We start from the raw sequence: 57,671 nt of genomic DNA, 5'->3' as shown, positions 1-57,671 counted from the left end.
TACCGGATACCAGCAATATCAGCCTGCGTCCACAATCCGGTTATCTTGTCGATCCGTCAGATGACGAGCCTCCACCTGCTCCCGACACCAGCCACATTACGCTGGACCCACAGGAATAATTCATGCCTGCCTTGCCTGAGCAGTGCAGGAACAGACAACGCACACCTAACCACAATGGATACTTGCCATGCATCACCGCCTGATAACCTGCCTGTGCACACTGTTTTTACTGGTCGCCGGTACCAGCCACGCCAGCACTCCAGCATCAACCTCGACAACACCCACGCCCCAGACCAGGAGTGTAATTGTTGATATCAATACAGATCAGGGCGTCATCACCCTTAACCTGGATAAACAGCATTCACCTGAAACGGTTCGCAATTTTCTGAAATATGCCAACGATGGATTTTATGATGGCACCATTTTCCACCGCGTCATTGCCAACTTTATGATCCAGGGTGGCGGTATGACACCGGACATGGGCCGCAAGCAGACACACAAACCCATACGCAATGAATCTGGCAATGGACTGTCCAACCGAAGGGGCACCATCGCCATGGCCAGAACCAGCAATCCTGACAGTGCCACCAGCCAGTTTTTCATTAACCTGGTCGATAACAACTACCTGGATGGCACAGCGTCCCAACCCGGCTATACCGTTTTTGGTGAAGTCATTGACGGCATGAACGTGGTGGAAAAGATCGGCAAGGCCCGTACGACCCGCAAAGGCCCTCACGCTAACGTTCCTGCTGAAACGATCACGATCAATAGCGTTACGATTCACCAATAGTCTCTGCACCATCCTGGCAGACCGTGACCGATTGCCGGTAACGGTCTGTCAGGAAAGCCAATCTGAACGTTCAGCGGTCTGTTACCATTCCCCAGCATTATGCGCAAACAGTTACTTATCATCTAATACCAATCGTTCTTTCAAAACCCTGGGATTTGCCCAGTATTACCGGGAAGCCGGGATATTTGACGGCGTTAGAAAGCACGATTGGTATAACAACCCTATTCAAAAGACAAAGGACGGGTAATGCGTAGACTGCCGATCATTGTGCTGATTCTCCTGGCAACACTGTCGCCCTTTACGCAGGCCGACAACACCTGGGCCAGCTATCCCTCCGAGTTGCCTCAATATGATTACAGCGGCGAGCAACTCCAACAACACTGGCCCCGCTTAACGGTCGGGATCAACGAACCCTTCCCGGATGCCAGCTATCTAAAGGCGATGGTGAACAGCTATCCGGAATTGGCGAACATCATTACTGCCGCATTAAGAAAAATTGATAGCCCTGATAGCAAGACGAGTGATTCCGACACCCTCACTGATACACAATACCAACGTTATGCCTCACTGCTTCAGAATGCCTGGCGGGCACTGTTTGAGGGACGATTCCAGGACGCCAAACAACTCGGCATGCAACTGGGACCTGCCGGCTATATCCCGGCACTCTATGCACAATGTATCTATGCCCAGCACCTGGCCAGATCACCCCAGGAAAAGCATGACCTCCTGCGCGAAGTGATCAGCCTCTCAGACAGTATGCGTGATTACCGCCCTGCAACCCATTACGTGCTGTTCAGCAATGCCTACGCCAAGGCACGTATCGCCGAAGACCTGGGTTTGAGTGAAGCCCTGACAACCGGTTATACCCGCCCCATGAAATCAGACCTTGAACGTTTAATGTCACAGCAACCTGACCACCTCTTCGGTGCAGCGGCACTTGGCGCTGTACATGCAGGCATTATTGACAAAGCCGGAAAACTGGTTGGCAGGATGACGTATGGGGCCAGCGAGAAAACCATGCTGAAGTGGTTTAATCAGGCTATGAATCACACCCCACTGCCCCCGGTGATCCCCCTGGAGTACAGCGTGGCCCTGAATCGGCTGTATGGCAATGAAGAGACAGACAAAATTTCACAACTGCTGACGCAGGCGAGTAACGTCGCCCCCACAACCGCTGAAGAAAGTCTGGAAATGGTCAAGGTAAGTGCAATGCTGAAAAGCATCAGTAAGGAAAATAACAACTGATCGGGAAAACAGTCCGGTTAATCCATCGGAATGGACAACCGGACCTTTGTATTCAGGCAGTCACTTCACGACGGCCGGCAAAGGCATGTGCCAGCGTACCACCATCAACATACTCCAACTCCCCGCCCAATGGCACGCCATGGGCGATCCGCGACACTTTCAGGCCACGACGACGCACCTGGTCCGCCAGGTAATGGGCTGTCGCCTCACCTTCGACGGTCGGATTGGTCGCCAGGATCACTTCCTCGACCTCAATCTCATCCAACAGATTAAGCAGCTCTGGCGCACCAATATCACCGGGGCCAATGCCATCGATGGGCGACAAATGCCCCATAAGGACAAAGTAGTATCCGCGGTAACTCCCCGCCTGTTCGATGGCCAGGACATCAGCAGGCGTTTCAACCACACAAAGCAGACGCTGATCACGGGAGCTGCTGGCGCAGATGGTACAAAGTTCTGTCTCCGCCAGCGTCCGGCATCGTTTACAGCGCCCAACGCCTTCCACGGCGGCCTGCAGTGTCTCTGCCAGCGCCAGCGCACCCTCCCGGTCACGCTCCAGAAGATGCATTGCCATCCGCTGGGCGCTTTTGGGTCCGACACCGGGCAGGCAGCGCAGTGTTTCCATCAAACGAACAATTAACGGGCTGAATGACATAGTGTACCGTGTCTCAGAAAGGCATCTTGAAACCGGCTGGCAACCCCATACCACCGGTCAGTTCAGCCATTCGCGCCTGCTGGTTCTTTTCCAGCTTACGTACAGCGTCGTTCACCGCCGCCGCCAGCAGGTCTTCCAGCATTTCCTTTTCTTCGGTCATCAGGCTGGGATCAATGGTCACACGACGAACATCGTGACGCCCATTCATAACCACCTGTACCAGACCCGCACCGGATTCACCCTGTACTTCGGCATTGGCCAGCTCTTCCTGCATTTTCTGCAGCTGCTCCTGCATCTGCTGAGCCTGCTTCATCAGGTTGCCCATACCACCTTTCAACATATCCACCTCATAGTGACCAACCTGCCCCTATCTGCAGGTCTGAAATCTGTACTTCGTCGTTTAATGACCGGCAAGCATTCAGTCTACCGGTTCAATTGTATGATCAAGAATGGTGCCTGAGAACGTGTTAACCAGCGTCTGTACCCGTTCATCGGCATAAATACTGTTCACGGCTTCCTGCTGCCGTTCCTGTCGGCGCCGTTCGCGCCAGGCTGCAGGTGTTTCACGATTTACCTCACCCGGTGAAACTGTCAGAACAATACCGGTTCCAAAGTATTCACTGAGCGCCGCTTCCATCCGTAGACGATGAGTGTCGTTGTATAAGGTATCGTGATTCTGGTCAAGCACCATCGTCAGGCGATGACCCTCTACGGCATCCAGCAGGCAATACGAAGCGATGGTCCGGGTCACACCAGCCAGCGGTAACTCCTGAAAAACAGCAATCCAGCTGTCTGGCGTTAAGGCTGATACGGGCAATCGCTCGGTTGTCGGTGGCAGCGGATCTTCGACTTCACAAGCCTGTGCATCATACTTCGCCCCGGCATCTTCGGCCTTACCAACAGATTCAGTAACTACAACCTCCTGCAGCGTTGAACTTACCACGGGTTCTGGCGGCGGGGGCTCCGGTAATGGCTCCGCATCTGCGGTTACGGCATCATCAATAACAGCAGGTTGTTCCAGCACCTGATCCTGCTCCAGCGATTCAGCCGCCAGCGCATTAAACACATCGGCATTAGCGATAACAGGTGCTACAGGCTCAACCGGTATCGGGGCAGGCGTTTTCGCGGCACGTTTATCCGCAGGCTCAGGCTCTTCACGCTCCCCTTGCTCAGGCTGGGAAACCGCAGGACTGCCATCGGCCTGCCCTGAAGGCATCCGCCCCTGCTGTAACGGTTGAACCGGCGCCACCGGCACACCATCAGGACGGAATGCCAGCATGCGCAAAAGCACCATCTCAAACCCGGTACGAGGGTCTGGCGATAGCGGTAGATCACGCCGTCCAATCAAGCCGGACTGGTAGTAAAGCTGAACATCTTCCGACGTCATCTGACGCGCCAGTGACAACACTGTATCCCGGTCACCCTGGCTGTTATCAACCGCATCCGGCACTGCCTGGGCAATGGCCACCCGGTGCAGAACAGACAGCATATCCGCCAGGACAGAAGCATAATCAGGCCCATGCTCGGCCAGACCGGCCACCGTACCCAGCACACCTGCAGCTTCTCCCGTGGCCAGTGCCGAAACCACATTCAGCACCTGACTCCGATCGATAGTACCAAGCATGGCGCTGACGCCCTGTTCGGTGATCGTGTTATCACAGAAAGCAATGGCCTGATCCGTCAGGCTGAGCGCGTCACGCATACTGCCGTCTGCGGCACGCCCCAGCTGCCACAGGGCCGCCGATTCGTAACTGACACCTTCCTTGTCAAGTACTTCCTGAAGGTGTCCGACCACTTTCTCCGGCGACATATTCTTCAGACTGAACTGCAGACAGCGCGACAAAATGGTAATAGGCAGCTTTTGCGGATCTGTTGTCGCCAACAGGAATTTTACATGGGGAGGCGGCTCCTCCAGCGTTTTCAGCAGCGCATTGAAGCTGTGCTGGGAGAGCATATGGACTTCGTCGATCAGGTAGATCTTGAAGCGGCCCCGGGTGGGTGCATACTGGACGTTATCCAGCAGTTCGCGGGTATCTTCCACCTTGGTACGGGAAGCCGCATCCACTTCAATAAGGTCGACAAACCGCCCTTCATCAATCTCGCGACAGGCGGAGCACTGACCGCAGGGCTCCGACGTCACGCCGGTCTCGCAGTTCAGGCACTTGGCCAGGATCCGGGCAATGGTTGTTTTCCCCACCCCCCGGGTACCGGTAAACAGATAGGCATGGTGGAGCCGACCACTGTCAAGGGCATTGATCAGCGCCTGCAGGACATGCACCTGCCCTACCAGCTCCTTGAAGGTACGGGGGCGCCACTTTCGGGCAAGTACCTGATAACTCATTGGCTGTTCATTACTCCAGGGACAATTCCGGCCAGGGCTTCACGTGTCAGCCAACCTGCCACTCCCTCTCATCGATTCACGACAAAAGACGACAGGTCATGCCACAACCGTAACAGGAAGACACTCAGACCACGTAACGCTATATGCTAACTGAAGATGCACCGGGAATGCACGAAACCACCGCATGAAATCGCTGGCAGCAAGACAAAGGTAAATAGTGGGAAGCTTTGGAGATTGGAGGCGTCCCCTACCAGCCACACCCCGGCACATGCGCGCACTGCTACCGTTGCTCCCTTCCGGGCCTGGCGGAGTTCACAGCTGCTCATTGCGGGGGGACCGGCAAGGTCCGCCATAAAGATGCCGACTGAGAGCTCGTCGGCAGCGGGGTGCATTCTCGCTGAAAGCACGCCCGTTTGCAACCCGTTTCTCAACCCAACAGGCTGAAAATACCGAGACCAATAAAGAGTGCGGACGCCACAAAGCGCACCCATTGCAGATGGAAATTATCACCGGCCCGACAGCCTGCCCAGACCGCCGGAATATTAGCCAGCATCATACCCAGCGTCGAGACTATCAGTGCATCCAGGAAAACATCCAGAAGGGCGAGTCTGACAGATACGGAACACACCGCCCTCAGGCTCAGGGTACTGCGTTCCGGTCTTGCCAAACCCGGGAACCTGAAACAGGTTCCGGCAGGTCGCGATCGCCATGACCATGCGGGCCAAGTGTGTTGACGATCACGCTACAGGGAACTCGCAGGGCAGCGATTCCCGGGAGCAGGCTACTCCCCGGTAACAGGAGCGCATCGGCGGGATACGCCAGAAGTTACCAATCAGCACAACCCGTAGACATGGCGCAGCTGGGCAATGTACCCCTGGTCAAGGCACAACGTCTTACCTGGCGCATCCGAAATTTTCGCCACAGGCTGTCCATTGCAGCTCACCAGTTTCAGCACAATACTCAGGGCCGAGGCACCGACGTCATTGGTCAGCCAGGTACCAATACCAAAGCTGACCCGAATCCGGTCGCGAAAGTGGCAGAATATACGCAACGCCATATCGAGATTCAGACCATCACTGAACACCAGTGTCCGGGTAGCAGGATCAATGCCCAGCGACTCATAATGGGCAATTGCCTTTTCACCCCACACAATGGGGTCGCCCGAGTCGTGACGCATTCCCTGATAGGCCTGGGCCAGCCCACGGTTAAAGTCATTCAGGAAAGCATCCATATTGATGGTATCAGTCAACGCAATTCCCAGTTCACCCCGGTACTCCTCCAGCCAGACTTTCAGAGCCTGCTTCTGACTTGACCCCAGGTCGGCGGTCAGCGCCTGATGCGCCTGCAGCCATTCATGGGCCATGGTACCAACGGGCCGCAAACCAAATTCCCGGGCCAGCATAACATTACTGGTACCGGTAAACTGGGCGGGCACCGACTCGGCAAGGCAGGCAATCAACTCGCGCTGCCAGGCGCCACTGAAACGTCGGCGGGTGCCAAAATCCACGAAACTGAAACCGTCGAATTCCGGCTTATTAGCGGCGAAACGCAGCTGATCGAGCTTATCAGCCAAACGGCGACGCCCCTCATCCAGGTTCATGACCGGACTGAGATAACGGCCATACAACTCACTGACAATCGCCAGGATGTAGATTTCAAAAAGGGTGATTTCCAGCCAGCTGCCACGAACATCAATTGCCAGCCCCTGTGAGCCGGCACGCACCGTCACACACTCCGGATCAAGCTGCGTTGACTGCAGGTAATGCAGATAATCATCCTGAAACAGCCCTGTCGCTTTCATCCATTGCCGCTCATCATCCGTGAGACGCAGATCCGCCAGTGCAGCCACTTCTTCACGTATACGGTCAGCCAGGGACGCCAGGTTTGTGTTGGTACGGCAATGAAAGCGGGCTTCCACCAGGGCGTCAGGGTAATGATGAAAAATCGCCTGCTGCATGGTGAACTTGTAAAAATCCGTATCCAGTAACGACGAAATAACCGGTCCGGTCATACAACGATCTGCTCTTTTAGAATCACAAAAAACCGATACCGTCAGCCATCAACACCAACCAGATCACTGACAGAATCAATAAATTCAGCACCAGCGGCTACCATCTCCCTGCAGGCAGGTTCCGTTGACGCCTGGGCCAGGCCACGACAGGCTGCACGGTTCACAATGACACGAAAACCGGCTTTCAACAGCTGCAGTACCGTGGTCCGAACACAGTAATCCAGCGCCAGCCCCCCGACCAGCACGGTTTCAACCCGGTGCTGTCGCAGGAACTCAATGACCCCGGTACTGCGCTGTTCAGCGAGGTCATGGTAACAGGCGCCGTAGGGGTGCATATCCGGCTCCACCCCTTTCCAGACAAAGAAATCATAGGCAGCAACCGCAGGCAGGCCGTCCAGTAACTCGAAGCCCACCGTACCCGGCACCGCGTGAACGGGCCAGCGGACATCCACATTATCACCCTCGACCGGTGACAGTACCGGTCGCTCAGCGTCCGCTATCCAGACAGCCGATGGCGAATGGGCATCTTTTGACCCAATACGATACCGGGCAAAATCCGCCTGGCGGTTGAGCTCCTCCATAATCAGGTGCCCCTCGGGCACAGGTAATTCGTGCGGACAAAGCGGTGTAAAGCACTTCTGCGCATCCACATCAAAGGCTGCCACCCGTTCTTTACATCCCAATTGCCGCATAACCACCTGATCACATAGTGAACTATATTCACTAACATAGTGAATATAGTTCACTAACCTGTCAAGATAACAGGGGACAGGTATACTGACGAAACGGTTTATACAGGCTGACGTTAATAGAGAGATACATGCCTACAGAAAGGACAACCACTGCTATGTCAGTGTCGACGGCGTTGATTTCCGTTGACGTGGCGGCATTCAGGATACATGAAGGAAAACTGCAGGTTCTGACCCGTCAGCCAGATGAACAGTCACCTGCGGTGAAACCGGCATTGCCTGCAGGCAAGATCAAGCCTGAACTCGATAAGGAACTGGACGACGCCGCTCGTCGGCAAATACACTCACTGATTCATGCCGACCCCGGCTACCTGGAACAAGTCGTTTCCATTGGCAATCATTACCGGGACTCCCGGGGATGGTCGTTAACTGTTGTTTACTGCGCTCTGCTCAGCGCAGACGCGGCGACCAGTGACAGCCAACCTGCACAATGGTGTGACATTCTGGATGACCGCCCCGCCTGCCCTTTATCGTATGATCATGCGGAACTGGTTGAAGAAGCCGTACAACGACTGCAGAGCAAAATACAATATACGACCATTCCTCTTTATCTTCTGCCAGAACTGTTCACATTGGCCGACATCCAGGACGTCTTCCGAATCATTCTGGGCAAAGCACCTCCGATGCGCTCCATTCGCAACCGCTTCCTGGCAGGCAATCTACTGGAAGACAGCGGTCTTAAACGCCGGGGCAGCAATCGACCCGCCAGCCTCTATCGCCTGACCGACCGTAACTGCACCCGACTTTTCAACCGGCTTTATCACACAACACAAGACAAATAACACATCAGCGGGCCAACAGGTCCGCCAGCGCACTATCAAGCGTTGGGAAAGCAAAGTTAAAGCCATGCTCCACCAGCTTCGCCGGGATCACCCGTTGCCCCCCCAGAAGCAGCGAAGCGGACTCCCCAAGCATTATCTCAAGTGCAGGACCAGGCATTGGCAAGAGACAGGGGCGATGCAGAGTAGACGCCAGCGTGCGTGAAAGCTCTTCATTTGTGACCGCGCGGGGGGCAGTGGCATTGAATGGGCCTGTAAGCGATTTATTTTCGAGGAGAAACAAAATAATGCTGACCATGTCGCGTACATGAATCCAGGAAACCACCTGCCGGCCATCACCCATCCGCCCGCCCAAACCCAACCGGAACGGCGGCAGCATTTTGGCCAAGGCGCCATAGCCCGGATGAAGCACTATACCCGTACGAAGCAGGCAGACTCTTACCCCCATAATTTCCATCTGCCGGGCTTCCTTTTCCCATTGCCGGCAGAGATCCGCCGCAAAATCATCACCAGGCCGATCCTGCTCGGCAAGATTCACGTCCCCACCATGCATACCGTAATAACCGATAGCAGAACCGCTGATCAAAACGTCCGGTTTGGTGTCCAGCCGTTCAAAACACTCTTTTAGCTGCCGGGTAACGCCGATACGACTATCCATCAATACCTGCTTTCGCGCAGCGGTCCATCGCCGGTTGAAAATCCCCTCACCCGCCAGGTTGATACAGGCGTCAATCTCAGGCTGCTCCTGCAACTCTTCCAGTGACAACACCACGCTGACCGATGCCCCCAGTAATTTGATGACCCGCTCCACCGGAGGGCGCGCATACACAATGACCTTCCAGCCTCCTGCCAGCAATTCAGGTACCAGAAACCGACCAATAAAGCCGGTTGCCCCAGTCACCAAAACCGTTTTTCCATTCCCTGCCGCATTGTCGCTCATGGCAACCACCTCCATGGGGGGTCAGTCGATCGTGTTATTCCAGTATAATGCCAGTCAGGTGGCACCCCTATTCAACCGCAAGGACTGCATCTGGAGTCGCTAATGAAACCAGGGTCGTACATTCTCCTGAGCCTTCTTGCCATCATGGCACGATCGGTGACCGCCGACAGCCCATCGCCTGCGACACTGTCACTGGAGCAACTCCAGGTACTCGTGCAGACCAAGGGCTGCGCCAGCTGTCATGGTACAAAGGGCCAGGGAAATCCCGCCATGAAAGGTCCAAAACTTGCCGGTCAGCCAGCAGACTTGCTGGCCTCCAAGCTGCGAAACTACCGCAGCGGAGCGTTAAAAAACCCTGTCATGAATGTTATGGCCTACCGACTGTCTGACCAGGAGATCGCCATGTTGTCGGAGTACTTCAGCCGATTCCAATCAGAACCATGATATGGTCATTAAACACCGTGCAAATAACGCTGCTCCAGATGCTGACGGAAATGCACCGGATTAAGCGACTCACCGGTTGCCGCACGAATCAGTGCATCGGTTTCCAGCCTCGATCCCTTCTGCCAGATGGCCGTTCGAAGCCAGCCGAAAATCGCCTGAAGCTCACCCTGACGGATCTGTTCATCAACATCTGGAAGTTGCTGGCGCAATGCGGCAAACAATTGTGCTGCAACCATCGCTCCGAGGGTGTAACTGGGAAAATAACCAAACGAGCCATCCGTCCAGTGAATATCCTGCATGCAACCATCCCGGTAGTTGCCCTGGGTATCCAGTCCTAACGACGCCTGCATCTTCTCGTCCCAAAGTGCCGGGATATCACTGACTTCAATGCGTCCCTCAACCAGATCCCGCTCAATCTCATAACGTAAAATGACATGGGCAGGGTAAGTCACTTCATCCGCATCCACCCGGATAAAACCCGGCTTGACCCGGTTATAAATACGACAAAGGTTATCGAGTTCAAACGCACAATCACCTTTCTTATCCAGTGATTCAACAATCCAGGGCTTAATATACGCAAGAAAAGCCGGACTGCGCCCCAGCTGCATTTCAAAAAACAGGCTCTGACTTTCATGAATACCCATGGAGCGATACTGACTGACCGGCAAACCCAGTGTTGCTGCAGGCCGGTTCTGCTCATAACGGGCATGACCGGTTTCATGGATAATTCCCATCAATGCCTGGGTAAAATCAGCCTCACTATAGCGTGTGGTAATGCGCACATCTTCGGGCACACCTCCACAAAACGGGTGGACACTGACATCAAGACGGCCGTGATTAAAATCAAACCCCAGCAGGGTCATGACCTTACGCCCCAGAGCGGCCTGTTTTTCTATCGAAAAAGGCCCGGCAGGTGTCAGTACCACATCCTGCTTCTGCTGCTCACAGACTGTCTGGATCAAGGACGGCAACCAGGTCTTGACGTCTGAAAAGATACGATCCAATTCAGCACTGCACATACCGGGTTCATACAATTCAAGCAACGCGTCATAGGGTGAACAGCCTGTGCTATCTGCGCGGATCTGCGCTTCTTCCCTGGACAGTTTAACCACTGTTTCCAGGTTGGCGGCAAATCCCTGCCAGTCATTCTCCTTGCGCTGGGTGCGCCAGGCATGTTCACAGGTGCTGCCCGCCAGGCTTTTGGCCTGAACCAGTGCTTCCGGCATCACGGTTGCCTGTTGCCAGACACGCCGCATCTCACGCAATGAGGCCCTGCTGTCATCGTCTGACACTTCATTGTCAGCCTGATCCAACCAGTCGCCCACCTGGGGATTCGTCTTTTCCCGATGAATAATCACGGCCAGTTCGGCCATGGCTTCACTGCGCGCCTGGTTGCCACCGGGTGGCATCATGGCAGCCTGATCCCACTGCGCCATGGCGGCAAGATGGGACAGCCGATGAATCTTACGAAAATGTTCCTGCAGATTTTCCAGCGCACTGTTCATAGCATCACCCCACAATGGACAAACCCAAATAAAAACCCATCATCACTCATGCAGCCCGATGTCGGGACCGGTGCTTTTCGTTTGCAGCAGCGGCATGGATGCCGCTGTAGCATCGCGGGGCAGGAGCCCCGTCGATGCGGCGGAAAACGGAAAGCACCGGTTCCGACCCACCCCGATCCTGATGACACTCAACCTTCAGCGGATACGGCTGCAGCAGGCCGTCGCCACACACGTTGCCGGACAACCGCCAGGTCATCCAGCATCATATACAACGCGGGGATCAGGAACAGCGTGATAACGGTAGCAAAAAGAATCCCGAAGCCCAGTGATACCGCCATCGGTATGACAAACTGCGCCTGCAGACTTTTCTCAAGCAGGATGGGCACCAGCCCCAGGAAGGTTGTCAGCGACGTTAGAATGATGGCCCTGAAACGACTGGCGCCCGCCTCCAGAACCGCCTCACGCAGCAACATTCCGGCATGACGTCCCCGGTTAATAAAATCGACCAGAATCAGACTGTCATTCACCAGTACGCCGGCCAGCGCTATCAGCCCGTAAATCGACAGCATGCTGAGATTCAGTCCCAGGACACCATGCCCAAACACTGCCCCGATCAAACCAAACGGGATGATGGACATGATAATAAAAGGCTGCGTGTAGGAACGCAGTGGAATGGCAATCAACGCATAGATCATGAACAGAGCCAGCAAACCCGCCTGAGACAATTTACCCAGTGTTTTCTGCTCCTCCAGGCTGGCGCCTTCAAGCCCGTGCTCGATACCCGGATACCGCTTCAGCAGCCCAGGCATGAATGTGTCGTTGATAGCATTAATCACCGTAGCCGGCTCAAGGCGGGATGTATCCACATCGGCACTGACTGCAATGCTGCGCTTGCCATCCAGGCGCCGGATCGACGCGTAACCCTGACCGCGTTCCAGCACTGCCACCTCTTCCAGCGGTACGGCATCACCATTCGCGGTTCTGATGCGCACACTCTCGAGCTGTGCCAGCGTCTTGCGCTCTGCTTCCGGGTAGCGCAGCAGAACACGGATTTCATCACTGTAGCGCTGAAATCGCTCGACTTCCTCACCATAAAACCCCTGGCGAATCTGCCCCCCCAGGTCCGCGAGACTCAGGCCCAGCGAACGCGCGCCGGGTTTAAGGGAAAGGATAATTTCATCACGACCGGACTCAAACGAATTCTCAATACTGTGCACCCCGTCGGTCATCCGGAGATACTGCTCCAGCTCACGGGCCGCTGCCTGCAGTTGCGGATAATTATCACCATGCAACTGGAAAAACAGTGGTTTTCCGCCGCCGGCATTTTCACCCGCCTTGATATCCAGCACCCTGACCCCCGGCAGCTCGCCCACCTGCACTCGCCAGAGATCGGATATTTCGTAGGCATCCAGCGTGCGCCCTTCAGCCTTGGTCATTTCCACAACCACCTGCCCCACGGTGTCGCCATCGGTGAAAATCAGCACATGCTTAATCAAACCGAGGCTGTCCGGATGTTCATCGCGGTAGTCACTGTCCAACGCATGAATCGCCGCCTGCAGTTTTTCCAGCGTCTGGTTTCTGACCTCAGGGGCTGTTCCGGGATTCATCTTGACGGTGACTTCCAGAAAATCACTCGGCACTTCGGGAAAGAACACAAACCGCACCAGCCCCCCCTTCATGGCGCCGACCGTCAGCATCAACAATCCCACAAACACAGCAATGGTCGCGTAGCGATGAACAAGGGCCTTTTCCAGACAGGGTCGATAGACACGGGAGACAAATGATTGAAGGATCTGGCTGAAGCGATCCTGCAACCGGCTGACCCAGCCGGTATCATCACCCGCTGCGGGCAAACGTTTCATATGCGCCAGATGAGCCGGCAGAATCAACTTGGATTCCACCAGCGAAAACAGCAGACACAGAATGACAACCACCCCAATGGATTCAAAAAAGGGACCTGCCTGACCACCCACGGTTAATACCGGGGCAAAGGCGGCGATGGTCGTCAAAACGCCAAACATGGCCGGTACGACCACCCGGTTCACCCCGACAATGACACTGTCAATGGTATGTCCCTGCTTCCCGATCTCCGTGAACACACTTTCCCCAATGATGATGGCGTCATCAACGACAATCCCCAGCACAAGAATGAATGCGAACAGGCTTATCAGGTTTACAAACACCGGAAACGGCCCCACTGGCATCAGCCAGATGGCGCCCAGGAAACTGACCGGAATCCCTATTATTACCCAGAAAGCGACCCGGATACGCAGGAACAGGCTCAAGACCAGGAACACCAGCAAGGCGCCTGCCAGCATATTTTCAAGCATCATGTCCAGGCGCCCCTTGAGGTAGTAGGCACTGTCACCCCAGACAGCAACATCGACCCCCTGCGGCAGCTGATTACGGTGCTCATCCACCCAGCGACTCACTGCAGCAGATGTCGCAATATCATCCCCATCCCCGGCGGACAGGACATTCAGGCTGATCGACGGCTTGCCATTAAACAGTGATAACGAATCATCACTGTCAAACTCCTCCCGAATATCGGCAATATCTCCGAGCCGCAAACGGCTACCATCCGGATTCGAGCGCAGGATGATGCGTCCATAGTCTGCCGGCGACCAGGCCTGGCCACGGGTACGCAGAACAATATCCCCATCCGGTGTTTCCACGGAACCGGCGGCAATATCCACCGAATCGCCACGCACGGCACGGGCAATCTCGGCAAAGGTGAGGCGATACTCGCGCAAGGTATGTTCCGAGACCTCAATGGCGACAATCAGGTCATCATCACCAAACACTTTCACCTTGCTGACTTCCGGCAATGCCAGCAGGTCATCACGCACCTGCACCGCCACCTGGTGCAGCGACCAGGCACTGGCGTCACCATAGACTGACAACCAGATAACATTGTTCATCCGGTCGTTCTCGACCTTGCTGATCAGTGGCTTTTCCGTTTCTTCGGGCAGTCCGGTAATCCCGTCAACGGCTTGCTCAACATCAGTGAGGATGTCATCAACCTCAAAACCGGACTCCACATCAACGAGGGTCACACCGCCCCCTTCGCGGGCAATGGACTCAATATCCTTGATACCGACTATGCCATTGAGCGCCTCTTCAACCCGTATGCTGATTCCCTGCTCAACATCGCCGGGAGATGCGCCCGGATAATCAATCACCACCTGGATTTTATTGATCTCAAAATCGGGAAAGGTACGCTTCTTGATGCTGAAGGCAGCTGCCACCCCTGCCACAACAATGATCAGCATCAGCAGGTTGGCGGCCACCGGATTGCGGGTAAACCAGGCAATGACGCCCTCTCGTTCATAGGATTGACTGCTCACCGACTAGCCCTCGCCCGCCCTGTCCGGTTGACGGCTGTCGATGACAGGCGTTCCTTCCAGGGGATCTTCCAGTACCGTGGTGATCAGCCGGTCGCCGATATTGAAACCACTGTCAACGTATGCCATTCCGGCAGAAGCATACCGGACGTTAACCTTACGCAGGCGCATCTGACCGTTGACGGCCACCAGCACTTCATTATTTCGCCGTATCAGGGAACGGGGAACCGCCTGAACATTGTCCAGCGGCCTGCCAGCAATAGATGCCCTGACAAAGAGACCTGCCTTCAATGGCATGAGGCTGTCACTATCTTGTATACCGTAGGGATCGTGAACTTCGGCGACCAGCACATGCATCCGTGTTGTGCCTTCAACAACACCCTCACTACGCACAATCTCCCCCGACCACTGGACGGCCTGGGCGCCAAACTGTGCCGTCAATGTCACTGCAGGACCATTTGAGATACTGCCAAAAGGCGGAATGTCCAACAGCGGCAGATGACTGGCCGTCACTGGCAGGCGAATTTCCGCAATTTCTGTTGCGAAGGTAACCCCCAATGGCGTACCCGGTGACACATACTGGCCAATATCCGCCTGACGGCTCTTGACCATTCCATCGTAGGGGGCACGTATCTCCGTTTTAGCCAGATAGAGCCGGGCCTTGTCCAGCTCAGCCTGTGCAGCTTTCACATTTGCTTCCGCCTCGGCAATAAACGGCTCTCTCAACAGTAACGGTGGTGCATCGGCCAGTGGTCGTCCGGACTGTCGCCAGTTAGCGGCCTCCGCCCGGCGACGCGCCTGCTCTTCCGTCAGACGCGCCTGGCTGGCCGCCAGTGCCGCCTCAGCCTGCCGCACGGATACGGCATAATCCAGGGGATCGAGCCGGATCAACAGATCCCCCTGCCGGAAAACCCCACCCGCAACAAACACCGGTGAAAGCTCAGTCACAAGACCTGAGACTTCTGACACTAATGTGGTTTCAGTCGAAGGCTGCACCGTACCCTGGCTCTCAATCTGTACCTGTACGGTTTCAATGCGCAAAGCCTGAGTTTCAACCAGGACATCCGGGGGAGCGGCAGCCTTGTCTTGCCGGTCAGGCTGGTACGCCGCCAGCAGCAGTGCGCCGAGAAAGAAGACAGCCAGAATGATGACCGGCAACAGGATCTTTTTTATTGTCATGCCCAATCCATGCAGTCTGTTCAGACAACAGTCACATCAAACTGTTGTTCATATTTTTGTGCATAAAGAATACCGGTCTTCCGTGATGATTACCGCAACAATTTGACCCATGTTTAATGGCGTTACAGCAAAAATCGGCTGTTAACCCAGCATCCCGACGTTTACCCGTGTCCGGAATTGGCAACTATACTCCCCCCTGTCGGCCTCATGACCGACAGGTCAGTCAGTCACAGGGCAGGAACATTATGTCCGATAAAGCACATAAAACATCCGTCGGCCTGCAGGAGCAAATGGAGCGCCGATACGGCGATGACGAGGAACACAAGCACCCTGTGGCAGACCACGGTTCAGAATCAGAACACCATCACAAAACCAGGATGCATGATCACAAGCATTCAAGCCGGGAACATCATAAAACCAGCAGCAAGCCAGACTAACCCTGCTGCTGTCAGATAGCGTACACGCGGTTAAGTGTTGTCGAATAATGGATACAGCATTGATAGACAGAATACCCCAGTGCTCTTTATCAAACCGCCTGAAACCACAGCCAGCGAGCTGTTTAAGCGTGCCCCCAACATCCACCTTGTCATAACAGAAAGCAATAAAAACTCCCTTAGCAATGATTCAAACCGGGTAGTAACGGTATTCAATGAATAAATCCCTCACTCACAAGGTGCCAAAAACACCTGAGGAACCAAACATCGACAAAGCTTGTCCAACCCACTGTATGTGCAAACACATCTTAACTTTTACCCCAAAAGGCCTGCCTCTTATGGCGTCCGTTATTTTGCAGGTCGAGAGTCAAGATAACCTACGTCATTGGAGAGAATTACATGCAGAGAAAAAAACTGTTTGTCGGCAACCTGGATTTTTCCGTCACCGATAAAGAGCTTATGGAAGCCTTCAGCCCCTTCGGCACCATTGAAGAAGCCCGCGTCATCACAGATCATGAGTCAGGCCGTTCCCGGGGATTTGCTTTCGTGACTTACAGTACCGAAGATGCAGCCCAGGCAGCACTCACCCTGGATGGTCAGGCATTGAATGGGCGTGATATGCGGGTCAGTATTGCGACTGAACGGAGTAAGAATGACCGTGGTCGTGGCGGTCCGGGAGGCCGCAAGCGGTTCTAAACCTGCCCAGACCAAAGAACGTCGACCGGGTAAGGCCGACGTTCTGAAGGGGGAACTGTCGTTAAACGCAGTGACCGCAACACTCGCCGACATCCGCATGCCCCATGCCGACTGGCTCCCGGGGCGGTTTAACGGACTTCTCTTTTACGACGAGTTCACCCAACTGATCCCAGCGATAGGTGGGACCATCGACACAGACCAGGTCATTCGCCACATAACAGTGGCCACAAAGCCCAACGCCACAATGCATACGGCGTTCCAGTGACAGCCAGATATGCTCGGCGGGATATCCCTGCCCGGTCAGGTACTTGCAGACCGCTTCCATCATTCCTTCCGGACCGCAGCAGATGACATCATCAAACGGGCCATCCTCTGCCTGGATACGATCCAGGTTGCTCATCAGCTCACGCCCTTTCAGGTAATCCCGACTGGCGCCTTCCTGGTTGTCCACGGCTTCATAGAGGCGGCAGGTTTCCCGCCATTTCTCCCGTTCCTGGCGCATCACCAGCATGGCTTCGCTGCGGGCACTGAAGTAGACCACAGGAGCCGAGCCCTGCGCCGTCAGCGCATCGATCTCCGCTGCCACCGGCGCCAGACCACAGCCACCGGCAATCACCAGCACCCGACGTCCGGTCAGATCCGGCCAGCCTTTGCCAAACGGACCACGGGCACCAAGGACATCACCGGGCTGACAGGTAAAAAGCGCGTCGGTCAGCTTGCCGATCTGGCGGATCAGCGCATGGAAGCGGCCATTTTCATCGGGCATACCGGCATAGGTAAACGCGGCTTCGCCCTTGCCCGGCACGGTCAGCATAAAGAACTGACCGGGACTTACCTGGGCAGGATTGGCCACGCTGGGCAGTACTCCCTCAACCGCCACCGGTTCAAAGGTGAAATGATCAATTTCCTCGCCGTCTGAATAACGATCCACCAGCCGAACAGCGACAGGGGTTAAATCAAACATGAGCAATCTTCTCCATGACTGAATGTACTCCAATAGATCCGGGACAGGTGGTTTCACAGCGGCCACAACCGACACAGCCAAACCGCCCCATCTTGCGAACAAAGTCGCCAGAGAACTTGTGGTACCAGTAACGGGCGACGCGACGGCCAGCCGCCGAGGTCGGGTTAGCGCCACTGGCTTCACGCTGGAAGCCTTCCATCAGGCAGGAATCGTGGAAACGCTCACGGTAAAAGCCCTTGTCAGTCTTGATATCCCGCGTGGCATAACAGCTGCAGGTTGGGCAGGTCTGGCTACAGCCGGAACAGCCCAGACACTTGCGCGCCAGGCTGTCCCAGACATCGTCCGGAATCGCGCGGGCGTTGATGCGCTGGATGCCATTGATGATATAGGTGTCATTCGGGAACGCCGCCCGGGCATGCTCACCGTTCATATCACGCCAGTAGCGCCAGTGGGAATCCGCCGGTGTCAGGTTCATACCGTCAACCGCGGCCTGACCTGCCGGGCTGGCGCAGATTAACCACCAGCCGGGTTGATCGCCGCCAATGCTGGGCATAGGCGCCAGAATCAGGTCAGCCCTGGCTTCATCCACCAAGGGGCCCGCATCAACCGTGCTGCAGAACCCGTTTTCACAGGGACTGCTGCAATCGATACCCACCAGCAGGGTATCCTTGCGGCGAGCCTGGTAATAAGGATCATCCTGGAAATGCAGATCCTGATACGCCAGCGCCGTGAGATCACAGGCTTTCATCCCGAACAGGACCTGCGGCTCAGAAGCCGGCCGGGAAGACCGGAATGTCTCACCGTCGAATTCGAACAGATGTTCCCGCTCCGCAAAAAACATCGATTTGGGCGACATCACCGGACGCAGGGCCGGATCAAACGGGGTCACATCACCACTGACGACTTCCTGCCAGCTGCCGTTGCCGGTGGCATCGTGCACCGGCTGCATGACCCGGTAGCGCATCAACAGCCAGTCACGCAGATGTTCGGGGCGCTCCAGCTCATAAACGTACATGGCAATCTCCCTGTTCACGCAATACCTGGATCGGTTTCGGACGTTCAGCCGGATCCAGCGGTTCAACCCGTACGGCACAGGCCTTGAGTTCCGGCATCCGGGTCACCGGATCCTGGGCATCGTTGGTCAGCTGGTTCGACGGCGTATCATCAAAGTGGTAAGGCATACTGACCAGACCCGGCGGCAACTGATCGGTAATCACTACGCGGGTTTCCACATAGCCACGGCGGGAACGGACACCCACCGGGGCATTGTTGAACAAGCCCTGGTTGGTCGCATCCTGAGGACTCATGAACAGCAAGCCCATGGGCGTTTCACGTTCCAGCAGCGGCGACTTGCGGGTCATTGAGCCACAGCCGTAGTGGAAGTGCAGACGGATGGTAGTCAGGAAGTAAGGGTATTCGGCATCCGGGTTTTCTGCCGGCGGCAGGTAATGCAGCGGCATCAGCCGGGCCTTGCCGTTCGGGAAACTTTTCTGGTGGAGAATCGCCGTGCCATCAGGCGAACGACTGTCGCAGGGCCACTGGAGTCCACCGTGCTGCTCCAGACGCGGATAACTCATCCGGCTGTAAATCGGCATGAGCGCGGAAAATTCATCAAACACCGCTTCGGCAGACAGCCAGTCAAACCCTTCAGCCCCGAACGCGCGGGCCAGTTTGCCAATGATTTGCCAGTCAGGCAGGCAGTCACCAATCGGTTCAATGGCCTTGCGGATACGCTGAACACGACGCTCGCAGTTAGTGAATGTGCCATCTTTCTCGGCAAAGCTGGCGGCTGGCAGGATGACATCCGCAAACCGGGCGGTTTCAGTCATCGCCATTTCAACTACAACCAGAAAATCCAGACGGTTAAGTACCTTGGCAACCTGGTTCTGATCCGGATCAGTCACCACCGGGTCTTCCCCGAAAATCATCATGGCGTGGAACTGACCGGACAGGGTCGCCTCATTCATGCCCAACGATGTCATGCCGGGCTTATCTGCGACCTCACAACCCCAGGCGCGACTGAATTTTTCCCGCATGGCCGGATCATCCGTGGACTGGTAACCCGGATAAACGCCCGGCAGTGCGCCCATGTCACAGGCACCCTGCACATTGTTCTGGCCACGCAACGGGTTAATACCGGTACCGGGACGCCCCACCTGACCACAACTCAGCGCCAGGTTGGAGATGGCCATCACATTGTTGGTGCCACTGACATACTGGGTTACACCCATGCCGTAAGCGAGAAATGCCGCCCGTGCATGGCTGTAGATGCGCGCCGCCTGGACCAGCTGATCCTCCGGCACCCCGGTAATACGGCTGACCACTTCCGGCGGATATTCTTTGACATTGGATTTGAGCAAGTCCAGATGCTGGCAATGCTCATCAAGGAACGCCTTGTTTTCCCAGCCTTTCTCAAAAATGATATTCAGCAGGCCATTGAGCAGCGCCACGTTTGACCCCAGGCGCAACTGCAGGTGGACATCCGCCAGACCGGCCAGCCGGGTCTTGCGGGGATCCACGACCAGCAACAATGCCCCGCGCTCCTTCGCCCGGATAATCTCGCTGCCAATGATGCAGTGACTTTCGGTCGGGTCACAGCCGAACACGACCACGACATCAGCCTTTTCAATATCGCCAATACTGTTGGTCATGGCGCCAGAACCCAGCGTCCGCGCAAGCCCTGCTACCGACGGGCTGTGACAGATACGGGCACAGTGATCGATATTGTTGGTTTTCAGTACCGCGCGAGTAAATTTCTGGATGGCGTAATTGTCTTCGTTACTCGCCCGGGCACAGCTGATCGCACCCACCGAGGTCGGGCCATGCTCTTCCATGTGGTAACTGAACTGCTCATGAATCAGGCTAACGGCTTCCTCCCAGGAAGCTTTCCGGAAGCTGCCGTTTTCCTTGATCAGCGGTGTGGTAATCCGGTTCTGCCGGTCAACGCCAAAGGCGCTGTTCCAACCCTTAGAGCAGAGACGTCCCTTGCTGACAGGATGGTTCCGGACCGGCTCAACACCGATGATCTGCTGACCCTCCGTGCGCAAGCCAAGACCGCAACCCGTACCGCAGAACGGGCAGATAGTCGAGGTGGTTTTGATGCTCATTGACATGTGTCACCTGAGTTTGAAGATGATTGCATCCCTTCGTCACCGCCAACTCACACCCGCGCCCATGCGCCGGTTTTTTTTCAGGTGACTTTGGAATCGTGCAGGCGTGCGAATGCATCGGACAGTACCCGAGCTGATCTACGTCAACGTCGTACCCGATACGCGACGTATGATGCTACTGTCGTGTAGTAAATGGTTTGACTTAAAACAATGATTTTCGTGTGGGTATATCGCCACCCGGATTCAGGTGGCGATCATCAGTGAGGCGGGGAAATCAGGCAAACTCTTCGTCGAGCTGAGTTTCAGAGGCTTCTGACAGGGTGCCGAGAGGACGACGCCAGCCGAGTTTTTTCTCAATGGCGCTGATCATTTGTCCGGCAATATCCTTACCGGTTGCACCTTCAATACCTTCAAGTCCGGGGGATGAATTCACTTCCAGCAACAATGGCCCCTTACGGGAACGGATAATATCCACACCGGCCACTTTCAGGCCCAATGTCTTCGCCGCCTTGATCGCCAGCTTCCGTTCATCCGAAGTAATCTTGATGACCGAAGTCGTACCGCCCTGATGGACATTAGCACGGAATTCGCCGGGTGCAGCCGTACGCTGCATCGAAGCGACCACCTTGTTGTCGATCACGAACAGTCGCAGATCCTTACCGTCAGCTTCCTTGACAAACTCCTGCACCAGCAGGTTAGCCTTGAGCGACGTGAATGCTCCAATCACACTCTCCGCCGCCTTGCGGGTTTCCGCCAGAACCACACCACGGCCCTGAGTGCCCTGCAGCAACTTCACGATCAGCGGCGCACCGCCTACCATATCGATCAGGTCCGCCGTTTCGATCGGCGAGTTGGCAAAACCGGTGGTCGGGATATCCAGACCGCTGGACAACAACAACTGCAGGGAAAACAGCTTGTCACGGGACATGCTGATGGACTGCGACGAGTTCAGCGGATAAATGCCGACACTCTCAAACTGCCGGGTCAGCGCACAACCGTAGAATGTCATGCTCGGACGAATCCGCGGAATCACCGCATCCAGGTCATTCAGGATACGACCGCCACGGTAGTGAATTTCCGGCGTTTCCGCATCCAGCTTCATGTAGCAATGCTTGATATTCAGAAACTTCATCTGGTGGCCACGCTCTTCACCGGCTTCCAGGATACGCTGGTTACTGTACAGGTTCGGATTGCTGGCCAGCAGACCAATCTTCAGACCCGTGCTCTTCTGTTCCTGGTTGCCGTACAACGCCCTCACCTCATCCGAGGTACGGGTACCGGAACGGTGGCTCTCCGCCGGATCCACCAGCAACCGGCCACTCATGGCCTCACGGCCCAGCAGCATCCGGTAACCCATGGAGTCACGGTTCGCCAGGGTCAGCTCAATCTCCCAGGTTTCCCCGGCAAACGTCAACGGTGTCCGGATCACATAACGTTTCTCGGAAATGCCCGTGGAACTTTTCACCAGACGGCGGTCCACGATCTGGGCTTCACAACGCACCACCGTACGACGGTCCTGCTGGATCGGATGAATCTCAAAACTCACCCAGGGCGTCCCACTGCGGGAGAACGGGTGAATATTGAAGGCATGAATTGAAGAGGTCTTGGCGCCGGAATCCACCCTTGCCTTGATGGCGGGGATGCCTAACGCCGGAAAGGCACACCACTCTTCACTGCCAATAATGATCTTGTCCGAATCATTTTTCAGCATTGGAAACTATCTCTCAAACGACCGGCGGCTCCCGCCTGCCGGTTATCAACAAAAAAACACCACCGCCCGTAAAACATCGGCAACAGGTCAACTCGGCGTTGATCATGAAGGACCAAAGTGACAGCAGCATGCCCGGGCACTGTCGTACCCCTTTAAACCGTCTTCTTTAAAAAAGATAAAATATAGTACAGCGTTTCGTCAGGCAGGATGCCGACGACATTAACGAATGATTCACTGTACGACAGATACACTCTATCTAAACAAAAAAACTCCCGTCAGAACGGGAGTTTTCGCAGTTTAACCGAAACCGGTCGATAGTAAATAATAGTTCTCAAAAAGTCTCCATTTAATTCTCATCCGGTGCGTATTTTCCCCTCGACCGAATGATGGCGTCCCGCCAGAGGCGATAAGCTGGCCGGCGCATCCCCACGCGTACCGGCCAGACTCCGTAATCCCCGGGATCAGGCAGTCAGACATCAAGCCATGACGTCATCGCCATCGCGCCACAGCAGGCTGTTCAGCCCCAGGTGTTTGTCCTGTTCGCGCTGGCGCGCCATGATGTGATCATAGTTCTGGTTCAGGTACTGCAGGGTCTTGACTGCTGCCACGAAGAAGACCGGCATAATCAGGACAATAATCAATACCGGGAATGACTTCAGGATATTGAGGTCCGCGTTGATCAGCAGGAACACAATGGGCAGTGCAGTCAGCAGCAGGCACCAGAACAGGCGGAACATCGGTGACACGTTGGCCTCGGCATCCAGCTCTTTGGTGGCAATACCCGCCAGGGAGTAGGACGTGCCGTCCAGCGTGGTCACGGTGAACAGGATCATGGTGACCAGGTAGATCGCTGTCAGCAGCATCGGCACCGGGCTCTGGCCAAAGATATCTTTCACCAGCGAGGTCGGCTCACCGGCCTGGATCATGGCAACGCCATCCACGACACCGGTATCGATCAGGTTCATGGAGTAGGTGCCGCAGACGCCGAAGATCACCGCGCTGCCCAGGGTTCCGCCCACCACCAGGATCAGGATCACGTCACGGAGCTTCTGGCCCTGGATGATCTTGGTGATGAACACGCCCACACCCGGGGAGTAGGAGATCCAGTTGGCCAGGAAGAACACGGTCCAGTACTGGGGGAAGTGGCTGGTGCCGAACGGATCGGTGTTGGTGCTCATCCGCAGGTATTCGGTCAGCATGATGCCGATGCCGTTGGTCATGTTGTTCATGATCAGGGCGGACGGACCAATGATGAAGATAATGCCGACAAACGCCGCGCAGATATAAATGGTGGCGCTGGACAGGCGCGCCATGCCCTTCTCGATCCCGATGTAGGAACTCATGGAGAAGATCACGGACAGCCCCAGGATCACGCCAATGCCCAGCATCAGGTTATCGGGAATACCGGACAGGCTGGCGATATTCGACGAGATCATCGGAATGCCCAAGCCCAGGGTCAGCGCGGTGGCCGCCAGGGTGGTGATGATGAACAGCAGGTCGATCAGCTTCTGCGCCCATACCGGCAACCTGTCGTTGAACAGGCTGTTGATCACGCCGCTCGGGCTCATGCGCTGGCTCTTCTTGATATAGAAGACCACGGCAAAGGGAATGGCGACGATCAGGTAAATGAACCAGCCGGCCGCACCCCAGTGGAACATGTTGTACGCTGTCGCGTATTCCATGGCCATGTCCTTGTCGACGATACCGAACTGCGGGTCCATGAAGTAGTACACGCTCTCGATAAAGCCCCAGTACATGGTGCTGGCGCCCATACCGGCGGACAGCGCCATGGCGAACAGCTGGAACTTGCTGAACTTGGGCTTGCTGTCACCCATACGGATGTTGCCGAACCTGGAAAACGCCAGGTACAGCAGTGCAAAGGTGGCAAACAGCGTATACCAGAGGAAACCGGAACCAAAGTTGATCACGGTGAAATCCAGCATGCTGCCCATGGTGCTTTTTACCGTTTCCGGATAAAGCACCGCCAGGATACCCAGTAGCAGCACCGCTGCGAAACTGGTAAACGTCAGTTTTAGGTCAATGCCTGAAGTATTGAGTTTCATTACATTACCCCTTACTCGAAGGTATAAGACAGGATGGAAGCGGCCTTCACGGCATCCCAATCCATCTCAACACCCAGACCTGGCGCTTCAGGTGCGTGGACATAGCCGTCACGATCGGTACGGATCACATTCTTCGCACCGTACTCAAAGTTTTCGTACGGATACGCCTGTTCGAAGTAAGTGCTGTTATGGTGCGCCAGCGCTACGTGCAGGTTGGCCGCCTGGGTAATGGTGTAACCCCAGCTCTGGATTTCCAGCGGCTTGCCGTGAGCTTCTGCCAGTGCAAAGCACTTGTTCAACGGAGTGATACCGCCGCAGACAGTGGCATCCTGACGAACATCGGACCACATATCATTAGCCAGCGCGTGGGCTACTTCCGGCAGGGTCAGCAGGCAGTTACCGTGGCTGGAGATCTGGACACCTGTCTCACGTACCAGGCGCTGGTAAGACTTATAGTCGTAATCCGATACCGGGGCTTCGTACCAGGCCCACTCGTACTCTTCCAGCAGCCTGGCCATCTTCAGGGCCTGCTTCTGGTTGTAGTACATGGCGGTATCGAGCATGAACGCAATACCGGAATCCTTGTAGCGTTCCTGAATGGCTTTCACCAGCTTCACGTCTTTCTCATAGACGCAGTAGCAGTGCAGTTTGATGGCTTTGAAGCCGTGTTCAATGCAGCCGTCGATGAAGGGGAAATACTCTTCAACCGTATCGAACATCGGGGTAGAAGAATAAGACAGCATCTTGCTGCGCGCGCCGCCCAGCATCTGGAACAGGGGCATACCGGCTTTCTTGCCCTTGATATCCCACGCAGCGATATCAAACGGCGACTTGGCCACCAGGCCACCCCAGCTGCAGCGATTCATCAGCCAGCTATGGAGTTCTTCAGTCATCAGTGCATTTTTGCCAATGATACCGGGGGCAATGGTACGCATGGCTTCAACGACGCACTTGTCAAAATCATTTTCGGTGTAGCTGATGGTCGCACCCACACCTTCCAGACCGTCTTCAGTCACCAGACGTACGACATTGTTTGTGTAAAGCAACGGCTCCTGATCATCCGCCCAGGGCAGGGTTTCAGCGTTACGATCGGCTACGGCGTACAGTTCTACGCGGCTGATTTTAGATTCCAACATGTTTCACACTCTTTAATGGTTTCAATCTCTCAATGGCCGGGTGCAGCCCGGCCTTATAAGGCGCCGGTTTTCTTAGAACCGACTGCCTGCTTGTGTCATGTGTTCACGGACTGCTTCACCCTGAATGTCCCGGTAGCGACGTTCTTCCCGGAGGGAAAGCAGCGTTGCCTGGGCGGCTGCATGACCGTATTCAAAGGTCTGGGCAGTCACCCTTGCGGAGGCCAGGGCTTCGTGCTCGGCGCAGAGGCAGCGACCGGCAACGATGATGTTTTCACCCAGCTTCGGTACCAGGGTGCCGTAAGGGACTTCGTACCAGTCATCCAGCAACCAGTGCAGCTTGGGTTTGGTGCCGGAATGCAGTTCGATCGGCCATGGGGTCCGGACGATGCCATCACTGCGCTTGCGGCAGCTGACCACATCTTCGTTGGTCAGCTTTTCAATGCCTTCGATGGAACGGGTTTGACGGATACCGACTTCCACTGCGGTATCCACCACGAAGCTGTTTTCACAGCCGGGGATGAATGCCTTGAGGAACTTCGCGTACTCGCGCACCTGCTTACGGCCAAAGACTTCGGCTTCGGAGAAATCCACCGGATCAATCACGTTCAGAACACGGCCATCCTGTCCGGCAAGACGGGTAGCATTCACCATCAGCTCATTGGGGCGGGTGGTCGGGAAGATCCAGATCTTGTGTCGGGGCAGGCTGTATTCGCCGGAGGCGTTCAGCTCAAGAATCTTCTCGGTCACCTTGGGCGGACAGATGGTGTCTTCACCGTAGAAATCCAGGTAGGTGTCCATATCCACGTTACCCAGACGGAAGAACATGGTGGGATTCTGGATGACACCGTTATCACCGAAGAAATACTCTCCGCCGGCACGGGCCACCACCGCCGCATCACCACTGGCATCAATAATGCGTTTAGCCAGAATCACGGAACGGCCGGCATTGGATTCAACGACAACGCCTTTATATGTCTCGCCATCCATGATCACACCGCTCACCGCCGTGTGATAAAAAATCTCGACACCGGCTTCTTCGAGCAGCTCATCAGCCACTTCACGCCAGACCAGCGGATCGTGAGTGACGGTGAAGGTCTTGCCATAAATCTGAGGCTCAGTCACCCCGCCGCGGGCAGCCAGACGACTGCGGAATTCTTCAGTGAAACCGAAAACAACCTGCTCCGGTGCATGGTTCTCTTTGTCGGACGCCATGTACATGCCGCAAATGGTGCCAGACAAACCGGCAACGGCTGCGCCACCACAAAAACCGTACTTTTCAATCAACGCGGTTTTCAGACCGTTACGGCCACAGACTGTCGCGGCGGCAACACCGGCGGAACCCCCGCCAACCACCAGAACATCCAGCTCCCGAAGCACCGGCAAATCCGGCAAACCGTCTGTGCGGCTTTCAAGTTTCCAGTCTTTCATCACAACCTCACAACTGCGCTCTAACTGATATATCAGTGATATGTGTATAATATTCACAATGAGGATCAGATAGCTGACCTGCGTCAACAAAGCAGTCAGTGTTCGGCGTTAAATTGCGATGCCAATACGCAGTCAACTGCGGCGACAACCGCTATAAATGTTGGATTGCGAGGGGATGACAGAAACTGGCACAACGCCGCCAGCTTCTTTAGACTCCGCAGACCCACGACACAGGTTGATCGCGAAAGCCTGATACCTTTAATCACCGGTTTACGAAAACCCCCGGGTTTCCGGATTCCATCACAGAGCAAACCCCTGCCCCGAACAACAAGGCAGATACAATGAGAAGCACCGGCGAATATGGGCGCACTATCAATGGATAATGAGATTTCTTTAACGGATATGGCGTACGAGCGCCTGGAGCGCATGATCATATTCGAGGAATTGCGCGGCGGCGCCATGTACTCCGAAAAACAACTGGCGGAACGCCTGGATATGGGGCGCACCCCTGTCAGGGAAGCGCTGCAAAAGCTGGCCTGGGAACAAATGGTGGTGATTCACCCCCGCCGGGGCATCCAGATTCCGGAAGTGTCCGTAGAGAACCAGCTGAAGCTGCTGGAAGTTCGCCGTCCTATCGAAGCCGCCTGCGTGGAACTGGCCGCCCAGCGTGCCACTTCAGGCCAGAAAAAGCGTATGCTGGCGCTGGCCGAAGGCATCCTGGTCTGCTCTGACAATAATGACGATGAAACTTTTCTGACCTATCTGCGTGACATTCATCACCTGCTGGTCGAAGCAGCACGGAACGAATACTTTATTAAAGCCATGAGCCCGCTGCAGGGACTTTCCCGCCGCTTCTGGTTCCTCAATAAAGAGCTGGACACCGGCCACCCCGCCAACCTGCATGCGGATATCATGCGCACCGTTGCCGCCGGCGATCGAGACAACGCCCGGGAAGCCTCCGATGCACTGATCAGTTACCTGACCCAACAGGCGAAGGATAAAATCGGCATGTAAATGAAAGGTGCCCGGTCATGGGCTCAATGCCATTTCCGGGCCATGCCGATATCAGCAAACAACATTCTTCCAGCATACTTTTGGCTGGCAAATTTTCCTGCCCTTTCTAGACTTCACTTGTAGTTACTGCCATAGAGCCAGTGGTTAAGATAAATTCGGTGGGTATATATTGTGCCACATGCCTAATGCTATTCATTCCCCACAAATATCGATCTCAATTTACGGCTCTGGCCCTGCAACATTTCTCGTATAGTTAGGCGCACTATCATGAAGTTCCTACAAAAATGCTTGCCATGCATAACCTCCCTGCTCGCGTTGACCCAACTACCGGCGAGTGAAGTCAATAGCACGTTTGAGAGCATACCAGCGCAACTTATATTTGACGAAAATCCGGAGTACGCAGAGATCTCCGTTGATTTTATTCCCGGAACCGCTTTTATCGCATGGATTGTTACCCGTGATGCTGACACTAAAAGAGTCCATAACTACGGCACTTACGGCGTCAATGGCCACTGGCAGGAAAAATTACCCATAAACTCACGGGTTATGGTGGGAGTCCAGGGATTTGCCAATAAATATTGCCGATACTTTGAAATCAAAGACACGACCTATGCAAATCTGAACTTCTGGGGCACATGCGATTTTTCCCATTATGAAATTACTGACGGTGATGCCGTAGAATTTGAAAAAGAGATTGTTTCGTTGGATCGATGCCCCGCCCCCTGAAATCACAGAAGAATGCTGATGCGGAACCGCGCTTCATGCCAGATTTTGAGGAATAGCAAAACAGGGATTTGACAGGCTAGAGCATGAGAAGAGTCTGACACATCCCTGTGTCATGTTTCACTCAAAGAGAAAGGTCTTAGCCATCTGCTTTGAGTGTCATATCGTATAAAAAACAAGCAATTGGCATCAGTCGCATTTAACGATTCATCACTTCGGTATCTTCGGATCAGGCTTCTGTCATTGATCGCTGTCGCCAGATCACTGCGGCAAGAATCACACAACCACCGATCAGAGTCGTTATGGCCGGAATCTCCTTCAGCCAAAATGCGGCCACCACCATCCCGTACAGCGGCTCAAGGACAGTAAGCAAAATCGCCATGGTTGCAGTCACGACGGCCATGCCACGTATAAACAGTGTATGGGCCACTGCAGTTGCCAGCACACCCAGCACACATAACCAGAACAGCGTGTTGCCCTCTAAAGCTGGCAGTACCGGCCAGGCAACCGGTGCAAGCACCAGCGCAGCAACAGATGTCTGCCAGCAGGCAGCGAAAAAGCCGCATTATTACTGCACTCTGAAGGGAATAACAGGTTGTTTTTCATGCTTTGCTTAGCGCAGGTTTCAATCACTTTTTTTGCTCATCAACAGAAAAATTTATCCATTTACCTGTGCTGTTTTTTGCCGGACAGTTACTCCGCCATCTTTAACATCCTGAGCGAATCGCCGTGGAAGAGATCAGCTATTTATACGAAGAAGACTTCGAAGAGTCCTCTCGCAAAGAAAAACAACGTCGACGTCATGCTGAATACGAGAAAAAGCGCAAGCGTGCCGAGCTTCACCTGGAGCGCCGCCGGCTTCGCGAAATGCTGGATATGGATGACCTGGACTTTAGCTGGTAACCCGTCTTTTACGACCCAACAACCCGCTCTTTGCAGCGGGTTATCAATGCACTCCGCAACCCTCTTTTTATTTAAGTATCATCTGTTTTACAGGCATTCCTGCCCAGTAACGGTGCCAGTCGCCGCGAGATAGTCTGCCGGTTCCTGGCAAACAAGCGATACACACCGTCCGCCACAACCCGAACCAGCGGCCAGCGTAGTGGCGCTATCCAGATTCCTTTCCCGACCGCCTCCCAGGCCGCCAGAGTGGCATCCACACCTTTCACAACGATACCATTACCTAATCGCGCATGAATGAAGCGATCAAGCTCTACAGGATCCAACTCCGGATAACGTTGCGCAAACCCGTCACTATGGATATCCACTAACTGCAGGTGCCCTGCCTGGTTCAGACCCGACAGATGGTTAATTTCGCGCAGGCATAAAGGACAGTTGCCGTCATAAAACAGGGTCACGGGCAGCGTGATATCCGATCGTTTCAGTGCCATGGTTCATTATCCTTATGTCCGTACATGTATACCGCGAAGCATTACACCTTGCATAATCTGACGATCCCGCCCGAAACACACAAGAAGCGACTACACTACAGCCATCGCTCAATGACCAGAATAGTCAGTATTTATTGCCGCAGATAGCCGGTAATTTTCCTTCACACTTGCCCCGTTTTCCCGTGAGCCTTCCGGGAGGTCATCATGCATTACCTCACTGCCCCATTATTTCTTGTATTTTTCGTGCTTTTTTCAGCCAATGCATTGAATGCATGCGCAACAAACACGACAGACGCAGCCAAACAAAAAATCCTGCCACCCGATATTCCCTGGCACGGTAAGAGTGAGCAGTTTACTGCATCGGACAGCAATCCTTTCATCACGAAAGCGGAAGCTACCCATTACCGGGAAACCGGTGATTACCAGGATACCGTGGACTGGCTGAAACGACTGGCCGCCAAAACAGATGATGTCCGTATCATTAATCTGAAGGAAAAAACACCGCAAGGTCGCACCATGGTCATGGCGGTCGTTTCCACCAGTCAGGACAAAACCCCCAAAGGGTTGAAAGAGAGTGGTAAACCAACGGTACTGATTGAATCCGGCATTCACCCCGGCGAAGTCAATGGCAAGGATGCAGGCCTGATGTTCCTTCGCGACCTGACCGTCGGGAACAAATACCCCAACCTGCTCAAAAAAGTGAACCTGTTGTTTATCCCGTCAGTGAATCCGGATGGTGATATGCGCCGCAGCCGTTACAGCCGTATTAACCAGAATGGGCCCGACGTTACAGGCTGGCGACTAAATGCTAACAACCTCAATCTGAATCGCGATTTTACCAAACTCGACAGCGCCGAAATCCGTAATGTCGTCAATGTATTGGATACCTGGAATCCGGACTTTTTCATGGATGTCCACTCAACCGACGGTATCAACTACCAGTACGATGTCACCTATTGCGATAACGGTCATGGCTGGTCACCTGCCGCCAAGGAATGGATGGACAAAAAGATGACCCCGAAAGTCTATAAGCAACTCAAGGCCATGGGGCATATCCCGAATGTCTGTATCAGCGCCAACGACAATAATGACCTTTCACAGGGCTACTACCCCTATTCCAGTGATCTCGCACGTTTTTCCAACCAGTACGGGGATATCCGGGGCATTCCGAGCATTCTTGTGGAACTGCATGCACTGAAACCCTATAAACAACAGGTGCTGGGCAACTATGTGCTTTACAAAGCCATCCTTGAAAGTGTTGCAGCAGATCCCAAGGGATTAAAAGAGGCTGCGGAACGCGATCAGGCTTTGCGTCCAGCCAACACCACGCTGACCTGGAAAACACCGGATAAAGTGCCGGACGTAGAATTCAAGGGCGTCAGCTATACCACGGAACAGTCACCTGTGACCGGTGAAGATGTCGTGCTATGGAGCAACAAACCACAAACCTACAAAGTTCCCCTCACTGCTCAATCCGAACCCGACTTGATTGTTAAGCGGCCAAAGGCGTATGTCATCCCGGTGCAATGGCAGACGGTGATCAGACGCCTGAAAACGCATGGCATCAAGATGACCACTTTTAAACAACCCACCACGCTGGATGTCATTGTCTATCGCATGAAAGATATTCAACTAGGGTCAGGTTTTGAACCAGACCGGGTCGGTGGCGCCAAACTACCAGGATACGAAGGTCGGTTATTGATCAAAGGCACACCGGTACCGGAGAAGCGTCGGGTTACCTATCCCGCGGGTTCTGTTGAAGTGCCTACCGACCAGCGACTGGGAACGCTGGCCATGAACCTGCTGGAACCCCGCAGTCCGGACTCATTCCTGCAGTGGGGGTTCTTCAACAGCATGATGACCATCGGTGAAGAGCCGGAAATCTATGTCATGGAGCCCATGGCGCGGGCCATGTTGGCACAGGATCCCAAACTGGCTGTCGCATTCAAGGCCAAACTGAAATCAGACAAGGCCTTTGCTAATGATCCCCATGCCCGCCTGATGTGGTTTTTTGAGCATACCCCCTACATCGACAAGAACCGGTATCTTTACCCGGTCGGCGTGATACCGGCTAAGTCGACTGACTAACCTCCCCCAGGCTGGAAAGCTATGACAGGAATGGCAGTGGATTCTTCGAGATGGCAACGGCAAAGATATAGCCAAAAACAACAATGGCTGACAGCGCCATGACGGCCTTCACTTTCGCTGGACGCCCCGGCCGGATCGCCATGGCGCCCAGCATGATATAGACGACTACCGCCACCAACTTGGCCTGAAGCCAGGGAAAGCTCCAGGCTGACAGTAGAGATGCCAGCCAGAGACCACAAATCAGCAGGAATGTATCAATGACATGGGGAACCATTTTCACCCAGCGTTTTTGCAACCACTGGGAGCCGGTCATAGACCAGCAGGCCCGGATACAGAACAGGCTCAGGCTTAACAGCGCCAGGGTCATATGCAGATGCTTGACGACCATGTACATGTAATCACTCCACTCATTTAAGTCACCGCGGACAACGATAGCTTCCGCCATCGGCACAGGGCAACAGTCAGCATTTTTTTCAACAGTGCATCATGCCCTGCGGCAGAACTTCGGTAAATCCCTAGTCATATTTATTTTCCTGCAGACCACTTTGCGCTCTTCCTCAATACAGCAAGCCAGGGCATGAAAGTGACAACTGACTCATGGCCTTCCAGTCTGGGTAACCACAGTCATTTTTCGTTTTGTCAATATTGATCAGCATCGGCCTTTATTGGAATATACCGCGCCTCAACACCATATATAGTGTTCATCCGCCTTCCCAAGCACATTTTAAGGGATCACCCGGAAACACATCGCCCCACACCAACCTGACTCCCGGAGATGGATCGCATGACTGACATCATCAAGCGCGATGGCTCACGCAAGCCTTTTGACGCGCCACGTATTGCCAAGGCCGTGGCCAGCGCCCTGAATGATGTCCATCTCAAAGACGATGCCTTCGCCGAGCAGGTTGCCCGCGAGATCGAGCAGAGTGTGGCCGACTGTGATGTCGTCGATATCTACGACATCCAGAACCAGGTGGAAGACCTGCTGATGCGCAGCCAGTACTCCAATGCCGCGCGCAAATACATTGAATACCGCAAGAGCCGGGATATTGAGCGTGAATCCCGCAACGCCCTGAGCCGTGACATCCTGAGCATCATCAACCAGGATAACGAAGAACTGCTCAACGAAAACGCCAACAAAGACAGCAAGATCATCCCCACCCAGCGGGATCTGCTGGCGGGTGTTGTCGCCAAGCATTATGCCAAGCAGCACATTCTTCCGGCCCATATCAGCACCGCTCACGACCGGGGTGAAATCCATTACCACGATCTGGATTATTCGCCCTTCTTCCCCATGTTTAACTGCATGCTGATCGATATCGAAGGCATGATGACCAACGGTTTCCGTATGGGGAATGCGGAAATTGAAACACCAAAATCCATTACCACGGCGGCGGCGATTACTGCCCAGATCATTGCCCAGGTTTCCAGCCATATCTACGGCGGCACCAGCATCAACGAGATTGACCGGATTCACGCGCCTTACGTTCGCAAAACCTTTGACAAGCATCTTACCCAGGGCATGCGCTGGATTGGTGACGAAGACAAGGCCCGTGAATACGCGATGGAAATGACCGAAAAAGATTGCTACGACGCCTACCAGGCGCTGGAGTATGAGGTCAACACCCTGCACACCGCTAACGGACAAACGCCGTTTGTCACTTTTGGATTCGGCTTGGGCACCAGCTGGGAAGAACGCCTGGTGCAGAAATCGATCCTGAAAAACCGGATCCGTGGTCTGGGTCGCAACAAGAAGACCCCGGTCTTCCCCAAACTGGTGTTTGGTATCAGGAAAGGTGTGAACTTCGCCCCTGAAGATCCCAACTACGATATCAAGCAACTGGCCCTGGAATGTGCCAGCAAGCGGATGTATCCCGATATTCTGAATTACGACAAGCTGGTCGAAGTCACCGGTAGCTTCAAGACCCCGATGGGCTGTCGTTCATTCCTGAACACTTACGAAGAAAACGGCAAGCTGGTACACGACGGCCGCAACAACCTGGGCGTTGTCTCCCTGAACCTGCCGCGCATTGCCATTGAAAGCGCCAAAGCGGAGCAGGATAAAGACGCCCGGGAAGCCGCCTTCTTCAAACTGCTGGACCAGCGTATGGAACTGGCCCGTGAAGCCCTGATGACCCGTATCCAACGCCTCGACAAGGTGCGCGCCAGCGTTGCACCGATTCTCTACGTAGAAGGCGCCTGTGGTGTACGCCTGAAGCCGGAAGACAAGGTCAGCGAGATCTTCAAGAATGGTCGTGCGTCCATCTCCCTGGGCTATATCGGCATTCACGAAACCATCAACGCACTCTATGGCCAGTGTGATATCTACGATTCCGCTGAACTGCGCCAGAAAGGCCTGGGGATTGTTGAGCATTTACGCAATGCCGTAAATCGCTGGAAAGCGGAAACCGGCTATGGCTTCAGCCTCTACTCCACGCCCAGCGAAAGCCTGTGTGACCGTTTCTGCCGCCTGGACGAGAAAGCCTTTGGTGTGATTGAAGGCGTCACCGACAAAGGGTATTACACCAACTCATTCCACCTGGACGTCCAGAAAAAAGTCACCCCTTACGACAAGGTGGACTTTGAACAGGATTACCCGCAGTACGCATCTGGCGGTTTCATTTGTTATGGCGAATATCCGAACATGACCCATAACCTGAAAGCACTGGAAAACGTCTGGGACTACACCTACGACAAGGTTCCCTATTACGGCACCAATACCCCGAATGACTCCTGCTATGTCTGCAGTTACGAAGGGGAATTCAACGCCACCAGCCGTGGATTTGAATGCCCGCAGTGCAAAAACCGCAATTCCGACAAGATGTCAGTGACTCGTCGTGTCTGTGGTTACCTGGGCCAGCCTAACAGCCGTCCCTTTATCCGCGGCAAGCAGGAAGAAGTGGTTCGTCGCGTCAAACACCTCTAACCTGTCCTAACCTTAAGTCGGCCATTACCCGGTAATGGCCGACTGCTACCGTCCGAGTCGCCATGAACTATCTCCAGTATTACCCGATTGATGTCGTCAATGGCGTTGGCACCCGCTGTACGCTGTTTGTCAGTGGCTGCGACCATTTCTGCAAAGGCTGCCACAATTCCAGCTCCTGGAATGCGGCTGGCGGTCATCCTTTTACGGCAGAAATGGAAGACCAGGTTATCAGGGATCTCGGTGATACCCGTATTCACCGTGACGGCCTTTCTCTGTCCGGTGGTGACCCCCTGTTCCCGGGTAATATTGACGGCATTCTGAAACTCGTGAAGCGGGTAAAAGCAGAATATCCCGACAAGGACATCTGGCTCTGGACCGGCTACACACTGGAGACCCTGACGGATTCTCAACGTGAAATCATGGATTATGTTGATGTTCTGATTGACGGAAAATTTGAACTGGAGAAACGCGATCTTTCACTGGCGTGGCGTGGCAGCAGTAACCAAAGAGTCATTCACCTGCACTAACTGGATTAATACCTAGGTAGAGTCTACCTGCAGCTCAATGCCTTCTTCCATTAACTGAGCTAATATCCGTGCATAATGACTGCCTTTCCAGAAGACTTGCTGGCATGCATCGCACTGATAAAAGGTATCATAATAGTGTCGCGTATCCGGCTGAATCAGATGCCATACCTGCCCAGCCCTTACGGATTGCAACTGACCATTACAAACACAACAACGGGTAAACGGTTTGAAGTTCGATTCCAGCTGCAGCGCCTGTACCACTTCTTTCAGTTGTTTCACAGGATCGGTATTTCGTAGCCAATACCCATGAGTCACTCGGCTATTTTTCAATATGCCCAGATCCCGGGTCAGAATAATTCGGTGTGTCTGCTGACTGACCGCTATGATCGTTTCGTCTTCATAATCGTTCTGGTACAAAACATCCAATCCCAGAATCCGTAGATAACGTGCAAGCTTGCCAAGGTGAACATCAGCAATAAAACAGGGATGACGTAATGGTGCAGGCCGCAATCGGTTGACCGACTGGATATCAAGCCGTTCAAAAACCGGATAGACAGATACTCGCTCCCCACCCTTCAGCGAATGCCTAAAGCTAACAGGGTTTCCATTCACAAGAATAAGATCCACTTCCGTATGCGGTACCTGCTGCGCCTCAATCAGATCTTTAACAGCAGGCCGCCCGATAAACCTTATCCGATAATCACATTGCCGGTAGCGCTTGGGCAAAAAGTCATTCAGTTCCGCGTAAAAACGAAATAAGGCTTCACGCTTTATAAATGCATGACTGTTCACATCACCACCACCAACAACCTGTATTTGGTAAAACAGCGACAGTTTTACGCCTGTTATCTATGCTCTGAACACCAGAGCCTTGTTTCGCCCTGATCAGATGACATTGCATTCGGTTCCAGAAAGATGGTCACCACAGACCTTGATTACAACACACTGACAGGCTCCATCCTGCTCCAACCCAATGACTCACTGAGCTGGAAAGGGAACCTTTGGTTTCTGCTCATACTGTCAAGCCTGTCGCTCACCATCGCCACCAGCCTGATGTATGCTGGCGCCTATCTGGTATTGCCCTTCTCGCTGCTGGAAATCATAGCACTCGCTGCCGGCCTGTATTACTGCGCCTGGCAACGTCAGCGCAAGGAGATCATTACCTTTACGGATTATCAGGTGACGATCGAAAAAGGTTATTACCAACCACAAACCACCCTGCATTATCACCGGATCTGGGCACATTTTGTGGTTCGACAACCTTCCCATCCCTGGGAGCCACACCACCTCTGGATTCGCTCCCATGGACAGGAAGAAGAATTGGGTAAATTTCTGAGCCGGGAAGACAAGAAAATCCTGATTGCCCAGTTACGCGCTTTTATTCAGCAGTCGCAGCAATGACCGTCATTCCAGACGGTACGCGATCAAGTAACATTAGCCCTCGCATTGCGCTTTATCTTTACCCATCCCGAAAGGTCAGGGGCTGGTGAACCCCTGGTACGAGCAATGCATTATGCTGCATTTAATGTACGCTCAACCCACTGCTTGAACTCAACACCATCCATCTTGAGCTCATCACCGCCCATGATATCTGCCTGCAGGCGGAAGAAGTTAACGTACAGGGTATTACCCTTGAGGTAGTAATCATCCATGTGCAGGGGAAGAATGACCACTTCATAGTCACCAGCCATCTGGATACCACTCAGGTTCATCACCTTGAGCGGCGCCATCATGGCTTCCATCAGGCCCATGTCTTCCATGGCCCACATATTATTGTTCCAGAAGCGGGATTCACACTGGTGATCCGCACTGAACCGTTCCCGGTTACTGATGGCGCTCAGCGCACGACGGACAGATTCAACGGTAAACTCATCCGAGTAAACGGGTTTCATCGCCTCATGACCAGCAATGGACATAATGAATGCTTCCCCGACCTTATCCCTGTCACTGGTGGCCTGCCAGAAGTAGAACACCAACTCCATGATATCCATATTCATCTTGATCGCCATTACTGCTCCTCGCTGATCAGGTCGCCGAGGGTACGTGGCTTATGCCCTGTTTGACGATACCCAGGCGGGTTGAACGGAAATAAGGCAGTCATCCTAATGGCAACAGCGGCGTCTTTTTTATGACAAATGGCAAGGAAAGGTGAATAAATGCAATATGGCGCTCAAGCCTTTTCTTATCCAGTGCTTATAACCTGGGCTAATGCTCCAGTGGAGGCGAAATGATCTCTATACAGCAAACCGTGAGGAAGCTCCTATCCATAAAAATGCTCAATGTGCCCTAACCAATCAGCCACCACCTCAAAGCTGGTCAACATCCAGACACATGCTCATTAGCGTTCCCAACAAAAAATACTATGCTTGCTGCCATCCCTAAAATGTCACTAACAATGCAGTGTGGACTATGACGACAAATCTATTCAAAGAACTCAAGCGCATTGGTATTGATGAAGAGCTGGCCTATCAGCTCGACAAAAGCCTCGCTCCTGAATACAACGCAACCAAACAAGACCTTCTGGTCATGCAGGAAACCCTGTTGCAGATGCAGTTTCGCACAGAATCTGCCATCACAGGACTAAGGGAGGAAGTCCGGAAGGACATGCACACTATGCAGGAGGAAATTCAGGAGATTCGAGGGGATATTAAAGATGTACGTGGTGAACTCAAGGATGTCAGAGGTGAAATAAAGCTGGTTGAAGCAGGCTTGAAGTTGGACTTGGCCGGGTTCTCACGTCAGTTCTGGATCACCTTTGGCGGCTTGATCGTCACGATTCTAAGCGTTTGGGGTGTGAACTGGTATTTTCATGCACTGGGTTAATTCCAGACCCGCTGATACCCCATACAAGCAAATATCATTAATTGAAGCGCATTCATGATAAGGCCAATTGCACTCCTTAACGGATAGAACTCACTCCACAAAAGTGAGTCAGAAAATCAAGGGGCAACGTTACCACGACAGCAGTCTTAATTTCAGGCCATGAGATTTATGCATGGCCAAAATTTTTTACTATAACGAAAAAAGCCTGCCACCCAATGGGTGGCAGGCTTTTCAAATCTGGCGGTGAGGGAGGGATTCGAACCCTCGATACGTTGCCGTATACACACTTTCCAGGCGTGCTCCTTCAGCCACTCGGACACCTCACCAGCTTATCTGCTTTCGTTTTGGGCTGTGCCCCGAAAGCGAGGCGTACTGTATATCAGAAGGGGGCCTGAAACAACCTCCCAGCGTATAAAAAAGTTTAATTTTGCTGAAAATTCATAGTGTTACTGTCCAAATCATGCCGAAAAATCAGAACTCATAGATTAGTTGTGAACTTTTTCAAAAGCACCTACTCTACTGATACACATATTTCATTAAAAAAAGTGTATACGATGAGTGACACAATACGAACCAACATCGTGCTGGATCAGGCACTGGTTGAAGAGGCGTTATCTCTGTCAGGCCTGAGTTCCCGCCGTGAACTGGTCGATTTTGCTTTGCGCGAGCTGGTTCGCCGTGCGCGTCAAAAAGAACTTCTCGCGCTCAAAGGCAAAATCAGCTGGGAAGGAGACCTCAATGCCATGAGGGAAACCCGTTAAATGGATACCCTTGTTGACACCAGCGTCTGGATCGATTTTTTTAACGGGACCGACACTCCACAGGTTGCTTCTCTGGAAATGCTACTTAACACCGGTGATGCCTGTATTTGTCCCATTATACTTATGGAAGTCTTACAGGGAATCCGTTCAGAAAGCGCCTGCCGGAAAACTGAAACCCTTATGACAAGCCTGACCAGTTACCCGGTTCACCAATCCTACTTTCGTGATTCTGCAATGTTGTACCGCCAACTGCGCAAACATGGAGTTACCATTCGCAAGAGCCTTGACTGCCTGATCGCAGTCACAGCCATGCAAGCCAACCTGCCACTCCTGCATCGTGACAGGGACTTTGACGCCATCAAACAGCATTCAGCACTCAAGTGCATACAGTTGACTGAGCACTAATCGGGGATAATTCAGTAAACCCTACTAATTTGAGAAAAATTTTGCTTCCAGCCTACAAAAAAACTAATAAGCACCACAGACTCATCCCCCACAAAGACGACAAACGCTACCTATAGCACGAACCTCCCCATTCTGTTTTAATCCTTGATCGAACGTTCAAGTTATTTATTAGGATTTATAGACGGGCGCAAACGACTGCACCAAGCCTCTGAAGGCTATCGTGCTGGATTAAAAGCGATTTTCGCCCCCCTTTAAATGACAACTGTGACAACAAAAACAGCTACAACGCCGTTAACATCAAGGAAAAAAATTGAACAAGCAATGGAGCAAAGAAGAGCTGAAAGCATCTGTAGTTGCATATATTGATATGCTGAAAAAAGAGTCAAACAATGAAGCTTTCATAAAGAAACACTATTATTCCGAGCTTTCAGACAAGTTTGGAAGAACTGAAAAAGCTTACGAGTATAGGATGCAAAACATCTCGTATGTATTTTCACTGATGGGGAGAAAATGGGTTTCAGGGCTAAGGCCTGCCAAGAATGTTGGCTCAAACAATGTTGAACTTTTAGAACGCCTGATTTGCGATATCGAAGGAAGGAGTCCTATCGACATGGCGAGCTTTGAGGATCAAGTAAGAACTCTAAAGAATAAACAGAATCTAGAATGCCCAGTAGGTATTGTAAAACCAACAACATCTACCAACAAAGTCACTCAATTCATACGAGACCCAAAAGTAAAAGCGTGGGTGCTTAAAGAAGCAAATGGCACATGCGAAAGCTGCTCTACTTCAGCACCATTCAACACTGCACACGGCGAACCTTATTTAGAAGTGCACCATTTAAAGCATCTGGCAGAGGGAGGGTCTGACACTATCACAAACACTGTCGCCTTATGCCCAAACTGTCACAAGGAATTTCATTATGGTGCAAATTGCTCACAGTCACTTAACGAAATCTATGACAAAGTTACCCGCCTGATTCGTGAATAATTCAAAATGCAAGGGCTATGGTTTGCATAAAATCATACAGCCCTTGCCCATCTAAACGATAAATCTATTCAGAAAAATAGCACAGACACAAAGCCCCGGATCTTCCCCCCTTTTTCCATAGGCATGCATTAGGTGCCATGGAACCAAGAACATTCGCGTTTCGAAGAAGAAAGACTACGCTTGTTGCCATCAATAGAATGCAACCAACAACGCGGCAGGGATTATGACGAAAAACCTGTTCAATGAACTCAAACGCCTCGGCATTGATGAAGAGCTGGCGCATCAGCTCGACAAAAGCCTTGCCCCCGAATACAACGCAACAAAACAAGATCTAATGGTTATGCAAGAGACCCTGCTTCAGATGCAGTTTCGCACAGAGTCAGCCATTACAGAGCTAAGGGAAGAAGTCCGGCAGGATTTGCACACCATGCAAGAGGAAATACAGGAAATTTGGGGTGAGATTAAAGATGTCAGAGTTGAGATCAAACTGGTTGAAGCAGGTCTGAAACTGGAACTTTCCGGCTTCTCACGCCAGTTCAGGATTACCTTTGGCGGTTTGATCCTCACTATTCTGAGCGTGTGGGGCGTGAACTGGTATTTTCATGCGCCGGGTTGATCAGAGCTATACCCGATAAAACCATCATTCCCATAACGAAAAAAGCCTGCTACCCATTGGGTAGCAGGCTTTTCAATTCTGGCGGTGAGGGAGGGATTCGAACCCTCGATACGTTGCCGTATACACACTTTCCAGGCGTGCTCCTTCAGCCACTCGGACACCTCACCAGCTGATCTGCTTTCGTTTCGGGCTGTGCCCCGAAAGCGAGGCGAAATGTATACCAGTTCCGTGCCTGAAACAACCTCATCCGGAACAATCTGCGGCATTTACGGAACAGGGGCGTTAAAACCACTATCCCTTTCCATAGATCATCATTGCGACAGCTCTTCCCTGCCCGCATCCATATATTGAGGCGATATAACAAAGGTGATTAAATGCAGCTTATTGACTGTCAGAACGACAAACCGGCATTTTTTCACCTTCCAGGCACTACTATGGACTCCGTCAGCGGGACTGTTACCTTCCATCATCCTACACGAAAGCCCGCGACCGAAATCCTTTCTGACACCATCGTCCACCTTGATGCGTTCAGTCGCCATATTCACCACACCCGCTACCATTGCCCGATTTACTGTTGGCTGGCAGCTGGGAAGGTGAAAATCCACAAGATCTTTATTGAATCTCGCGTTTTCCTTTATATGGAATACCGGGATCGCCGTGGCGCCAGTTGTTACCGTCAGCGGCAATTCAAACATCTGGAAGACGCATTACTGTTTCTGGAGCAGGAAGCTGCGCACGTCGAGTTTCCTAATATCTGCGGGGAAGAAACGGCCAAACGGCCGATCAAGCTGCCGGACCAGAGTCAGGCAGCCTGATAGAGAGTTACGGATTAACCAACGGGACGATTTCAAAGATATCCCGCAGCATCGGCTTCAAGCCGCCAAAGAAGTATTCCACCGCGATAACCATCACGATCAAACCCATAATCCGCATCAGCACCTTGTTACCACTTTCACCCAGGCGATCCATGATCGGCTTGGCGAACAGCAGGAACAGGTAAGTCACGCCAATTACGGTCAGGATTGACAGGAACAGCACCGAACGGAACAGAATATCCTTGTGCTGCTCCATCAAGATGATCACGGTAGCAATAGCACCCGGACCACAGATCAACGGAATCGCCAACGGCGTGATTGCCACGTTATTGGTGTATTCCTCCAGATCTTCCATTTCTTCCTGCTTGTCGATCCGGGTACGGCCCATACGCGCCTGAACCATCTCATAGCCCATCAGGAAGAACAACACTCCACCGACAATCTTCAGGCTGTTCACGGAAATCGCAAACACCTTGAAAATAATCGAACCGGTCAACGCAAAAGTGACCAGGATCGCAAACGCCGTCATGGTCGCCTTCAACGCCACATGACGCGCCTGTTGCACCGGCAAATCGGCCGTGATCGAACTGAATACCGGTGTAATGCTGACCGGATTGATCATGGTAAATAATGAGGTCAGACAAAGGAGTGCGAACTCCATGAGGCTGTGAGCCATCTACCTAACTCCAGGGAACTGTTCTCTCGAAACGGATGAATAGTAATAGCGTCTGATTGATGCGTGATTAACGCGGGCGCTTTCGCTTAGAATACGTTAGCCGATACGGTGCGCCCCAGAACGGGCCGCCTACCCTGCCGGCTGAAATCTATGTTGTTGAAGGCGCGCATTCTAACGCAGCTTTCCCCGCAACAGTAGACCCCGCGCCCGATAGATTGTTCTTTTTTATCAGCGCAGTTCAGAAAAAAACAATTTTTCCCAAGGATACGGTTTTCCAGGTTGCGGCCTATCTCAGCCCGCCTGCGGAAACCCGGTATAACGGTAACGCAGTGACACAGACCAATACCCGCTCCGGCCTTTTTTTTGCGATCGCCGCTTTCAGCTTTTATGGGTTTATGCCGGTTTACTTTAAACAGGTGGAAGCCGCCTCCGCCATGGAGGTGCTGGCACACCGGGTCTTCTGGTCATTTCTGCTACTGGGCGGCGCACTCTGGCTGCTTAGTTTCTGGCAGGGTTCGGCGTGCAAGCAATCCCTTGCGGCACTGCGTAACTGGCGAACCTGTCGGATACTGCTGCTCTCCTCCAGCCTGATCGCCGTGAACTGGCTGACATTTATCTGGGCTGTGAGCGATGATCGTATTACCGAGGCCAGCCTGGGCTATTTCATCAATCCGCTGGTCAATGTTCTGCTGGGCATGCTGTTTCTGCAGGAACGCCTGACACGTCCTCAAGTCCTGGCCGTTCTGCTGGCCTTAACCGGTGTTGCCTGGCAGGTCATCACAACAGGCAAGTTGCCCATTGTGGCACTCGTACTTGCCACTACGTTTGGTTTTTACGGGTTGGTTCGCAAACAAGCTGCATTGCCAGCGGTCAGCGGTCTGCTGGCGGAAACGGCATTAATGCTGCCTTTCTGTCTGGCCTGGTTTGGCTACCTGGTCAGTACAGACAGCCATGCCTTTCGGGTAGAACAGCCGGAACTCAGCCTCTGGCTGATGTTTGCAGGGGTTATCACAACCGTACCACTGCTCCTGTTCACAGCCGCAGCAACACGCATCCGGCTATCAACACTGGGATTCACCCAATACATCGGCCCCAGCCTGTCGCTGTGCCTGGCGATTTTTGTCTATAACGAACCGTTCGACAATAACCGGCTGGTCAGCTTTCTGTTTATCTGGATAGCGTTGGCTGTCTTTACCGCAGACAGCCTTCGACGGGGATGGCGGCAGGGTGCCTGATCAGGCGCCCTGATCCTGCTCTGCGACTTCAATCGGCTCGGAAACCTCAAGCCCGAGAATGCCTTCCTTGAACGTCCGGTTGATAGGGTTTTCACCAATCCAGACCGAGAGCAGTGCATTAAAGAAGGCTTTTCCGGGAATAATCCCTTTATCCTTGCCACTGATGCGAACCCGGGTGCCCAGCCCGGGTATATAATCAATTTCCCCTTTATCACCCGCCTTCATCCGGCCCTCAAACATACTGATCATGGTATTGATCTCGGATTCCAGCGCCTGCTGCTCCTCTTTGGTGATATTGAGCTGCAGGGCTTCATAGAAGGCATTGGCCACACGGCGGGCACTGATCCGCTTCATCAGGACATGAAATACCATGCGCTTGTGGCCATCATCAGCAAAAATTGCCTCGGATGATTGCATGGGCTGTTCCAGATAGAGCTGACCAATGTAGGTATTCACCAGCAGGTACTGGGTTCGCAGGGCGGCGCCATTCAAAACCAGCTCCGGACGGCTGTCCCGGGCAGGAAGCACCTCGGGGATATCGACCCCCTTGATGGTCAGGCTCCAGGCCGGTGGTGCCAGCATCAAAAGTAGTAGCGGCCATTTCAGCCAGATGAAATGTCTGTTCCTGTCAAACTGCGACGATGAGAACAGGGGTTTTACGGTTCTTGTGCGCCGTATTCCCATGACTCTCTCCTGTGATTGTTCTTTTTATCGTTATTATTGTTGTGACAATGGCGGTCTCGCGCCCCTCATTACACGGCCCTGCGCACAAAAAAGCAATTCACTACCCTAACCCGCTACCGTTGGTCATTTCTCCTGACAGAAATCATCGTGATTTCCAACAGGCAGGCGCATATTGGCCATAATTAACGTATCACCATTTAAAAACCCCGTCTCCATCCCAATCTATAGAGGCATGATGTCATTTGAGTCATCCTCAGGGCCCGCAAAACCGGCATAGCGTCAGCTTCCTGACGGCAGGGATGGCAAAACCTGGAAACAGCATTCGGTGTACAATGAGCGAACAAGAGAAAGAATCCCCGGAAATCATTTCCGATGAAGCTGAAGAATCCACCCAGGCCAGCACCGGACTGGTGATTCCCCAGCAGGCGCTGCCAGACAAACTCTACCTGATTCCTGCCAGTAACCGGCCCTTTTTCCCGGCACAGGTGCAACCGCTGGTGTTCGCTGCCGCCCCCTGGGAAGACACCCTGAAGCGGGTCGCCCAGTCGGACCAGATGGTCATGGGATTGTCGTTTATCGACAATATCCCCGATTCAGACGAAGCCACGCCAGACCAGTTCCCCGAGATTGGCTGCGCTGTCAAGATTCACAACCTGGTGGAAGTGGATGACCAGATTCAGTTCATCGCCCTCGGCATGCAGCGCTTCAAGATCGTCAAATGGCTGCGCCGCACCCCGCCCTACCTGGTCCAGGTGACCTACCCGGTCAGCAGCGAGGAAGATCCAGATACCCTGAAGGCTTACGCCATGGCACTGATTAATGCCATCAAGGAACTGCTGCCACTGAATCCGCTCTACAGCGAAGAACTGAAAAACTATCTGAACCGGTTCAGCCCCCGTGATCCGTCACCGCTGGCTGATTTTGCTGCTGCTATCACCACCGCCCGTGGTGCTGAATTACAGGAAGTACTGGAAACCATTTCCGTACAGCGTCGTATGGAAAAAGTACTGGTGCTGATCCGCAAGGAGCAGGAAGTCGCCAAGCTGCAGAGCGAAATCAGTGAAGCCGTTAATCTCAAGATCAGCAAGCACCAGCGTGAGTTCTTCCTGAAAGAACAACTCAAGGTTATTCAGCGGGAACTGGGTATTTCCAAAGATGACAAAACCGCGGAAATCGAAGAATTCCAGCAGCGCCTGAAAGGCAAAACGGTGCCGGAACCCGTCCAGAAGAAAATTGATGAAGAGTTGCACAAGCTGGCTCTGCTGGAGATCGGCTCACCGGAATTTGGTGTTACCCGTAACTACCTTGACTGGGCCACCTCAGTTCCCTGGGGCGTCTGCTCTGAAGACAAATTGAATTTAGAAAATGCCCGAAAAGTACTTGATCGTGATCATGACGGGCTGGATGACGTCAAAGACCGGATCATAGAATTCCTGGCGGTTGGCGCTTACAAAGGCGAAGTCTCCGGCTCTATCTTGCTGCTGGTCGGCCCGCCGGGGGTTGGCAAAACCTCGATTGGCACATCCGTGGCCGAAGCCCTGGGGCGCAAATTCTACCGTTTCAGTCTTGGCGGCATGCGGGATGAATCCGAAATCAAGGGGCATCGACGCACCTATATCGGCGCCATGCCCGGCAAGCTGGTGCAGGCACTGAAAGAAGTGGATGTTGCCAACCCGGTGATCATGCTGGATGAGATCGACAAGATTGGTTCATCATTCCGGGGTGATCCCGCCTCCGCCCTGCTGGAAGTACTGGATCCCTCGCAAAACACCGAGTTCCTGGATCACTACCTGGACATGCGTATCGACCTGTCCAAGGTACTGTTTATCTGTACTGCCAACCAGCTGGACACCATTCCCGGGCCACTGCTGGATCGGATGGATATGATCCGCCTGTCCGGCTATATCACGCGCGAGAAAGTGGCGATTGCCAAAAACCACCTCTGGCCCAAGCAGCTGAAAAAGGCGGGGCTGAAGAAGAGCCAGATCAAACTGTCAGATACAACACTGAAACAGATTATTGAAGGATACGCCCGAGAGTCCGGTGTTCGTCACCTGGAAAAACTGCTCGCACGGATCATTCGCAAATCTGTCGTGCAAATTCTGAAAGAACCGGAGCTGAAGTTATCGGTTACCGCCAAGAATCTTCCCGATTACCTGGGCGCCCCCTATTTCCGTAAAGAAAAAATTGTCCAGGGTGTGGGTGTTATTACGGGTCTGGCCTGGACGTCTCTGGGCGGTGCGACACTCCCGGTTGAAGCGTCCTGCATCCATACACTTCGCCCAGGCTTCAAACTGACCGGAAAGCTGGGCGAGGTGATGAAAGAATCCGCCGAAATCGCTTACAGCTATGTAATGAGTCATCTGAAAAAGTTTGGCGGCCCTGCGGACTTTTTCGACAAGGCGTTTATCCACCTGCACGTACCGGAAGGCGCTACGCCGAAGGATGGCCCCAGTGCAGGCATCACCATGGCCAGCGCCCTGTTAAGCCTGGCACGTAACCAGAAACCACGACCACTAGCCATGACCGGTGAGTTGACACTAACCGGCCTGGTTCTCCCAGTGGGAGGCATTCGCGAAAAGGTGATTGCAGCAAGACGTAGCGGCATTCATGAAGTCATTCTGCCTGAGGCTAACAAGCGGGACTATGAAGAATTACCCGACTATATACAGGAAGGTATGACCGCACACTTTGCCAAGCGGTTCAGTGACGTCGTCAAGATTATCTTCTGATAACAAAGACACCTGAACCCTCAACAGCCTGAGTACCTCAAAGTGCCCAGGCTGTTTTTTCTACGACAGAAAAGAGAAAAGCCGCGGAACCCATATATGCAGGTTGAGCGGCTTTCTTTCTTGCTTAAGCTCAGCAGCGTAGGCAACCCACGCTTGGACACTGTAGTGAGCTACTTATATTTATAGAAGCTGCACGACTGAGCGTCCATTATCTGTCATACCGATTAGCAATCTCAGTATTTCCCAATGTTATATCGGGCGCTTTATTTGGCTTGTCTGTTGAAATCCAAATAAACAACAACGGCTAATCGCACACGGCTATAACAAAAACAGGCTACTTATTTAGACATCAACCGCTGCACAAACGCCTGATCGCCAAGACAGCGTTTCACCGTATCCACGACAGCCTGAGTTTGACTATCGATTTCAAGATTCACCTTGTCGCCCGGCTCTACCGTTGCAAACGTTGTTAAACGAAGGGTTTCCGGAATCAGGTGAACCCGGAATTCATCGTCCGTTACAGTTTCACCCAGCGTCAGGCTGGCGCCGTTCAGTGCTACATAACCTTTTGGCATCAGGTAATCCCGCCAGCGAGCATCCACTGTAAACAGGATCGTTGTATTCTCAGGCTCACGAATCACCTCTTTTACAACAACGGTGTCGTGAACATGCCCTGAAAGCAGGTGGCCACCAATCTCATCGGAAAAACGTGCAGCGCGCTCTACATTCACAAACGACCCAGGTTGAACATCCACCAGGTTGGTCACTCGCAGCGTTTCTTTCATCACATCGAACGATACCTGACCATCACCAAACGCAGTCACCGTAAGGCAGACGCCGTTTACTGCGATACTGGCGCCCGTCTTTAATCCCTCCAGCAAGGCGGGATCCATCTGAATCGTCAGCGTTGAGAAATCCGGTTTGCTGTCAACCGCTGCGACCGGCATCCGGCCCTGCACGATTCCGGTGAACATACTGGCATTTACTCCTGTTCCGAGGTGTTCTCTTCGTTCTCTAAATGGATCAGCCGCTCCAAGGCGACCAGCGTATCCGGCGTGTAAGGGTACTTTTCAGGTTCCGCCAACACAGCCTCCGGCTTTTCCCTGATCACGCCCGCCACTTCCTCTGCCTGCAAGGTCAGCAGACCGTCATAGACACAGGTGAAAACCTTGCCCCACAAACGACACGCATCGGAGTGGTAATAAAAATGAAAACGGGGCAACAGTGGCACATCGCTGATGCCCAGCTCTTCCGACAGTTCACGGGCAGCCGCCGAATCATAATCTTCCCCTTCGGCCACCACACCACCCGCGGCGAGATCAAAATAGCCGGGGTAGACATCCTTGGTCAGCGTCCGCTTCTGGATATACAGGCAACCTTCTGAATCAAAGACAAAGATAAACGTCGCCCGATGACACAACCCGTCTCGTCGCATGACAGACCGCGGCGCCGAACCTGTCACCTGGTTTTCCTCGTCCACAATCACGACCTGTTCTTCGGACATGACAACCCTCCCAGTCGAAACCCGTTTTGTCGGTTCTTGTTCTTTGTTTTGTTCTATGCGTCTGCTTTCAGGGTACAGGTAAGCGAGAATCGCTAGCCCTGCCAGAGCCGATTGTTGTAATCCTCCCGATAAATTGCAAGCGCCTTTTCGGATCGGCAACAACCCGTAACATTTTGCCCTTCCGCAAACTGGACAGAGACCACCTCACAGGGATATAACAGATCTATACGCCATTACTGACAATCAGGCGTATTCACTATACTGAACTGATAATCGGCAACTTTTTCATTATTCGCCGGTCAGAACACCACTCGAAACCATTCGTTCTTTCAGATTTTTACGTTCACATGCAGAGGGAGATGTGCATGGGTCATTGCGATACTGTAACGGCAATCGTCAACCCCACCGGGTCCATGAACGTGCTGTCCAGCCACGAGGTCAGCAAGCTTCAGGACACCAGCAAGACGGGGCTTTACACCCTGTTCCGCCAGTGTGCACTGGCGGTACTGAACTGCGAGTCAGAAAAAGATAACGCACATGAATTGATGGCGGAGCATGAAGACTTCGACATCCGCATCATCCAGGAGCCCCGCGGACTTAAGCTGGAACTGATCAACGCGCCCGCCTGCGCGTTCGTTAACCAGAAGCTGATTCTTGGCGTCAAAGAGAACCTGTTTTCCGTACTGCGTGACATCCTCTATGTATTCAGCGAGATGGAGGAACAGGGTCTCTTCGAACTCAATGAACCCCGGGATGTCACTAACCTGGTCTTCGAGATCCTCCGTCATGCCCGCGCCTTCGTTCCCAAACAGCCGCCTAACATTGTCGTTTGCTGGGGTGGTCACTCCATCGGTCGGGAAGAGTATCTTTATACGAAGGTCGTCGGTTACCAGATGGGGCTGCGTGGCCTGGATATCTGCACCGGCTGTGGCCCCGGCGCCATGAAAGGGCCGATGAAAGGCGCCTATATCGGTCATGCCAAACAGCGCATCAACAAAGGCCGCTTCATCGGTCTGACTGAACCCGGCATTATTGCCGCCGAAAGCCCGAACCCGATCGTCAACGAACTGGTGATCATGCCGGATATCGAAAAACGACTGGAAGCGTTTGTCCGGCTTGGACATGGCATTGTCGTTTTCCCGGGCGGCCCCGGTACAGCCGAAGAAATTCTCTATATTCTCGGGGTGCTACTGCACGAAAATAACCGGCAGATTCCATTCCCCCTGGTCTTTACCGGTCCGAAAAGTGCCGAAGAATACTTCCAGCGCATTGACGATTTCATTGGCGCCACACTGGGCAAAGAAGCGCAGGCGCTGTACAAGATCATCATTGATGATCCCGCGACCGTGGCTGACACCATGAAAACCGGTCTGGACAAAGTCACCCGCTTCCGTCGGGCCAGTAAGGATGCTTACTACTTTAACTGGGAACTGACCATTGACCGGTTGTTCCAGGAGCCCTTTGAACCCACCCACGAGTCCATGGCAGGACTGCACCTGAAACACGATATGCCCGCCAGCGAACTGGCAGCGAACCTTCGTCGTGCAATGTCCGGAATCGTGGCGGGCAATATCAAGGAAAGCGGCATCAAAATCATTCAGCAACACGGCCCGTTCAGACTGTCTGGCGAACCGGAATTGATGCTGCGCATTGATGAACTACTCAGTTCATTCGTCGCCCAGCACCGGATGAAATTGCCCGGCAGCCATTATGAACCCTGTTATGTCATCGAAAACTAGACACTGAACACACACTCGGAGGGAGATCTCACACCGCCCTCTGAGTAATGACATTTAATACACGCAAAACAAAAAAGGGATCTGCATGGCAGATCCCTTTTTGATGATGGTAGGCGGTACTGGAATCGAACCAGCGACCTCAACGATGTCAACGTTGCGCTCTAACCAGCTGAGCTAACCGCCTGTAAAACTGTTTTTTAACGCACTGCCATTAATGGCGAAATTGGTAGGCGGTACTGGAATCGAACCAGCGACCTCAACGATGTCAACGTTGCGCTCTAACCAGCTGAGCTAACCGCCTTCAGATGCGCCGCATGATACTCAAGCAGCACTAAAACTCAATAGTTTGCCCGACTTTTTTACTGCAACCATGCTTCCTAAAAGCCTGGAAATGGTAGGCGATACTGGAATCGAACCAGCGACCTCAACGATGTCAACGTTGCGCTCTAACCAGCTGAGCTAACCGCCTTCTACAGTAACCAACAAAACTGTCGGACAAAAAAACCGGATGCTCTCGCTTCCGGTTGATTGCAACTGATCACGCCATCGTTTTGATGGCTCCCCGAGCTGGACTCGAACCAGCGACCCAATGATTAACAGTCATTTGCTCTACCAACTGAGCTATCGGGGATCAGTCGATGCAGGCGTATGGTACTGATCGTCCCAGATGAGGTCAACCGGTTTTCCGGGCTAATTCATTGCGTTATACCGCACCCAACAAAAAAGGCCTGTGATGCCATGGCAATCAACAGGCCTTTCTGTAAACGATTAACGACGATTCATCAGGCAACCGCGATTGCCAGTCGATCCAACGCCTTATCCAGCGCTTCCAGGCTGGTCGCAAACGACAAACGCATATGACCTTCTGCCCCGAAAGCGGAGCCCGGCACCATAGCAACACCCGCCTCAAGCAAGGCTTCGGCCAGATCAAGGTCAGACTTATAGCCTTTCGCTGCGATCACACCGGAGAAATCCGGGAAGCTATAGAAAGTGCCATCGGCTTTAATCGCTTCTACACCCGGCAAACGGTTCAGGCGTTCTACCACATGGTCATGACGCTGCTTGAAAGCCTGAACCATCGTTGCCACGCATTCCTGGGAACCAGCCAGTGCCGCAACCGCCGCCGCCTGGGCAATGGAACAGGGATTGGAGGTGCTCTGGGACTGAATCTTTTTCATGCTGGCAATCAAAGCTTTTGGTCCACCGGCATAACCAATACGCCATCCGGTCATGGAATAGGCCTTGGACACCCCATTCAACACAATGGTTCGATCATACAGTTCAGGGCAAACATTCAGGATATTCACGAAGCTCTGCCCCGGCCAGAGGATATGCTCATACATATCATCGGTAGCGACCATCACGTCGGGGTACTTCAGCAACACTTCCGCCAGCGCTTTCAATTCATCGGCACTGTAGGCTGTACCGGTCGGGTTGGACGGGCTGTTAATGACCACCAACCGGGTTTTATCGGTGATAGCCTTCTCCAGCTGGTCAGCACTCATTTTGAAGCGGGTCGCCTGGGTGGTTTCCACAATCACCGGCACACCTTCAGCGATAGTGACCATATCCGGATAGGACACCCAGTAAGGCGCGGGAATAACCACTTCGTCACCAGGATTGAGCAACGCTAAGGCCAGGTTAAAGAAACTCTGCTTGCCACCGCAGGAAACCAGGATCTGCCCCGGCTCATAGTTGAAACCGTTATCCCGCGCAAACTTGTCAATCACCGCCCGCTTCAGCTCAGGTGTACCGTCCACCGCGGTATACTTGGTCTTGCCATCATGAATCGCCTTGATGGCCGCTTCCTTGATATGATCCGGCGTATCGAAGTCCGGCTCGCCGGCGCCGAGGCCAATAATATCCTTTCCAGCCGCACGGAGTTCCGCCGCCCGAGTGGTCACCGCCAGGGTCGGGGAAGGTTTAATACTCTGAACTCTACGGGAAAGTTGCTGGTCCAAGCTGATATCCTCTTTATTTCGGGAAGCGTCTCACCCCGGATCGGGGACTTCCGGCCAGGCAGACTGGCCTGTTGTATAAGGAATTGGCACACTAACTTGTCATTCGACGCAATACTACATGATCCACAGGATAGCAGGAACCCATGGGCCCACGATTCCAGGTAGTCTCCGATTTCCAGCCCGCCGGCGACCAGCCGGACGCCATCCGTAAACTGACCGCCGGCGCCGACAGCGGCCTGGCCTGCCAGACGCTGCTGGGGGTGACCGGTTCCGGCAAGACCTTCACCATCGCCAATGTCATCCAGAACCTGCAGCGCCCGACGCTGATCATGGCACCTAACAAAACCCTGGCGGCACAGCTTTATGGTGAGTTTCGGGAGTTCTTTCCCAATAATTCCGTAGAGTATTTTGTCTCTTACTACGACTATTATCAGCCGGAGGCCTATGTCCCCTCCTCCGATACGTTTATTGAAAAAGATGCCTCAGTAAATGATCACATCGAACAGATGCGTCTTTCCGCCACCAAGGCGCTGATGGAACGGGATGACGCCATTATCGTTGCAACCGTGTCGGCCATTTACGGCTTGGGTGATCCGGAGTCGTATTTCAAGATGGTGCTGCACCTGAGCCGTGGCGACACCATCGATCAACGGCAGATATTGCGTCGCCTGGCTGAACTGCAATACACCCGCAATGATATGGAACTGAAGCGAGCCACCTACCGGGTTCGCGGCGACGTGATCGACATCTTCCCAGCGGAATCTGAAAAAGAAGCCATACGGCTGGAGTTGTTTGATGAGGAACTGGAAAACATCAGCTGGTTTGATCCGCTAACGGGTGAGGTTTTGCGTCGTGTACCCCGGGTCACCGTTTTTCCCAAGTCCCACTATGTCACACCTCGTCAAACCATTCTTGACGCCATTGATGCCATCAAGGTTGAACTGGCGGAACGCCTCCAGGTATTAAGGGAAAACGACAAACTGGTAGAAGCACAACGCCTGGAACAGCGTACCCGCTTTGATATCGAAATGATGGTGGAACTGGGTTACTGCACCGGGGTTGAAAACTATTCCCGCTATCTCTCGGGTCGTGGACCGGGGCTGCCTCCACCCACACTGTTTGATTACCTGCCCGCCGATTCCCTGCTGGTCATTGATGAATCACACGTCACGGTGCCGCAGATCGGCGCCATGTACCGGGGCGACCGCTCACGAAAAGAGACGCTGGTCGAATATGGTTTCCGCCTGCCCTCCGCGCTGGACAACCGCCCCATGAAATTTGAAGAGTGGGAAAGCAAGCGACCACAAACCATCTTTGTTTCGGCGACGCCCGGCCCCTATGAGAAAGACCATCAGGACCAGGTGGTTGACCAGGTGGTTCGTCCCACCGGACTTGTTGACCCTGAGATTGAAGTGCGCCCGGCCACGACACAGGTGGATGATGTCCTCTCTGAAATCAACAAGCGCACTGCCCGGGGTGATAGAATCCTGATTACCGTTCTGACCAAACGCATGGCAGAAGACCTGACAGAATATTTAACCGAACAAGGTGTCAGGGTTCGCTACCTGCACTCCGATATTGATACCGTCGAACGCGTTGAGATTATTCGCGATTTGCGCATCGGCGCCTTTGATGTCCTGGTGGGCATTAACTTGCTTCGGGAAGGTCTGGATATGCCGGAAGTGTCGCTGGTAGCGATTCTGGATGCCGATAAGGAAGGGTTCCTGCGCTCAGATCGGTCGCTGATTCAGACAATAGGCCGGGCCGCTCGTAACCTTAACGGTAAAGCGATTCTCTACGCGGATCGCATCACGGGTTCCATGCAACGTGCGATGGATGAAACTGAACGACGGCGTGAAAAACAACTGACGTTCAACAAAGAACACAATATTACGCCCAAGGGCGTTACCAAGCAGATTGCAGACATCATGGAAGGCGCCATCCCTGGACGCCGTGCAAAACAGACGCGCAAAGCGACTGAAGTGAAGCCTGTCCAACACCTGGATACAACCGCACTGGATCCAAAGCAGTTAGCGAAAGAATTGAAGACACTGGAGCAGCAAATGTTTGAGCATGCCAAAAATCTTGAATTTGAAGAAGCGGCTGCTGTACGTGACAGAATTAACCAGCTGAAAGAAACTGTCCTGAAACACTGATCAATGCGTAACCGGTATCAGGGACTCGGATTACCAGTCTGTGTTCCTGATTCCCGGTCAAACCCAATCGGCGGCAGTAAAACCTGTCAATGTGAGACAGAACTGCAACAGCCGCAACTAAAAAAGGCCTCCGTACTCTGGAGGCCTTTTTTAGTTGCGGTAACATCATTCGCTACTTAACAACAATATTCTTTTTATTGGCTTCAACAACCTTTTGACCAATACCCCTGACATTGCTCAATTCTTTAATACTGGTGAAATCGCCATGCTTCTTGCGGTACTTGACGATGCGCTTGGCAATGGTTTCACCGACATACTTCAGTTCTTTGTCCAGTACTTTGGCGCTGGCGGTATTAATATTCACCTTGCCTGACTTACCTTCAGCCAAAGCCAGTGAGCTGAAACCAAGCATTGCAACCAGAACGGCAGCCATAAATTGTTTGATCATCACCGAAAATCCTTTTTGGCAAGTAGAGAATGGGTATCAATAAGACCACAGTCTTATTTACTGTTTTACCCTAGTAGGCTGTCCGGCGTTTCGCAAGAAAAGCGGTAGCTTTTTCAAATCTTGACGCCTGCCAACGACGAACTATCTTCCCAAAGTCGTCATCAGGAGGGCTTATGGCCAGTACATTATTCGAAGAATTGAAACATATCGGGATTAACGAAGAACTGGCACACCGCATTGACAAGACGCTGGATCCACAGCATGTCGCCACCCGGCAGGATCTCCTGCTGATGAATGAAACGATATTAAAAACACAGCTGCAGATGGATCGTCATTATGACGACCTGAACAACCAGTTGATGCAGCTCAACACCAAAATAGACCTCAATTATACCGAGCTGAACAGCAAGATTGACAAGGGATACACGGAACTAAACAGCAAGGTAGACAAAGTCAGCAGTGACCTGCGGGTTGAAATTGCGACCATTTCCCGCCAGTTCTGGATTACGTTCGGCGGCCTTATCACCACTATGCTGTTTGTCTTCGGGGTGAATTGGTATTTTCACTGACGAGTGGTACAGGACTCATGTGGGAGACAACAATTTAGCAGCGACAGCAGGACATGTACGAAGTGGATTTCACCATTATGCCGGAAAGCCCGGCAGGGAAAACTCATGAAACCCCGCGCTGTCAAAGGGGTCAAGCTTGGTATCTGTCTCAGAAACTTAGGAGCAGCTAACTTACTCACAAATCGCTTAATCCCTAGTATATCGGGCGTAGAGCCATATTTTGCTAACCACTGCATTGGAATGACATTCCATGTTCTATGCCCTTGGTGTAGACACCAGGCAAAATTTCACTGGTAGACCTAAGACTTAGCATGTTCAAATTCCCATCAATCCCAGTGATAGCGCGGGGTTTCATGCGTTTCCCTGCAAGAAAAGTGGTGTCTTTTTGAAAGCTTGACGCCTGCCAACGACGTACTATCTGCCCAAAGTCGTCATCAGGAGGGCTTATGGCCAGTACATTATTCGAAGAATTGAAACATATCGGGATTAACGAAGAACTGGCACACCGCATTGACAAGGCGCTGGATCCACAGCATGTCGCCACCCGGCAGGATCTCCTGCTGATGAATGAAACGATATTAAAAACACAGCTGCAGATGGATCGTCATTATAACGACCTGAACAACCAGTTGATTCAGCTCAACACCAAAATAGATCGCAATTATACCGAGCTGAACAGCAAGATTGACAAGGGATATACGGAACTAAACGGCAAGGTAGAGAAGGGATACACGGAACTAAACAGCAAGGTAGACAAAGTCAGCAGTGACCTGCGGGTTGAAATTGCGACAATTTCCTGCCAGTTCTGGATCACATTCGGCGGTCTTATCACCACCATGCTGTTTGTCTTCGGGGTGAACTGGTATTTTCACTGACGAGTGCTACAGGACTCATGTGGGAGACAACAATTTAGCAGCGACAGCGGGACATGTACGAAGCGGATTTCATCATTAAGTACCTGGCCACTCGATTTTTTTCCGAATCAACGCTTTTGCCGGGGGCTGAGGGAGAAAATATTCAATTACAATCGACTAGGTACCTAGAAGCCGGTAAGAGGGCGAACCATCTCATTAACTATGTTGACAAACACCGGTCTTTTTCCTGTGTCCATTGCGGCTGTTACCCGTGTTCTTTCCTGTAGGATCATGCTTCCTGTAACCATGTATTCATTCAGACCTGCTACAAGAACACGCTCAATGGACAATGGACGTGTGAGAAGCTCTCTGCTGAGATCGGCCAGATCATCCTGAGTATTGATTTGGCTGGCCACTCTTTCGATGAGTTTCTGCTCAAATTAAACGCTCATTGTTTTTCTCCCTTTTTCAGGAGTTAACGACAAGCGTTTCCACAAATCCAGTTACAGTCC

Annotated in this window: 53 protein-coding genes, 6 tRNA genes, 1 other RNA gene, 2 pseudogenes and 1 riboswitch (1 of these 63 running past the window's edge); of the genes and pseudogenes, 26 read left to right on the top strand and 36 right to left on the bottom strand. The window is 53.1% G+C overall.

Features of this window, described 5'->3' with window-relative positions:
* From AC27K1_RS19520 to AC27K1_RS19510, 3 genes are all read left to right on the top strand, one after another.
* Positions 1-119, top strand: the 3' end of a protein-coding gene (locus AC27K1_RS19520; protein WP_487152469.1) for a hypothetical protein. Its footprint begins 403 nt before the window's first position; only the last 119 of its 522 coding nucleotides appear in the window; the start codon falls outside the window, past its left edge; the stop codon is at positions 117-119.
* A gap of 68 nt (positions 120-187) precedes the next feature.
* Positions 188-790: a peptidylprolyl isomerase gene (locus AC27K1_RS19515; protein WP_487152468.1), complete on the top strand. Its 603-nt coding sequence runs from the start codon at positions 188-190 to the stop codon at positions 788-790.
* A gap of 246 nt (positions 791-1,036) precedes the next feature.
* Positions 1,037-2,035 carry a hypothetical protein gene (locus tag AC27K1_RS19510; RefSeq protein WP_487152467.1) on the top strand — a complete coding sequence of 333 codons (999 nt, stop codon included), beginning with the start codon at positions 1,037-1,039 and terminating at the stop codon, positions 2,033-2,035.
* Between the two features lie 52 nt (positions 2,036-2,087).
* On the opposite strand, the gene recR is transcribed toward AC27K1_RS19510, so the two are convergent.
* The 7 genes from recR to AC27K1_RS19475 all read right to left on the bottom strand — a co-directional run bounded on the left by recR (position 2,088) and on the right by AC27K1_RS19475 (position 7,734).
* Positions 2,088-2,690, bottom strand: a complete 603-nt coding sequence (gene recR, locus AC27K1_RS19505) for a recombination mediator RecR (protein WP_487152466.1) — start codon at positions 2,688-2,690, stop codon at positions 2,088-2,090.
* 13 nt (positions 2,691-2,703) lie between these two features.
* Positions 2,704-3,030 carry a YbaB/EbfC family nucleoid-associated protein gene (locus tag AC27K1_RS19500; RefSeq protein WP_487152485.1) on the bottom strand — a complete coding sequence of 109 codons (327 nt, stop codon included), beginning with the start codon at positions 3,028-3,030 and terminating at the stop codon, positions 2,704-2,706.
* Between the two features lie 78 nt (positions 3,031-3,108).
* On the bottom strand, positions 3,109-5,031 hold the full coding sequence (dnaX, locus tag AC27K1_RS19495) for a DNA polymerase III subunit gamma/tau (RefSeq protein ID WP_487152465.1): 1,923 nt from the start codon (positions 5,029-5,031) through the stop codon (positions 3,109-3,111).
* 245 nt (positions 5,032-5,276) lie between these two features.
* Positions 5,277-5,373: signal recognition particle sRNA small type (gene ffs / locus AC27K1_RS19490), an RNA gene on the bottom strand.
* Between the two features lie 85 nt (positions 5,374-5,458).
* Positions 5,459-5,698, bottom strand: a complete 240-nt coding sequence (locus tag AC27K1_RS19485) for a hypothetical protein (RefSeq protein WP_487152464.1) — start codon at positions 5,696-5,698, stop codon at positions 5,459-5,461.
* Between the two features lie 6 nt (positions 5,699-5,704).
* Positions 5,705-5,833: riboswitch (yybP-ykoY riboswitch) on the bottom strand.
* A 30-nt stretch (positions 5,834-5,863) separates the two neighbouring features.
* Positions 5,864-7,042, bottom strand: a complete 1,179-nt coding sequence (pncB, locus tag AC27K1_RS19480) for a nicotinate phosphoribosyltransferase (protein ID WP_487152463.1) — start codon at positions 7,040-7,042, stop codon at positions 5,864-5,866.
* A 41-nt stretch (positions 7,043-7,083) separates the two neighbouring features.
* Entirely contained in the window at positions 7,084-7,734 is a 651-nt protein-coding gene (locus AC27K1_RS19475) for an isochorismatase family protein (protein WP_487152462.1), read from the bottom strand.
* 155 nt (positions 7,735-7,889) lie between these two features.
* On the opposite strand from AC27K1_RS19475, the gene AC27K1_RS19470 reads away from it, so the two are divergent.
* On the top strand, positions 7,890-8,573 hold the full coding sequence (locus AC27K1_RS19470) for an NUDIX hydrolase (protein WP_487152461.1): 684 nt from the start codon (positions 7,890-7,892) through the stop codon (positions 8,571-8,573).
* A 4-nt stretch (positions 8,574-8,577) separates the two neighbouring features.
* Here AC27K1_RS19470 and AC27K1_RS19465 read toward each other — a convergent pair whose 3' ends face one another.
* Positions 8,578-9,510, bottom strand: coding sequence for a TIGR01777 family oxidoreductase (locus AC27K1_RS19465; RefSeq protein WP_487152460.1), 933 nt, complete (start codon positions 9,508-9,510; stop codon positions 8,578-8,580).
* A gap of 102 nt (positions 9,511-9,612) precedes the next feature.
* Between AC27K1_RS19465 and AC27K1_RS19460 the strand changes: the two genes are divergently transcribed.
* Positions 9,613-9,954 (top strand): c-type cytochrome, encoded by a 342-nt coding sequence (locus AC27K1_RS19460; RefSeq protein ID WP_487152459.1) that lies wholly within the window; start codon positions 9,613-9,615, stop codon positions 9,952-9,954.
* Positions 9,955-9,962: 8 nt separating this feature from the next.
* Here the strand turns inward: AC27K1_RS19460 and AC27K1_RS19455 are convergent, their stop codons facing one another.
* The 3 genes from AC27K1_RS19455 to AC27K1_RS19445 all read right to left on the bottom strand — a co-directional run bounded on the left by AC27K1_RS19455 (position 9,963) and on the right by AC27K1_RS19445 (position 15,982).
* The gene (locus AC27K1_RS19455) at positions 9,963-11,459 is read right to left on the bottom strand and encodes a carboxypeptidase M32 (RefSeq protein WP_487152458.1); all 1,497 of its coding nucleotides are present in this window, start codon (positions 11,457-11,459) and stop codon (positions 9,963-9,965) included.
* 188 nt (positions 11,460-11,647) lie between these two features.
* Positions 11,648-14,806, bottom strand: a complete 3,159-nt coding sequence (locus AC27K1_RS19450) for an efflux RND transporter permease subunit (protein ID WP_487152457.1) — start codon at positions 14,804-14,806, stop codon at positions 11,648-11,650.
* Between the two features lie 3 nt (positions 14,807-14,809).
* Positions 14,810-15,982, bottom strand: a complete 1,173-nt coding sequence (locus AC27K1_RS19445; RefSeq protein WP_487152456.1) for an efflux RND transporter periplasmic adaptor subunit — start codon at positions 15,980-15,982, stop codon at positions 14,810-14,812.
* A 245-nt stretch (positions 15,983-16,227) separates the two neighbouring features.
* Between AC27K1_RS19445 and AC27K1_RS19440 the strand changes: the two genes are divergently transcribed.
* Both AC27K1_RS19440 and AC27K1_RS19435 read left to right on the top strand, forming a co-directional pair.
* The gene (locus AC27K1_RS19440; RefSeq protein ID WP_487152455.1) at positions 16,228-16,419 is read left to right on the top strand and encodes a hypothetical protein; all 192 of its coding nucleotides are present in this window, start codon (positions 16,228-16,230) and stop codon (positions 16,417-16,419) included.
* A gap of 396 nt (positions 16,420-16,815) precedes the next feature.
* Positions 16,816-17,112, top strand: coding sequence for an RNA recognition motif domain-containing protein (locus tag AC27K1_RS19435; RefSeq protein ID WP_487152454.1), 297 nt, complete (start codon positions 16,816-16,818; stop codon positions 17,110-17,112).
* A gap of 61 nt (positions 17,113-17,173) precedes the next feature.
* Here the strand turns inward: AC27K1_RS19435 and AC27K1_RS19430 are convergent, their stop codons facing one another.
* The 8 genes and pseudogenes from AC27K1_RS19430 to AC27K1_RS19395 form a co-directional block, all read right to left on the bottom strand.
* Positions 17,174-18,076 carry an iron-sulfur cluster-binding protein gene (locus tag AC27K1_RS19430; RefSeq protein WP_487152453.1) on the bottom strand — a complete coding sequence of 301 codons (903 nt, stop codon included), beginning with the start codon at positions 18,074-18,076 and terminating at the stop codon, positions 17,174-17,176.
* Complete coding sequence (locus AC27K1_RS19425; RefSeq protein ID WP_487152452.1) at positions 18,069-19,091, bottom strand: 4Fe-4S dicluster domain-containing protein; 1,023 nt, start codon at positions 19,089-19,091, stop codon at positions 18,069-18,071. Before AC27K1_RS19425 ends, AC27K1_RS19430 begins: the two co-directional genes overlap by 8 nt.
* Entirely contained in the window at positions 19,078-21,183 is a 2,106-nt protein-coding gene (gene fdhF, locus AC27K1_RS19420) for a formate dehydrogenase subunit alpha (RefSeq protein ID WP_487152451.1), read from the bottom strand. The genes AC27K1_RS19425 and fdhF overlap by 14 nt, the downstream gene beginning before the upstream one ends.
* Before the next feature lie 277 nt (positions 21,184-21,460).
* Entirely contained in the window at positions 21,461-22,402 is a 942-nt protein-coding gene (rimK, locus tag AC27K1_RS19415; protein ID WP_487152484.1) for a 30S ribosomal protein S6--L-glutamate ligase, read from the bottom strand.
* Between the two features lie 84 nt (positions 22,403-22,486).
* Positions 22,487-22,897 (bottom strand): annotated as a pseudogene (locus tag AC27K1_RS19410) (ATP-dependent zinc protease family protein); the annotation flags it as partial.
* A gap of 476 nt (positions 22,898-23,373) precedes the next feature.
* Positions 23,374-24,960 carry a BCCT family transporter gene (locus AC27K1_RS19405; RefSeq protein ID WP_487152450.1) on the bottom strand — a complete coding sequence of 529 codons (1,587 nt, stop codon included), beginning with the start codon at positions 24,958-24,960 and terminating at the stop codon, positions 23,374-23,376.
* Positions 24,961-24,971: 11 nt separating this feature from the next.
* A complete protein-coding gene (locus AC27K1_RS19400) occupies positions 24,972-26,096 on the bottom strand; it encodes a mandelate racemase/muconate lactonizing enzyme family protein (RefSeq protein ID WP_487152449.1) in 1,125 nt (374 codons plus the stop codon).
* Between the two features lie 72 nt (positions 26,097-26,168).
* A complete protein-coding gene (locus AC27K1_RS19395) occupies positions 26,169-27,524 on the bottom strand; it encodes an FAD-dependent oxidoreductase (protein ID WP_487152448.1) in 1,356 nt (451 codons plus the stop codon).
* A gap of 375 nt (positions 27,525-27,899) precedes the next feature.
* Between AC27K1_RS19395 and AC27K1_RS19390 the strand changes: the two genes are divergently transcribed.
* Complete coding sequence (locus AC27K1_RS19390; protein WP_395178285.1) at positions 27,900-28,538, top strand: GntR family transcriptional regulator; 639 nt, start codon at positions 27,900-27,902, stop codon at positions 28,536-28,538.
* A gap of 267 nt (positions 28,539-28,805) precedes the next feature.
* Entirely contained in the window at positions 28,806-29,264 is a 459-nt protein-coding gene (locus tag AC27K1_RS19385; RefSeq protein ID WP_487152447.1) for a hypothetical protein, read from the top strand.
* A gap of 226 nt (positions 29,265-29,490) precedes the next feature.
* Here AC27K1_RS19385 and AC27K1_RS19380 read toward each other — a convergent pair.
* Positions 29,491-29,808 (bottom strand): annotated as a pseudogene (locus AC27K1_RS19380) (EamA family transporter); the annotation flags it as partial.
* A 182-nt stretch (positions 29,809-29,990) separates the two neighbouring features.
* Here AC27K1_RS19380 and AC27K1_RS19375 point away from each other — a divergent pair.
* Positions 29,991-30,164, top strand: coding sequence for a hypothetical protein (locus tag AC27K1_RS19375; protein WP_345196530.1), 174 nt, complete (start codon positions 29,991-29,993; stop codon positions 30,162-30,164).
* Positions 30,165-30,235: 71 nt separating this feature from the next.
* Here the strand turns inward: AC27K1_RS19375 and AC27K1_RS19370 are convergent, their stop codons facing one another.
* Entirely contained in the window at positions 30,236-30,652 is a 417-nt protein-coding gene (locus tag AC27K1_RS19370) for a thiol-disulfide oxidoreductase DCC family protein (RefSeq protein ID WP_487152446.1), read from the bottom strand.
* Positions 30,653-30,856: 204 nt separating this feature from the next.
* On the opposite strand from AC27K1_RS19370, the gene AC27K1_RS19365 reads away from it, so the two are divergent.
* On the top strand, positions 30,857-32,740 hold the full coding sequence (locus AC27K1_RS19365; protein ID WP_487152445.1) for a M14 family metallopeptidase: 1,884 nt from the start codon (positions 30,857-30,859) through the stop codon (positions 32,738-32,740).
* Positions 32,741-32,759: 19 nt separating this feature from the next.
* On the opposite strand, the gene AC27K1_RS19360 is transcribed toward AC27K1_RS19365, so the two are convergent.
* Positions 32,760-33,185 (bottom strand): SirB2 family protein, encoded by a 426-nt coding sequence (locus tag AC27K1_RS19360; RefSeq protein ID WP_487152444.1) that lies wholly within the window; start codon positions 33,183-33,185, stop codon positions 32,760-32,762.
* A 339-nt stretch (positions 33,186-33,524) separates the two neighbouring features.
* On the opposite strand from AC27K1_RS19360, the gene nrdD reads away from it, so the two are divergent.
* Both nrdD and nrdG read left to right on the top strand, forming a co-directional pair.
* Entirely contained in the window at positions 33,525-35,666 is a 2,142-nt protein-coding gene (gene nrdD, locus AC27K1_RS19355) for an anaerobic ribonucleoside-triphosphate reductase (RefSeq protein ID WP_487152443.1), read from the top strand.
* Between the two features lie 62 nt (positions 35,667-35,728).
* Positions 35,729-36,193, top strand: a complete 465-nt coding sequence (nrdG, locus tag AC27K1_RS19350) for an anaerobic ribonucleoside-triphosphate reductase-activating protein (protein WP_487152441.1) — start codon at positions 35,729-35,731, stop codon at positions 36,191-36,193.
* A 12-nt stretch (positions 36,194-36,205) separates the two neighbouring features.
* Here the strand turns inward: nrdG and AC27K1_RS19345 are convergent, their stop codons facing one another.
* A complete protein-coding gene (locus tag AC27K1_RS19345) occupies positions 36,206-36,985 on the bottom strand; it encodes a Mut7-C RNAse domain-containing protein (protein WP_487152439.1) in 780 nt (259 codons plus the stop codon).
* Positions 36,986-37,108: 123 nt separating this feature from the next.
* Between AC27K1_RS19345 and AC27K1_RS19340 the strand changes: the two genes are divergently transcribed.
* Positions 37,109-37,594, top strand: coding sequence for a DUF2244 domain-containing protein (locus tag AC27K1_RS19340; protein WP_487152438.1), 486 nt, complete (start codon positions 37,109-37,111; stop codon positions 37,592-37,594).
* A 110-nt stretch (positions 37,595-37,704) separates the two neighbouring features.
* Here the strand turns inward: AC27K1_RS19340 and AC27K1_RS19335 are convergent, their stop codons facing one another.
* Positions 37,705-38,202 (bottom strand): TDE2712 family protein, encoded by a 498-nt coding sequence (locus AC27K1_RS19335; protein ID WP_487152436.1) that lies wholly within the window; start codon positions 38,200-38,202, stop codon positions 37,705-37,707.
* Between the two features lie 400 nt (positions 38,203-38,602).
* Between AC27K1_RS19335 and AC27K1_RS19330 the strand changes: the two genes are divergently transcribed.
* A complete protein-coding gene (locus AC27K1_RS19330; protein WP_395178276.1) occupies positions 38,603-39,016 on the top strand; it encodes a hypothetical protein in 414 nt (137 codons plus the stop codon).
* 238 nt (positions 39,017-39,254) lie between these two features.
* Here the strand turns inward: AC27K1_RS19330 and AC27K1_RS19325 are convergent.
* Positions 39,255-39,342 (bottom strand) — tRNA-Ser (locus AC27K1_RS19325).
* Between the two features lie 228 nt (positions 39,343-39,570).
* Between AC27K1_RS19325 and AC27K1_RS19320 the strand changes: the two genes are divergently transcribed.
* The 4 genes from AC27K1_RS19320 (at position 39,571) to AC27K1_RS19305 (ending at position 41,786) form a co-directional block, all read left to right on the top strand.
* On the top strand, positions 39,571-39,777 hold the full coding sequence (locus AC27K1_RS19320) for a type II toxin-antitoxin system VapB family antitoxin (RefSeq protein WP_487152434.1): 207 nt from the start codon (positions 39,571-39,573) through the stop codon (positions 39,775-39,777).
* Positions 39,778-40,182, top strand: a complete 405-nt coding sequence (gene vapC / locus AC27K1_RS19315) for a type II toxin-antitoxin system VapC family toxin (RefSeq protein ID WP_487152432.1) — start codon at positions 39,778-39,780, stop codon at positions 40,180-40,182.
* Between the two features lie 310 nt (positions 40,183-40,492).
* Positions 40,493-41,170 carry an HNH endonuclease gene (locus AC27K1_RS19310; RefSeq protein ID WP_487152431.1) on the top strand — a complete coding sequence of 226 codons (678 nt, stop codon included), beginning with the start codon at positions 40,493-40,495 and terminating at the stop codon, positions 41,168-41,170.
* A gap of 223 nt (positions 41,171-41,393) precedes the next feature.
* The gene (locus tag AC27K1_RS19305) at positions 41,394-41,786 is read left to right on the top strand and encodes a hypothetical protein (RefSeq protein WP_487152430.1); all 393 of its coding nucleotides are present in this window, start codon (positions 41,394-41,396) and stop codon (positions 41,784-41,786) included.
* Positions 41,787-41,865: 79 nt separating this feature from the next.
* Here the strand turns inward: AC27K1_RS19305 and AC27K1_RS19300 are convergent.
* Positions 41,866-41,953: transfer RNA gene (locus AC27K1_RS19300), tRNA-Ser, on the bottom strand.
* Between the two features lie 207 nt (positions 41,954-42,160).
* Here AC27K1_RS19300 and AC27K1_RS19295 point away from each other — a divergent pair.
* A complete protein-coding gene (locus AC27K1_RS19295; RefSeq protein WP_487152429.1) occupies positions 42,161-42,601 on the top strand; it encodes a hypothetical protein in 441 nt (146 codons plus the stop codon).
* 7 nt (positions 42,602-42,608) lie between these two features.
* Here the strand turns inward: AC27K1_RS19295 and AC27K1_RS19290 are convergent, their stop codons facing one another.
* Positions 42,609-43,277 carry a MarC family protein gene (locus AC27K1_RS19290; RefSeq protein WP_487152428.1) on the bottom strand — a complete coding sequence of 223 codons (669 nt, stop codon included), beginning with the start codon at positions 43,275-43,277 and terminating at the stop codon, positions 42,609-42,611.
* A 329-nt stretch (positions 43,278-43,606) separates the two neighbouring features.
* Here AC27K1_RS19290 and rarD point away from each other — a divergent pair, with 329 nt between their 5' ends.
* Complete coding sequence (gene rarD, locus AC27K1_RS19285; RefSeq protein ID WP_487152427.1) at positions 43,607-44,512, top strand: EamA family transporter RarD; 906 nt, start codon at positions 43,607-43,609, stop codon at positions 44,510-44,512.
* On the opposite strand, the gene AC27K1_RS19280 is transcribed toward rarD, so the two are convergent.
* Complete coding sequence (locus AC27K1_RS19280; RefSeq protein ID WP_487152425.1) at positions 44,513-45,196, bottom strand: chalcone isomerase family protein; 684 nt, start codon at positions 45,194-45,196, stop codon at positions 44,513-44,515. It lies immediately after the preceding gene.
* A 332-nt stretch (positions 45,197-45,528) separates the two neighbouring features.
* Here AC27K1_RS19280 and lon point away from each other — a divergent pair, with 332 nt between their 5' ends.
* Complete coding sequence (gene lon, locus AC27K1_RS19275; protein ID WP_487152424.1) at positions 45,529-47,928, top strand: endopeptidase La; 2,400 nt, start codon at positions 45,529-45,531, stop codon at positions 47,926-47,928.
* Between the two features lie 338 nt (positions 47,929-48,266).
* Here lon and AC27K1_RS19270 read toward each other — a convergent pair whose 3' ends face one another.
* Both AC27K1_RS19270 and yfcD read right to left on the bottom strand, forming a co-directional pair.
* Entirely contained in the window at positions 48,267-48,902 is a 636-nt protein-coding gene (locus tag AC27K1_RS19270; protein WP_487152423.1) for a riboflavin synthase subunit alpha, read from the bottom strand.
* Between the two features lie 8 nt (positions 48,903-48,910).
* Positions 48,911-49,432 carry an NUDIX hydrolase YfcD gene (yfcD, locus tag AC27K1_RS19265; protein ID WP_487152422.1) on the bottom strand — a complete coding sequence of 174 codons (522 nt, stop codon included), beginning with the start codon at positions 49,430-49,432 and terminating at the stop codon, positions 48,911-48,913.
* 365 nt (positions 49,433-49,797) lie between these two features.
* Between yfcD and ppnN the strand changes: the two genes are divergently transcribed.
* Positions 49,798-51,171, top strand: coding sequence for a nucleotide 5'-monophosphate nucleosidase PpnN (gene ppnN, locus AC27K1_RS19260; RefSeq protein WP_487152421.1), 1,374 nt, complete (start codon positions 49,798-49,800; stop codon positions 51,169-51,171).
* Between the two features lie 107 nt (positions 51,172-51,278).
* Here ppnN and AC27K1_RS19255 read toward each other — a convergent pair.
* The 5 genes from AC27K1_RS19255 to AC27K1_RS19235 all read right to left on the bottom strand — a co-directional run bounded on the left by AC27K1_RS19255 (position 51,279) and on the right by AC27K1_RS19235 (position 53,132).
* Positions 51,279-51,355, bottom strand: a tRNA-Val gene (locus AC27K1_RS19255).
* Between the two features lie 40 nt (positions 51,356-51,395).
* Positions 51,396-51,472: transfer RNA gene (locus AC27K1_RS19250), tRNA-Val, on the bottom strand.
* 91 nt (positions 51,473-51,563) lie between these two features.
* Positions 51,564-51,640 (bottom strand) — tRNA-Val (locus tag AC27K1_RS19245).
* Between the two features lie 86 nt (positions 51,641-51,726).
* Positions 51,727-51,802 (bottom strand) — tRNA-Asn (locus AC27K1_RS19240).
* Between the two features lie 151 nt (positions 51,803-51,953).
* Complete coding sequence (locus AC27K1_RS19235) at positions 51,954-53,132, bottom strand: pyridoxal phosphate-dependent aminotransferase (protein WP_487152420.1); 1,179 nt, start codon at positions 53,130-53,132, stop codon at positions 51,954-51,956.
* A gap of 143 nt (positions 53,133-53,275) precedes the next feature.
* Between AC27K1_RS19235 and uvrB the strand changes: the two genes are divergently transcribed.
* A complete protein-coding gene (uvrB, locus tag AC27K1_RS19230; RefSeq protein ID WP_487152419.1) occupies positions 53,276-55,288 on the top strand; it encodes an excinuclease ABC subunit UvrB in 2,013 nt (670 codons plus the stop codon).
* Between the two features lie 172 nt (positions 55,289-55,460).
* Here the strand turns inward: uvrB and AC27K1_RS19225 are convergent, their stop codons facing one another.
* A complete protein-coding gene (locus tag AC27K1_RS19225) occupies positions 55,461-55,736 on the bottom strand; it encodes a ComEA family DNA-binding protein (protein WP_487152418.1) in 276 nt (91 codons plus the stop codon).
* A gap of 173 nt (positions 55,737-55,909) precedes the next feature.
* Here AC27K1_RS19225 and AC27K1_RS19220 point away from each other — a divergent pair, with 173 nt between their 5' ends.
* The gene (locus AC27K1_RS19220) at positions 55,910-56,305 is read left to right on the top strand and encodes a hypothetical protein (RefSeq protein ID WP_487152417.1); all 396 of its coding nucleotides are present in this window, start codon (positions 55,910-55,912) and stop codon (positions 56,303-56,305) included.
* A gap of 446 nt (positions 56,306-56,751) precedes the next feature.
* Positions 56,752-57,180: a hypothetical protein gene (locus AC27K1_RS19215; protein ID WP_487152416.1), complete on the top strand. Its 429-nt coding sequence runs from the start codon at positions 56,752-56,754 to the stop codon at positions 57,178-57,180.
* Positions 57,181-57,671: the final 491 nt, after the last annotated feature.

The sequence above is a fragment of the Kistimonas ophiarachnellae genome, from assembly GCF_057552235.1.
Note: the sequence above shows the minus strand (reverse complement) of the source record. Positions and strands in the feature narration are given on the sequence as shown.

What these genes read in the sequence shown, in the direction of transcription:
- AC27K1_RS19305 (WP_487152430.1), top strand. Translation starts at nt 41,394, where the DNA reads ATGACGAAAAACCTGTTCAATGAACTCAAACGCCTCGGCATTGATGAA.
- AC27K1_RS19400 (WP_487152449.1), bottom strand. Translation starts at nt 26,096, where the DNA reads ATGTTGGAATCTAAAATCAGCCGCGTAGAACTGTACGCCGTAGCCGAT.
- AC27K1_RS19360 (WP_487152444.1), bottom strand. Translation starts at nt 33,185, where the DNA reads ATGGCGGAAGCTATCGTTGTCCGCGGTGACTTAAATGAGTGGAGTGAT.
- AC27K1_RS19510 (WP_487152467.1), top strand. Translation starts at nt 1,037, where the DNA reads ATGCGTAGACTGCCGATCATTGTGCTGATTCTCCTGGCAACACTGTCG.
- AC27K1_RS19460 (WP_487152459.1), top strand. Translation starts at nt 9,613, where the DNA reads ATGAAACCAGGGTCGTACATTCTCCTGAGCCTTCTTGCCATCATGGCA.
- fdhF (WP_487152451.1), bottom strand. Translation starts at nt 21,183, where the DNA reads ATGAGCATCAAAACCACCTCGACTATCTGCCCGTTCTGCGGTACGGGT.
- AC27K1_RS19475 (WP_487152462.1), bottom strand. Translation starts at nt 7,734, where the DNA reads ATGCGGCAATTGGGATGTAAAGAACGGGTGGCAGCCTTTGATGTGGAT.
- AC27K1_RS19370 (WP_487152446.1), bottom strand. Translation starts at nt 30,652, where the DNA reads ATGGCACTGAAACGATCGGATATCACGCTGCCCGTGACCCTGTTTTAT.
- AC27K1_RS19440 (WP_487152455.1), top strand. Translation starts at nt 16,228, where the DNA reads ATGTCCGATAAAGCACATAAAACATCCGTCGGCCTGCAGGAGCAAATG.
- AC27K1_RS19330 (WP_395178276.1), top strand. Translation starts at nt 38,603, where the DNA reads ATGACGACAAATCTATTCAAAGAACTCAAGCGCATTGGTATTGATGAA.
- lon (WP_487152424.1), top strand. Translation starts at nt 45,529, where the DNA reads ATGAGCGAACAAGAGAAAGAATCCCCGGAAATCATTTCCGATGAAGCT.
- dnaX (WP_487152465.1), bottom strand. Translation starts at nt 5,031, where the DNA reads ATGAGTTATCAGGTACTTGCCCGAAAGTGGCGCCCCCGTACCTTCAAG.
- AC27K1_RS19435 (WP_487152454.1), top strand. Translation starts at nt 16,816, where the DNA reads ATGCAGAGAAAAAAACTGTTTGTCGGCAACCTGGATTTTTCCGTCACC.
- yfcD (WP_487152422.1), bottom strand. Translation starts at nt 49,432, where the DNA reads ATGTCCGAAGAACAGGTCGTGATTGTGGACGAGGAAAACCAGGTGACA.
- AC27K1_RS19335 (WP_487152436.1), bottom strand. Translation starts at nt 38,202, where the DNA reads ATGGCGATCAAGATGAATATGGATATCATGGAGTTGGTGTTCTACTTC.
- AC27K1_RS19385 (WP_487152447.1), top strand. Translation starts at nt 28,806, where the DNA reads ATGAAGTTCCTACAAAAATGCTTGCCATGCATAACCTCCCTGCTCGCG.
- pncB (WP_487152463.1), bottom strand. Translation starts at nt 7,042, where the DNA reads ATGACCGGACCGGTTATTTCGTCGTTACTGGATACGGATTTTTACAAG.
- AC27K1_RS19390 (WP_395178285.1), top strand. Translation starts at nt 27,900, where the DNA reads ATGGATAATGAGATTTCTTTAACGGATATGGCGTACGAGCGCCTGGAG.
- AC27K1_RS19395 (WP_487152448.1), bottom strand. Translation starts at nt 27,524, where the DNA reads ATGAAAGACTGGAAACTTGAAAGCCGCACAGACGGTTTGCCGGATTTG.
- AC27K1_RS19340 (WP_487152438.1), top strand. Translation starts at nt 37,109, where the DNA reads ATGGTCACCACAGACCTTGATTACAACACACTGACAGGCTCCATCCTG.
- AC27K1_RS19425 (WP_487152452.1), bottom strand. Translation starts at nt 19,091, where the DNA reads ATGTACGTTTATGAGCTGGAGCGCCCCGAACATCTGCGTGACTGGCTG.
- AC27K1_RS19455 (WP_487152458.1), bottom strand. Translation starts at nt 11,459, where the DNA reads ATGAACAGTGCGCTGGAAAATCTGCAGGAACATTTTCGTAAGATTCAT.
- AC27K1_RS19465 (WP_487152460.1), bottom strand. Translation starts at nt 9,510, where the DNA reads ATGAGCGACAATGCGGCAGGGAATGGAAAAACGGTTTTGGTGACTGGG.
- recR (WP_487152466.1), bottom strand. Translation starts at nt 2,690, where the DNA reads ATGTCATTCAGCCCGTTAATTGTTCGTTTGATGGAAACACTGCGCTGC.
- AC27K1_RS19470 (WP_487152461.1), top strand. Translation starts at nt 7,890, where the DNA reads ATGTCAGTGTCGACGGCGTTGATTTCCGTTGACGTGGCGGCATTCAGG.
- AC27K1_RS19270 (WP_487152423.1), bottom strand. Translation starts at nt 48,902, where the DNA reads ATGTTCACCGGAATCGTGCAGGGCCGGATGCCGGTCGCAGCGGTTGAC.
- AC27K1_RS19280 (WP_487152425.1), bottom strand. Translation starts at nt 45,196, where the DNA reads ATGGGAATACGGCGCACAAGAACCGTAAAACCCCTGTTCTCATCGTCG.
- AC27K1_RS19220 (WP_487152417.1), top strand. Translation starts at nt 55,910, where the DNA reads ATGGCCAGTACATTATTCGAAGAATTGAAACATATCGGGATTAACGAA.
- ppnN (WP_487152421.1), top strand. Translation starts at nt 49,798, where the DNA reads ATGGGTCATTGCGATACTGTAACGGCAATCGTCAACCCCACCGGGTCC.
- AC27K1_RS19290 (WP_487152428.1), bottom strand. Translation starts at nt 43,277, where the DNA reads ATGGCTCACAGCCTCATGGAGTTCGCACTCCTTTGTCTGACCTCATTA.
- AC27K1_RS19430 (WP_487152453.1), bottom strand. Translation starts at nt 18,076, where the DNA reads ATGTTTGATTTAACCCCTGTCGCTGTTCGGCTGGTGGATCGTTATTCA.
- nrdD (WP_487152443.1), top strand. Translation starts at nt 33,525, where the DNA reads ATGACTGACATCATCAAGCGCGATGGCTCACGCAAGCCTTTTGACGCG.
- nrdG (WP_487152441.1), top strand. Translation starts at nt 35,729, where the DNA reads ATGAACTATCTCCAGTATTACCCGATTGATGTCGTCAATGGCGTTGGC.
- AC27K1_RS19405 (WP_487152450.1), bottom strand. Translation starts at nt 24,960, where the DNA reads ATGAAACTCAATACTTCAGGCATTGACCTAAAACTGACGTTTACCAGT.
- AC27K1_RS19365 (WP_487152445.1), top strand. Translation starts at nt 30,857, where the DNA reads ATGCATTACCTCACTGCCCCATTATTTCTTGTATTTTTCGTGCTTTTT.
- AC27K1_RS19320 (WP_487152434.1), top strand. Translation starts at nt 39,571, where the DNA reads ATGAGTGACACAATACGAACCAACATCGTGCTGGATCAGGCACTGGTT.
- AC27K1_RS19225 (WP_487152418.1), bottom strand. Translation starts at nt 55,736, where the DNA reads ATGATCAAACAATTTATGGCTGCCGTTCTGGTTGCAATGCTTGGTTTC.
- AC27K1_RS19515 (WP_487152468.1), top strand. Translation starts at nt 188, where the DNA reads ATGCATCACCGCCTGATAACCTGCCTGTGCACACTGTTTTTACTGGTC.
- AC27K1_RS19295 (WP_487152429.1), top strand. Translation starts at nt 42,161, where the DNA reads ATGCAGCTTATTGACTGTCAGAACGACAAACCGGCATTTTTTCACCTT.
- vapC (WP_487152432.1), top strand. Translation starts at nt 39,778, where the DNA reads ATGGATACCCTTGTTGACACCAGCGTCTGGATCGATTTTTTTAACGGG.
- uvrB (WP_487152419.1), top strand. Translation starts at nt 53,276, where the DNA reads ATGGGCCCACGATTCCAGGTAGTCTCCGATTTCCAGCCCGCCGGCGAC.
- AC27K1_RS19215 (WP_487152416.1), top strand. Translation starts at nt 56,752, where the DNA reads ATGGCCAGTACATTATTCGAAGAATTGAAACATATCGGGATTAACGAA.
- AC27K1_RS19445 (WP_487152456.1), bottom strand. Translation starts at nt 15,982, where the DNA reads ATGACAATAAAAAAGATCCTGTTGCCGGTCATCATTCTGGCTGTCTTC.
- AC27K1_RS19500 (WP_487152485.1), bottom strand. Translation starts at nt 3,030, where the DNA reads ATGTTGAAAGGTGGTATGGGCAACCTGATGAAGCAGGCTCAGCAGATG.